Source organism: Streptomyces sp. NPDC058576 (assembly GCF_042718715.1).
GTDB lineage: Bacteria > Actinomycetota > Actinomycetes > Streptomycetales > Streptomycetaceae > Streptomyces.
Genome location: NZ_JBHXPF010000004.1, coordinates 219933 through 270658, shown reverse-complemented (window position 1 = coordinate 270658; position 50726 = coordinate 219933). Strand labels below are relative to the sequence as shown.

The window sequence follows — 50726 nt, the reverse complement described above, 5'->3', positions numbered from 1 at the left end:
CCACGCGGGTGCGTGGGACCGGCCCCTTCCGTCTGTCCGGTCAGGACTGCGCGTTGCCGCCGTCGGGTCAGGTCTGCGCGGGCTCGGCCTCGCGGGCCTCGACCGGCTTCGGCTGGTCCGGGACGCCCGCCTTGGCCGCGCGCTTGGCGGCCTTCTTCTTGGCGCGGCGCTCCTTGCGCAGCTCGACCATCGCGTACAGCGTCGGCACGAGCAGCAGGGTCAGCAGCGTGGAGCTGATCAGACCGCCGATCACCACGACGCCCAGCGGCTGCGAGATGAAGCCGCCCTCGCCGGTGACGCCGAGCGCCATCGGGAGCAGGGCGAAGATGGTCGCGAGCGCCGTCATGATGATCGGGCGGAAGCGGTGGCGGCCGCCCTCGATGACCGCCTCCATGATCCCGAGCCCCTGGGCCCGGTACTGGTTGATCAGGTCGATCAGCACGATCGCGTTGGTGACCACGATGCCGATGAGCATCAGCATGCCGATCATCGCGGGAACGCCCAGCGGGGTACCCGTGATGAGCAGCAGGGCCAGGGCGCCGGTGGCCGCGAACGGCACGGAGACCAGCAGGATCAGCGGCTGGACGAGCGACCGGAAGGTGGCCACCAGCAGCATGAAGACGATCGCGATGGCCGCCAGCATGGCGAGGCCGAGCTGCATGAACGCTTCGTTCTGGTCCTCGGTGACGCCGCCGATGGTGGCGGTGGCGCCCTCGGGCAGGTCCAGGGCGTCGATCTTCGCGGCGAGATCGGTGCTGACCGCGCCGGTGTTGTCGCCGACGGGCTTGGCGGTGATCGTCGCGGAGCGCTGTCCGTCGATCCGGGTCATCGAGACCGGGCCGGGGACGACCTTCACGTCGGCGATGTCGCCGAGCTTCACCGGGCCGAGCGGCAGGGCCTTCAGCTCGGCGACGGTGGCAGCCGGCTTCGAGGACCGGATGACGACGTCGCGCTCGGTGTCGTCCAGCGTCGCCGTGCCGGCGGGAGTGCCGCGTACGGCTCCGGCGACGATCCCGCCGAGGGCGGCGGAGTCGAACCCGGCGGCGGCCGCCTTGTCGTTGGCGGTGACCGAGATGCGCGGGACGCTCTGCGCCAGGTCGCTCTGGACGTCGGTGACGTCCTTGAGGGTGGCGACCTCGGTGCGGACCGCCTCGGCCGCCTTCTTCAGGACGTCCCCGTCGGCGGCCTTGACCACGACGCTCAGGTCCTGGGAGCCGAAGCCGTCGCCCGCGGCGATGGTGGTGTCGCCGATGCCGTCGAGCTTGCCGAGGGCCTCGTCGATCCGGTCCTGGGCGTCCTCGTAGTCCGCGGCGTCCTTCAGGGTGACCTGGTAGGAGGCCTGGTTGGCGCCCGTGCCACCGCCGAAGGCGGCCAGGAAGCCGGAGGAGCCGACGGTGACCTGGTAGTCCTTGACGCCCTTGTCCTCGGTCAGGACCTTCTCGACCTTGCGGGCCGCCTCATCGGCGGCTTCCAGGCTGGTGCCGGGGGTGAGCTCCTGCTTGACGGTCAGGACTTCCTGCTCGCCGGCGTCGAAGAAGTTCGTCTTCAGCAGCGGGACCATGCCGAAGGTGCCCAGCAGCACGGCGACGGCGATGACGAGGCTGGTGACCCGGCGGCGGGTCGCGAAGCGCAGGACCGGGACGTAGATCCGCTGGAGCCTGCTGGCCGCCTCCTTCTCCTCGGCGAGGCGGCGGGCTTCCGCCGCGTCCTCGGGGGTGCCCTTGGGCGCCCGCAGGAACCAGTACGACAGCACCGGCACGACCGTGAGCGAGACCAGCAGGGAGGCCAGCAGGGCCGCGGTGATGGTCAGCGAGAACGAGCCGAAGAGCTGGCCGACCATGCCGCCGACCAGACCGATGGGCAGGAAGACGGCGACGGTGGTGAGGGTGGCGGAGGTGACCGCTCCGGCGACCTCCTTGACCGCGGTGACGATCGCCGCGTGGCGCTCCTCGCCGTAGCCGAGGTGACGCTTGATGTTCTCCAGGACCACGATCGAGTCGTCGACGACCCGGCCGATGGCGATGGTGAGCGCGCCGAGCGTGAGCATGTTGAGCGACAGGTCGCGGGTCCAGAGCACGATCAGCGCGAGGACGATCGAGAGCGGGATGGAGACCGCGGTGACCAGCGTCGAGCGGATCGAGGCGAGGAAGACCAGGATCACGACGACCGCGAAGACCAGGCCGAGCGCGCCCTCCGTGGTCAGACCCGAGATCGACTTGGAGACGGCGGGGCCCTGGTCGGAGACGACGGTCAGCTCGGCGCCGGCGCCGAGGTCCTTGCGGAGCTCGGGCAGCTTGTCCTTGACGGCGTCGGAGATGGCGACGGCGCTGCCGTCCTTGTCCATCGTGACCATCACGGCGAGGCTCGGCTTGCCGTTCGTGCGGGTGATGGAGACCGCCGTCGACGGCTCCTGCCTCACCTCGGAGACATCGCCGACGCGCACCGGCTCGGCCGGCTTGTCCGAGCCGCCCGCCGGGTCCTGGGGAACGACCTGGAGGTCCTCGATCTGCTTCAGCGAGGTGTAGGCGCCGCCGACCTGGATGGTGCGGCTCTTGCCGGACTCGGAGAAGGAACCGGCCGGCACGGTGGCGCCGCCCGCCTGGAGGGCCTGGGAGAGCGCGCCCGCGTTCAGGCCGGCCGCGGCGAGCTTCTTGTCGTCGGGCACGACGGAGACCTGGAGGTCCCGCACGCCGTCCACCGCGACCTGGCCGACGCCGTCGATGTCCTGGAGGGCCGGGACGACCGTGCGGTCGAGCCGGTCGGCCAGCACCTGCTGGTCATCGTCGGAGGTGACAGCGAGGACGACGGTCGGGATGTCGTCCGTGGAACCGGCGATGACCTGCGGGTCGACGTCCTCGGGCAGCTGGGCGCGGGCGCGGTTCACCGCCTGCTGGATGTCCGCGACGAGCTGCTTGGTGCCCTCGTCGCCGAAGTCGAAGGTCGCCATGATGAGGGCGTTGCCCTCACTGGCGGTGGAGGTGATGCCCTCGACGCCGTCGACGGCCTTGAGGGAGCTCTCCAGAGGCTCGACGACCTGCTTCTCGACCACATCGGGAGACGCACCCTGGTAGGGCGCCAGCACCGAGACCATCGGCAGTTCGATGGTCGGCAGCAGCTGCTGCTTGAGCTGCGGGATCGCTATCGCACCAAAAACCAGTGCGACGATAGAGATCAGCCCGATCAGGGCCCTTTGCGCGAGGCTGAATTTGGACAGCCAGGACATGGGTGGGTCTCTCTTCTGTGGCGTATGCGGCAGAGGGCGGGGAGGGGAGAACATCGGGGACCTACGCCTCCTCCAGCCCAGTCCTACGATCTCCGCTCCCGGCCGCCGAAACGTCGCCCCTCGGGCTGCTTTCTTATGCCGCGCATACCGCAGGTGGAGTACACCGCCCTCCACCGTGCCGTCGGCCGGTCAGTCCGCGCGGGGACGCACCAGGCCCGATTCGTAGGCGATTACCACCAATTGGGCCCGGTCCCGGGCTCCCAGTTTCGCCATCGCCCGGTTCACGTGGGTCTTGACGGTGAGCGGACTGACCGCGAGCCGCTCGGCGATCTGGTCGTTGGAGTGGCCGCCCGCCACCTGCACCAGCACCTCGCGTTCGCGGCCGGTGAGCGCCGCCAGCCGGGCCCCGTACTCCGCGCTGCCCGGCCCCTCCCCCGAACTGCCGCCCTGGGCCAGGAAGGTGGCGATGAGCCCCTTGGTCGCCGCCGGGGAGAGCAGCGCCTCGCCGGCCGCGGCGATCCGGATGGCGTTGAGCAGTTCGTCCGGCTCCGCGCCCTTGCCGAGGAAGCCGGAGGCTCCGGCGCGCAGCGACCGGACCACGTACTCGTCGACCTCGAAGGTGGTCAGCATGACCACCCGTACCGCGGACAGTTCCGGGTCGGCGCTGATCATCCGCGTGGCGGCGAGCCCGTCGGTGCCCGGCATCCGGATGTCCATGAGCACCACGTCGGCGCCCGTGGCACGGGCCAGCTCCACCGCCTGGGCCCCGTCCGCGGCCTCGCCGACCACCACCATGTCCGGCTCGGAGTCCACCAGCACCCGGAACGCGCTGCGCAGCAGCGCCTGGTCGTCGGCGAGCAGCACCTTGATCGGCGCCTCCGGCGCCTGCGCGGGCGGCTCGGGCGCCGGTGTCCGCGGATCGGGCGTCGGTGTCGGCTGTGTCATCGGCGGAGCCCCGTCCCGCCCGCTGTGCCCGGCCGCTCCGGCTCACCCGTGCGGGCCTCGACCGGAAGGATCGCATGGACCCGGAACCCGCCGCCGTAGCGAGGGCCCGCGGTGAGGGCCCCGCCGAGGGCGGTGACGCGTTCACGCATGCCGATCAGTCCGTGGCCGCCGCTGTCCAGCCGGTCTTCGGTGCCGCGGCCCGGTCCGCCGCCGGGCAGCCGGGCGGTGCTCCCCCGGCCGTTGTCGAGCACGGTGACCTCGGCGGTGGCGCCCACCCGTACGACGCTCACCTCGGCCCTGGCCCCGGTGCCGGCGTGCTTGCGGACGTTGGTCAGGGCCTCCTGGATGACCCGGTAGGCGGCCAGGTCGACGGCCGCGGGCAGCCGTTCCCGGCCGTCGGCGCAGGCCACCTCGACGGGGAGCCCGGCGTTGCGGAAGGTGGTGACCAGCTCGCCGAGGACGGCGAGCCCGGGGGCGGGTTCGGTGGGGGCCTCGGGGTCGCCCTGCTGGCGCAGGAGGCCGACGGTGACCCGGAGTTCGTTGAGCGCGGACCGGCTGGCGTCGCGGACGTGCGCGAGCGCCTCCTTGGCCTGGTCGGGGCGCTTGTCCATGACGTGCGCGGCGACCCCGGCCTGCACGTTGACCAGGGCGATGTGGTGGGCGACGACGTCATGGAGGTCCCGGGCGATGCGCAGCCGCTCCTCGGCGACCCGGCGGCGGGCCTCCTCCTCGCGGGTGCGCTCGGCCCGCTCGGCGCGTTCCCGGATGGCGTCGACGAACGCGCGCCGGCTGCGCACGGCGTCCCCGGCGGCCCCGGCCAGCCCGGTCCAGGCGAAGACGCCGAAGTTCTCCTGGCTGTACCAGGGGGTCGAGCCGAAGACCATCGCGGCCGCGGTGAGCCCTCCCATGGTCAGCAGCCCGACCCGCCAGGTGGTGGGGCGGTCGGTGCGCGAGGCGACGGTGTAGAGGGCGATGACGGCGCTCATGACCACCGGGGCGGGCGGGTCCATCAGGACGTACTCGACGGCCGAGAGCGCCGCGGTGACGGCGAGGACCTGCATCGGGCGGCGGCGGCGCAGGACGAGGACCGCGGCGGAGAGCGTCATCAGGAGCACGCTGAACAGCTCGGGGGTACGGGCCCCGAAGGCGGGGGGCCCGTGGCCGTCGCCCGGGTCGGTGAACGAACTGCAGATCATCACGACGAGGGTGCAGAACGCCAGGGTCGCGTCGAGGGCGAGGGGATGGTCCCGGAGCCAGCGGCGGGCACGCGCGAAACCGGACGAGAGGGTGGTCACGTCCAGCAACGGTACGCGGCCCGTCCACGGGCCCGCCGGGGCCGGCCCGTGGACTCAGTTGGGGATGAGCCCGTCGTCGCTGAGCATGGCGCGCACGTCTTCGAGGCTGGCGTCGGGCGCCGGCAGGATCAGCTCGGACGGCTCCAGGGAGTCGTCCGGCAGCGGAGTGCCGAGCTCGCGCACCTTGTCCAGGAGCGCGTGGAGGGTGGTGCGAAAGCCGGGGCCGTCGCCGCTCTCCATCTCCTTGAGCAGGACGTCGTCGAGCTCGTTCAGTTCGACGACGTGACTGTCGGCCAGCTTGACCTGGCCCTCCCCCATGATCCGTACGATCATGACGCTGCCCTCACTGCTTGTCGAACTTGTGCGGGGACGACTGCTGCGACTGCTGCGAACCGTCCTGCGCGCCGCCCTCGATGGCCTGCTGCGAGGACGAGGAGCCACCGGCCAGCTCGGCCTTCATGCGCTGGAGCTCCAGCTCCACATCGCTGCCGCCGGAGAGCCGGTCCAGCTCGGCGGCGATGTCGTCCTTCGCCGTGCCGGTCGGGTCGTCCAGGGCGCCGGAGGCGAGCAGCTCGTCGATGGCGCCGGCCCGCGCCTGGAGCTGCTGCGTCTTGTCCTCGGCCCGCTGGATCGCGAGGCCGACGTCGCCCATCTCCTCGGAGATGCCGGAGAAGGCCTCGCCGATCCGGGTCTGCGCCTGGGCCGCCGTGTAGGTGGCCTTGATGGTCTCCTTCTTCGTGCGGAAGGCGTCCACCTTGGCCTGGAGGCGCTGGGCCGCGAGGGTGAGCTTCTCCTCCTCGCCCTGCAGCGTGGTGTGCTGCGTCTCCAGGTCGGTGACCTGCTGCTGGAGGGCGGCACGCCGGGACAGCGCCTCGCGCGCCAGGTCCTCGCGGCCCAGCGCCAGCGCCTTGCGGCCCTGGTCCTCCAGCTTGGACGACTGGCCCTGCAACTGGTTCAGCTGCAGCTCCAGGCGCTTGCGGGACGTCGCCACGTCGGCGACGCCGCGACGCACCTTCTGAAGCAGCTCCAGCTGCTTCTGATACGAGTAGTCGAGGGTCTCGCGCGGATCCTCGGCCCGGTCAAGGGCCTTGTTTGCCTTCGCGCGGAAGATCATCCCCATACGCTTCATGACACCGCTCATGGGCTTCGCGCGCCCCCTTCTGACGGACTGAGCTCCAGCACTCCCGATAGAACCCACAGTACGGGCCCTGCCTCTATTACCGCACTGTTCGGACGCCGATGTGCTCCTCCCCAAGGACGACTGCACCCGGTGAACGCTCCCGCCCAGGGTGTAGGTGAGGCCCCGGGACGTTCGGTGACGGACGCCGGAACAGGCGGTAAACGCCCGTATCGGCCCGTCGAGGCACCGCTGGCGACGCCGTCCGTTGCCGGATCGTTCCCGCCCGGGTCTCCGGGCCCGCGCGCCGACCCCGTACCCTTGGGTTTTGTGTTCCGTAGCCGTGCCAAGACAGAGAAGGCCCCCACCGACAAGGTGACGGCGGACCTCTCCCAGCAGCCCCGCGACCCGCAGGCTCCCAAGGGTCGCCCCACCCCCAAGCGCAACGAGGCCCAGACGCAGCGCCGTCGTGCCGCGTCCAGTGCGCCGACCGACCGCAAGGCGGCCATGAAGCGCCAGCGCGAAGCGCGCCGCGCCGACCTGGCCAAGCAGCGTGAGGCGCTCGCGTCGGGTGACGAGCGCTACCTGCCGGTCCGCGACAAGGGCCCGGTCAGGCGCTTCGTCCGCGACTACGTGGACTCGCGCTTCTGCATCGCCGAGTGGTTCCTGCCGCTCGCCGTGATCATCCTGATCCTCAGCGTGATCCAGGTGCAGAACATCCAGAGCATCTCGCTGCTGCTCTGGCTCGGCGTGATCATCCTGATCGTGATCGACTCGATCGGTCTGTCGATGCGCCTGAAGAAGCAGCTGCGCGAGCGCTTCCCGGACACGCCGAAGCGCGGAGCCGTGGCGTACGGCCTGATGCGCACGCTCCAGATGCGCCGACTGCGGCTGCCGAAGCCGCAGGTCAAGCGCGGAGAGCGGCCCTGAGCACGGAGACCTCCGGCTTCGCCGGGGTCTCCTCGGAGTGGCCGGCGGGTCTCGGCGGCGTACGCAACCTGGTCCGCCAGGAGCTCGTCGCACGGCAGCTGGACGAGCAGATAGCCGGCCGGTTCCCGGTGGGCCGGCGGCTGCGCGTCCTGGACGTCGGCATGGGCCAGGGCACGCAGGCGCTCCGACTGGCACGGGCCGGTCACTCGGTGACCGGGCTGGAGTCGGACGCGCGGATGCTGGCCTCGGCCCGTGCGTCGCTGGCGGCCGAGCCGGAGGGCATCCGGGAGCGGGTCAGGCTCATCGAGGGCGACGGCCGGGACACCGGGGTGCACTTCCTGCCCGGGAGTTTCGACGTGGTGCTGTGCCACGGCGTCCTGATGTACGTCGAGGAGCCGGACCCGATGCTGGCCGGGCTCGCCCGGATGCTGGCGCCGGGCGGTCTGCTCTCCCTGCTCGTACGGAACGCGGACGCGCTCGCGATGCGCCCGGGGCTCGCCGGTGACTTCGGCGCGGCCCTGACCGCCTTCGACACCGCCACGTACACCGACCGCCTCGGCCTCACCGTGCGGGCCGACCGGCTCGACGCGCTGCGGGCCACGCTCGCCGGGATCGCCGCGCCGCTGCACGCCTGGTACGGGGTGCGGGTCTTCACGGACAACGTCGGCGACGACGTGGAGCTGCCGGCCGAGGAGCTGGAGCGGGTCCTGACCCTGGAGGACCGGGCCGGGCGGACCGACCCGTACCGGGGTGTGGCGGCGCTGCTCCACCTGTGCGGCGTGCGCGGCTGACACCGCCGCGCGCGGGGGCCCGTTCGGCCCATCAGCACGGGCACCCGAACGGGTCGGGCACCAGACTCCGGATATGGACGCATCCCCCTCCCGCAGCCGGGCACGCAGGCTGCTGCTTCCCCTGTCCGCGGCCGTCTGCGCCATCGCCCTGTCGGGCGGCTGCTCCGGTACGGATCCGGCGGCCCCGGCTCCCGAAGCCAGCGCCTCGGGTACGGCGCAGGGTGCGGTGAAGCGCGCCCCCGACGATCTGGAGAACGCCTACCAGGACGTCATCAACGACGTGCTGCCGTCGGTGGTGCAGATCGACGCCTCCGAAGGCCTCGGTTCCGGGATCGTCTACGACGACAAGGGGCACATCGTCACCAACGCCCATGTGGTCGGCGACGAGAAGGAGTTCAAGGTCAGCGTCGCCACCGGGGAGGCGGTGCTGAACGCCTCGCTGGTCTCCTCCTACCCGGAGCAGGACCTGGCCGTGATCAAGCTCGACGAGGTGCCGGACGGGCTGCGGCCCGCGAAGTTCGGCGACGCGGAGAAGGTCGAGGTCGGGCAGATCGTGCTGGCGATGGGCTCGCCGCTGGGCCTGTCGAGCAGCGTCACGCAGGGCATCGTCTCCGCGCTCGGCCGGACCGTGAGCGAGAGCCGGTCGGGCGGTGGCACGGGCGCGACGATCGCCAACATGGTGCAGACGTCCGCGGCGATCAACCCGGGCAACAGCGGCGGGGCGCTGGTGAACCTCGACAGTGAGGTGATCGGCATTCCGACCCTCGCGGCGACCGACCCGCAGATGGGCGCGGGCGCGGCGCCGGGCATCGGCTTCGCGATCCCCGTCTCGATGGTGAAGACGGTCGCCGACCAGATCGTCAAGGACGGCAAGGTCACCGACTCGGGCCGGGCCGCGCTGAACATCACCGGCCGCACGGTCGTCGACGACAACTACCGTCCCGCCGGGGTGGCGCTGGTCAGCGTGGAGCGGGGCGGGGCGGCGGCCGACGCGGGGCTGCGGCCCGGGGACACCATCACGAAGCTCGGGGACACCGAGGTCACCACCATCACCTCGCTCTCCGAGGCGCTGGCGGGCGACCAGCCGGGCCGGAAGGTGACCGTGACCTACACGCGCGACGGCGACAGCCGGACGGCGGAGGTCACGCTCGGGGAGATCTGATCCCCGGGAGCCGGAGAGGGGCGGTACGGGGTTCCCGTACCGCCCCTTCTTCTCGGCCGGGCGTCAGGCGCCGTCGGCCTGGAGGCTCATCGGGCCGTAGATCCTGGTCGTGTCCTCGAAGAGCGTCACCTGCGCGGCACCGCCCTCCAGGAGCTCTTTCCAGTACTCACCGATCCAGGACTCCGCGTCGCCCTGGGTGGTGAACTCCTCCGGCTGCAGCGCCGGCTCCGTCTCCGTACCGTCGGACTTCTCGAACCGCCACGTCCACGCCATGCCAGCCTCCCGGGTCGCGTTGCTGCCCGAAGCGTAGCCGGACGCGCACCTCGCGCGGGGACACGGGAGGATCAAGGTGTGGAACTGACACTGCTCGGCACCGGATCCCCCGACGGGCTGCCGCGCCCCTCCTGCCCCTGCGCGGTCTGCGCCTCGGCCCGCGGACCGTGGGCGCGGGCCGCGACGGCGCTGCTGGTCGACGACGCGCTGCTGCTGGACCTCACTCCCGGAGTGATGTTCGCGGCCGCCCGTGCCGGGCATTCGCTGGGCGCGGTCCGCCAGGTGCTGCTGACCCACCCGCACGACGGGCCCGCCGTGGAACTGCCCGCCCTGCTGCCGCCGGCCGGGCGGGTGCCGGACGGTCAGGTCCTGACGCTGATCAGCGGCCACCGGGTGCGGGCGGTCGCGATGGACGCCCCGGGGACCGGGTACGAGGTGACCGCCCCGGAGGGCGAGCGGCTGCTGTACCTGCCGCCGGGGGCCGCCCCCTCCGGGCTGCCCGAGCGGGTGGAGCGGCCGTACGAGATGGTCGTCCTCGATGTGATCGCGCGCCCCGACGCGGTGGCCCGGCTGCGGTCGGTGGGCGCGGTCGGGCCGACGACCGAGGTGATCGCGGTCCACCTGGACCACGACGCCCCGCCGGGCGCGGCGCTGGAGCGGCGGCTCGCGGCGGCCGGTGCGCGGGCGGTGCCGGACGGGACGACGCTGGTGGTGGGCGAGTACCACGCGGTGCCGGACGTGCCGCGCCGGGTGCTGGTGACGGGCGGCGCCCGGTCGGGCAAGTCGCTGGAGGCGGAGCAGCGCCTGGAGACGTTCCCGGAGGTGGTGTACGTGGCGACCGGCGGCCGCCGCGACGGGGACCCGGAGTGGGCGGCCCGGATCGGACTGCACCGGGAGCGCAGACCGGGCGCCTGGCGGACCGAGGAGACCTGCGAGCTGCCGGAGCTGCTGGGGGCGGACGGGCCTCCGCTGCTGATCGACTGCCTGTCGCTGTGGCTGACCGACGCGATGGACCGGGTGGACGCCTGGGAGGACGAGCGGTGGCACGGGGGCGGCGAGGCGGCGTTGCGGGAGCGGGTCGCGGAGCTGGTCGCGGCGGTGCGCGGGACCCGGCGGCCGGTGGTGCTGGTGACCAACGAGGTGGGGTCGGGGGTGGTCCCGGCGACGGCGGCGGGGCGGCGGTTCCGGGACGAGCTGGGGCGGCTGAACGCGGCGGTGGCGGCCGAGTGCGAGCAGGTGCTGCTGGTGGTGGCGGGGCAGGTGCTGGTGCTGCGGGGGTGAGGGGGCGGGCGGCTCCGCGGGGTGCGGGGGTGGCTGGTTCCGCTGCTCGCGGCCCGTTCCCTCCCGTGGGCCGACCGGTACTGTTCCCGCTGGGGCGTGATCCGCCGGACACGCCCTGGGGGCCCGCAGCCGGGTTCCCGGACCCGGATCCGACGTGACGACCCGCGAGGCAGACCTCCGTGAACCTGGACGACTTCTCCGACCTGATCCAACGCCCCGACGGGGGTGTGCGGCGCGATGCCGAGGAGCGGCGCGAGCGGCAGACCGTCCCCCCGGGAGCGCTCGGGCGCCTCGACGAGCTGGGCGAGTGGCTCAGCGCCGCGCAGCAGTCCGTGCCGGTCAGGGCCGTCGAGCAGCCGCGCCTGGTGCTCTTCGCCGGTGACCACGGGGTGGCGGAGCTGGGCGTCTCGGGCCGGCCGGCGGGCAGCGCCCACGAGCTGGTGCGGGCCGCCCTCGACGGGGCGAGCCCGGCCTCGGTGCTGGCGCGGCGGTTCTCGGTACCGACGCGGATCGTGGACGTCTCCCTGGACTGTGATCCGGAGCTGCTGCCGGAGTCCGTGGTGCGGCACCGGGTGCGGCGGGGCTCGGGGCGGATCGACGTCGAGGACGCGATGAGCGCGCAGGAGGCCGAGCAGGCGATCCGCCTGGGCATGGCGATCGCCGACGAGGAGGCGGACTCCGGCACCGATCTGGTGGTGCTCGGCGACCTCAGCGTGGGCGGGACGACGGCCGCGGCCACCCTCGTCGCCGCGCTCTGCGGAACGGACGCCTCCGTGGTGACCGGGCGCGGCGGCGCGGGCATCGACGACCTGGCGTGGATGCGCAAGTGCGCGGCGATCAGGGACGCGTTGCGCCGGGCCCGGCCGGTGCTGGGCGATCAGGTGGAGCTGCTGGCCACGGCCGGCGGGGCGGACCTGGCGGCGATGACGGGCTTCCTGCTGCAGAGCGCGGTGCGCCGGATGCCGGTGATCCTGGACGGGGTCGTCTCGGCGGCCTGCGCGCTGGTGGCGCAGCGGGCGGCGTTCCGGGCGCCGGACTGGTGGCTGGCCGGCCAGGTCAGCGGGGAGCCCGCGCAGACGAAGGCGCTGGACCGGATGGCGCTGACCCCGCTGCTGGACCACGGGGTGACGGTGGGCGAGGGCAGCGGCGCGCTGCTGGCCCTGCCGCTGGTGCAGGCCGCGGCGGCGCTGGCCGCCGAACTCCCGGAGCGGGAGCCGGAGAAGCCCGTGGAGGACGAGGAAGCGCCGGAGCCGGAGGCAGCGGCCCTCGACGGGGTCTGAGGGCACGGTCCCCCGGCCTCCCCCTGCGCGCGGACGAGATCGGCGTCACTGGGGTGTCGCTCAACTTCGCGCTGCCCCGGCCCGTCTTCGGGAGGGATCGCGGCTCGGCGGATCGCCGCCGACGCCGCGTACCGACTGAAGGACCGACCGACTGACCGACCGGGGGCCCGTCTCATGCTGTCCGGGAAGAGCGGATGAACCGTCTTCCGGCCCTGCGCCGGGCGGCGGTGCGGGAGTGGGGCCCGCTGCTCACGACCGTACGGGCCGGTCTCGCCGGGCGCGGGGTGCGGGCGCTCGCGCTGACGCTGAGCGCGGTGGCGCTGACGGCGCTCGTCCAGGTGGCGCAGAACCGGTCGTGGGGCTTCCGGCCGGTGCGGAACCTCGGCGCCGTACGGGCCGAGGACCCGCTCCCGCTCGCCCTCCTGCGCACCCCGCTGTCGCCGTTCGTGCCCGCGCTCGATCTGCCGGTGTGGGGCGCGCTGGCCCAGATCCTGCTGGTGTTCGGTGTGGCGGAGGTGTGCCTGGGGCGGTGGCGCACGCTCGCGGTGGCGTACGGGGCGACGCTGGCCGGGACGCTGTACGCGCGGGTCGGCGTCGCCCTCGGGCCGGAGGCGTTCCTCGGGCTGCCCGCATCGGACGCGCGGGTGGTGGACACCGGTCCTTCGGCGGCGGTCGTGGGGCTCGCGGTGTACGTCTGCCACCAGCGGCGCGCCTGGTTCACCGGGGCGCTGGTGGTCCTCGCGATGGCGGTGGAGGTCCTCGTCAAGGACAACCTGGCGGGCCGCGAGCATCTGGCCGCCATCGCCGCCGTCCTGGTGGTGTGCGGCGTACGCGAGTGGCTCGGGCGGCGGGGCGACGGTCAGGACTTGCGGCCGGGCGGCAGCGGGACCCGGTCCGGGGCGCCGCCGATGAGGTCCTGGAACTTCCGGCGCGGCCCGGCCCAGCGGACGTCGTGGTGGTAGGCGCGGAGCATCGCCCGGGAGCGGGCCCGGTGGCGGTGGCGGTAGAAGCGGCGGGCCCAGAGCGAGGTGGGGCGGGCCAGCCGGATCGCGCCGATCAGCGCGACGAACGGGACGAGGGTGCCGAGTACCGCCATCCGCAGCTTGCCCTTGAACAGGGCGATCAGGACGAAGCAGAAGTTGATCACGTACGTCGCGATGAGGCCGAGCCGCCCCTGTTCCTCCTCGTCGTCGACGTCGTCGACGCCGAGCGGGGAGAAGCCCGCCAGGACCAGCAGCACCAGCGAGGCGGTCAGCACCACCACCTCCACGCTCTGGCGGCCCTCCTCGGTCCAGTACACGTCGTCCAGATGCAGGATCAGGGCGAACTCGTCGAGCACCAGGCCGGCCCCCACCCCGAAGATCACCGCGAACACCCCGGCGGCCACCCCGTGCCGTCCGCTGGCCACCGCGCCGAACCCGCCGACGACGGAGAGGACGACCCCGGGCACCACGTGGTGGATGTGCACCCCGCCGGGGGTGATGTTGCCGAACGGGCCTTTCCCGGCGCGGATCATGCGGGTGATGGTGCGGGTGATCGCGAAGGTCAGGACGAAGGCGGCCAGCGCGAGGAGCAGCGGCACCTTGCCCGGCTCCGCGATGTTGTCGTGCCACCAGTGACCCATGCCACCCACTCCCGATACGTCAGGTTCCGCTGCTTTTGACGTGTTTCGCCCAATCTATCGGTGCGGCCCAGCGGCTAGCCTGCGCGCCGTGACCTCCCTGAACAGCCACGGCATGCGTTTCGCCTTCGGCACCCTGACCGTGCTGCCGGTCCGGGTGACCCGTTGGGACCGCGCCACCGCCCGCTCCGGAATGCTCCGTGCCCCGCTCGCCGGGCTCGTCGTGGGGCTGCTCGCCGCCGCCACCGGCTCGCTGTCGCTGCTGGCCGGCTCGGGTCCGCTGCTCGCGGCGGTGGCCTCCGTGGCGGTGCCGGCCGCGCTCACCCGGGGGCTGCACCTGGACGGTCTGGCGGACACGGCGGACGGCCTCGGCAGCGGGAAGCCGGCCGAGGACGCGTTGCGGATCATGAAGCAGTCCGACATTGGGCCGTTCGGTGTCATCACGCTGCTCCTGGTCCTGCTGGCCCAGGTCGCGGCCCTCTTCGAGCTGTACGGGGAGGGCTGGGCGCACGGGGCCCTCGGGACCGTCGTCGCGGCCGTCGCCGCCCGCCTCGCACTGACCCTGGCATCCCGTCAGGGCGTCCCGGCGGCCCGGCCGGAGGGGCTCGGGGCAACGGTGGCGGCCACGGTCCCGGCCGGGCGGGCGCTGCTCGCGGCGGCGGTGACCGTGGTGCTCTGCGCGGGGGCGGGCGCGGCGTTCGGGCCGTCGGGGGCGCTGCACCACGCGCTCGCGGTGCTCGGCGCTCTCGGCGCCGCCGAACTGCTGCTGCGGCACTGCGTACGGCGGTTCGGCGGGGTCACCGGGGATGTGTTCGGCGGCGTCGAGGAGATCGCGGCGACGGCAGCCCTGGTGGTGCTGACGCTGGGGGCCTGACGGAGCGGCACCCCCGCGGCGGCCGTTTCCCGACCGCCTTAGCGGTCGGAAGGGCGACCGGGAAGGGCCGCCGCCGTCACGGAGCAGGAACTGCGCGCGTAGGCTCATTCCCGGCACATCGTCGGGGCGTCTACGATGCGCCGGGCACGGTCGGCCCACCCCTCGGCCGAACTCGAACTCAACGGAAGCGAGATTTCACCACCGTGACTGCTCTCACTCTCAGCACTGCCGGTGCGGCGACGCTGCGCGCCGACGCACTCGTCGTCGGCGTCGCCAAGGGCGCTGGGTCCAAGTCGGGGCCGGTCCTCGCACCGGGTTCCGAGGCCGTGGACAAGGCGTTCGGCGGGAAGCTCGCCGACGTCCTCGCGACCCTGGGTGCCACCGGTGCCGAGGGCGAACTGACCAAGCTGCCCGCCGCGTCCGGCCTCAAGGCCCCCCTCGTCGTCGCGGTCGGCCTCGGTCCGGTCCCGGACAAGGAGGACGCCTACGACGCCGAGGCGCTGCGCCGCGCGGCGGGCACCGCCGCCCGTGCGCTGACCGGCTCCAAGAAGGCCGGCTTCGCCCTGCCCGCCGGCTCCGTCGAGGACGCCGCGGCCGTCGCCGAGGGCGCGCTCCTCGGGTCGTACGCCTTCACCGCCTACCAGGGCGGCGAGAACAAGCTCGCCCCCAAGGACGCGAAGTCCAAGGACAGCGGCCCGAAGCAGCCGCTCGCCGAGGTGACCCTGCTCGGCGCCAAGCCCCGCGACAAGGGGTACAAGGCGGCCGTCGACCGCGCCCTGGCCCTGGTCGAGGAGATCAACCGGGCCCGCGACCTCATCAACACCCCGCCGAACGACCTGTACCCCGAGTCCTTCGCCGCCGTGGCCACCGCCGCGGGCAAGGAGCACGGCATCAAGGTCCAGGTCCTCGACGAGAAGGCCCTCGTCAAGGGCGGCTTCGGCGGCATCCTCGGCGTCGGCCAGGGCTCCGCGAACGGCCCGCGCCTGGTCAAGCTCGCCTACACCCACCCGAAGGCGGAGAAGACCCTGGCCCTCGTCGGCAAGGGCATCACCTACGACTCGGGCGGCATCTCGCTCAAGCCGGCCGGCCACAACGAGACGATGAAGTGCGACATGAGCGGCGCCGCCGCCGTGTTCGCCGCCGTCGTCACGGCCGCCCGCCTCGGCCTGAAGGTCAACGTGACCGGCTGGCTGGCGCTCGCCGAGAACATGCCCTCCGGCAACGCCACCCGCCCCGGTGACGTGCTGCGCATGTACAGCGGCAAGACCGTCGAGGTCCTCAACACCGACGCCGAGGGCCGGCTCGTCCTGGGCGACGCGCTGACCCGCGCCTCGGAGGAGAAGCCGGACGCGATCGTCGACGTGGCGACCCTGACCGGCGCGATGGTGCTGGCGCTCGGCAACCGCACCTTCGGGATCATGGCCAACGACGACGCCTTCCGCACGTCGATCCACGAGATCGCCGAGGAGGTCGGCGAGGCCTCCTGGCCGATGCCGCTCCCCGCCGACCTGCGCAAGGGCATGGACTCCCCCACCGCCGACATCGCCAACATGGGCGAGCGGATGGGCGGCGGCCTGGTCGCCGGTCTGTTCCTCAAGGAGTTCGTGGGCGAGGGCATCGCCTGGGCACACCTGGACATCGCGGGACCGGCCTTCCACGAGGGCGCCCCGTACGGCTACACCCCCAAGGGCGGCACCGGCTCCGCGGTCCGCACCCTGGTCCGGCTCGCCGAGCGCACCGCCGACGGCGACCTGGGCTGAGCGATCACCCGTGCACGGCCCCGGGCACAGGTCCGGGGCCGTACGTGTTCTCGCGGCGGAAGCGGCAAGGATGAGCGTCGGGGAGCGAACGGGTTTCGCTCTCGACGAACACAGGCCTGATCCGTAGGCATCTACGCAGCAGTAACCCTCCGGATCGGATGATCATCCGTCCCGGACCCGGGCCCCGCGTCCCGCCCACCGTCGACAAGTGCGAAGATGGGTTCTCGGCAGGACAGGGCCCCCACCACAGGGCCGAAGACAAAAGCGGCCGCACACCAGCCGACCGGCCGGTCACACCCCAGCGACGGGGCCCGGCGTACGGCGCACATGCATGGAGGACGTGACGTGGCGAACGACGCCAGCACCGTTTTCGACCTAGTGATCCTCGGCGGTGGCAGTGGCGGTTACGCCGCGGCCCTGCGCGGAGCGCAGCTGGGCCTGGACGTCGCCCTGATCGAGAAGGGCAAGGTCGGCGGCACCTGCCTGCACAACGGCTGCATCCCCACGAAGGCGCTGCTGCACGCGGGCGAGATCGCGGACCAGGCCCGCGAGTCGGCCCAGTTCGGCGTGAAGGCCACCTTCGAGGGCATCGACATGGAGGCCGTCAACAAGTACAAGGACGACGTGATCGCGGGCCTGTACAAGGGTCTCCAGGGTCTCATCGCCTCGCGCAAGGTCCACTACATCGAGGGCGAGGGCAAGCTCTCCTCCCCCACCTCGGTGGACGTGAACGGCCAGCGCGTCCAGGGCCGCCACGTGCTGCTGGCGACCGGCTCCGTGCCGAAGTCGCTGCCCGGCCTGGAGATCGACGGCAACCGGATCATCTCCTCGGACCACGCGCTGAAGATGGACCGTGTCCCGAAGTCCGCGATCGTGCTGGGCGGCGGCGTCATCGGCGTCGAGTTCGCCTCGGCGTGGAAGTCCTTCGGCACCGAGATCACGATCGTCGAGGGCCTCAAGCACCTCGTCCCGGTCGAGGACGAGAACAGCTCCAAGCTTCTTGAGCGCGCGTTCCGCAAGCGCGGCATCAAGTTCAACCTCGGCACCTTCTTCGACAAGGCCGAGTACACGCAGGACGGCGTCCGCGTGACGCTCGCCGACGGCAAGACCTTCGAGGCGGAGCTGCTGCTCGTCGCCATCGGCCGCGGCCCGGTCTCGCAGGGCCTCGGTTACGAGGAGCAGGGCGTCGCGATGGACCGCGGCTATGTCCTGGTCGACGAGTACATGCAGACCAACGTCCCGACGATCTCGGCCGTGGGCGACCTCGTCCCGACCCTCCAGCTCGCCCACGTCGGCTTCGCCGAGGGCATCCTGGTGGCGGAGCGGCTGGCCGGTCTCAAGACCGTCCCGATCGACTACGACGGCGTGCCCAAGGTGACGTACTGCCACCCCGAGGTCGCCTCCGTCGGCATCACCGAGGCCAAGGCCAAGGAGATCTACGGCGCGGACAAGGTCGTCGCCCTCAAGTACAACCTCGCGGGCAACGGCAAGAGCCGGATCCTGAAGACCGCGGGCGAGATCAAGCTCGTCCAGGTCAAGGACGGTGCCGTGGTCGGCGTCCACATGGTCGGCGACCGGATGGGCGAGCAGGTCGGCGAAGCCCAGCTGATCTACAACTGGGAGGCCCTGCCCGCCGAGGTCGCCCAGCTCATCCACGCACACCCGACGCAGAACGAGGCGATGGGCGAGGCTCACCTGGCACTGGCCGGCAAGCCTCTCCACGCCCACGACTGATCCCCCGGTCCCGGGCGCGACGACCGACCACTTCCGCATTTTCGTAAGGAGCAACTGAAACCATGTCGGTTTCCGTAACCCTTCCGGCGCTCGGCGAGAGCGTCACCGAGGGCACTGTCACCCGTTGGCTGAAGGCCGAGGGCGAGCGCGTCGAGGCCGACGAGCCGTTGCTCGAGGTCTCGACCGACAAGGTCGACACCGAGATCCCGGCCCCCGCGTCCGGCGTCCTGTCGTCCATCAAGGTCGCCGAGGACGAGACCGTCGAGGTCGGCGCCGAGCTGGCCGTCATCGACGACGGCTCCGGCGCTCCGGCAGAGGCCGCGGCTCCGGCTGCCGAGGAGCCCGCCGCTCCGGCCGAGGAGGCTCCGGCCCCCGCCGCCGAGCAGCCCGCCGCCCCGGCCCCCGCGGCCGAGGCTCCGGCCGCCTCCGGCGGTTCCGCCGAGGGCACCGACGTCACCCTCCCGGCGCTCGGCGAGAGCGTCACCGAGGGCACCGTCACCCGCTGGCTCAAGGAGGTCGGCGAGGAGGTGGCCGAGGACGAGCCGCTGCTCGAGGTCTCCACGGACAAGGTCGACACCGAGATCCCCGCCCCGGTCGCCGGTGTGCTGCTGGAGATCGTGGTCGGCGAGGACGAGACCGCCGAGGTCGGCGCGAAGCTCGCCGTTATCGGTGCCCCGGGCGCGGCTCCGGCCGCCGCTCCGGCGCAGCCCGCCGCCCCGGCCCAGGAGGCCCCGAAGCAGGAGGAGCCCAAGCAGGAGGCCCCCGCGGCTCCCGCCCCGGCCCCGGCTGCTCCGGCCGCCCCCGCCGCTCCGGCCCCGGCCGCCCAGGCCCCGGCGGCTCCGGCCGCTCCGGCCCCGGCTCCGGCGCAGCCCGCCGCCCCGGCGCCGGCCGCTCCGGCCGCGCCCTCCGGTGACGACGGCGCGTACGTCACGCCGCTGGTCCGCAAGCTCGCGTCCGAGAACAACGTGGACCTGAGCGCGGTCAAGGGCACCGGCGTCGGTGGCCGGATCCGCAAGCAGGACGTCGTCGCCGCCGCGGAGGCCGCCAAGGCCGCCGCGGCCGCTCCGGCGCCCGCCCAGGCTCCGGCCGCCGCCAAGGCGCCGAAGCTGGAGGCCTCCCCGCTGCGCGGTCAGACGGTCAAGATGACCCGCATGCGCAAGGTCATCGGCGAGAACATGATGAAGGCGCTGCACTCGCAGGCCCAGCTGACCTCGGTCCTCGAGGTCGACATCACCAAGCTGATGAAGCTGCGCAACCAGGCGAAGGCCTCCTTCGCCGCCCGTGAGGGCGTCAAGCTGTCCCCGATGCCGTTCTTCGTGAAGGCGGCGGCCCAGGCGCTGAAGGCCCACCCGGTCATCAACGCCCGGATCAACGAGGACGAGGGCACCATCACGTACTTCGACGCGGAGAACATCGGCATCGCCGTGGACGCGGAGAAGGGTCTGATGACCCCGGTCATCAAGGGTGCGGGCGACCTGAACATCGCCGGCATCTCCAAGAAGACCGCGGAGCTCGCGGGCAAGGCGCGCGGTGGCGGCCTCACCCCGGACGACATGTCCGGCGCCACCTTCACCATCAGCAACACCGGTTCGCGCGGCGCCCTGTTCGACACCGTCATCGTGCCGCCGAACCAGGCCGCCATCCTGGGCATCGGCGCGACGGTCCGCCGTCCGGTGGTCATCGACCACCCGGACCTCGGCGAGACCATCGCGGTGCGCGACATGACCTACCTCTCGCTCTCCTACGACCACCGTCTGGTGGACGGCGCGGACGCCGCCCGCTACCTGACCTCGGTCAAGGCGATCCTGGAGGCGGGTGAGTTCGAGGTCGAGCTCGGCCTCTGAACGCCCCGGCTGTAACCAGCCTCACCAGCGGCGCCCCCGTCCGGAACTGATCCGGGCGGGGGCGCCGCCGTATTGTCTAAACATCACCAGCGACCTGCCGCGCCCGTGATGATGCAGGCAGCACCGGTCTGCCCTGAAGGAGCCCCTCATGACCCCGCCCGTCGTCCACTCGCTGCGCGAACAGATCCGCGAGCACATCGTGGAGGGGATCGTCAGCGGGCGCTGGAAGCCGGGTGAGCGGATCGTCGAGCGCCGCATCGCCACCGAGCTGGAGGTCAGCCAGACGCCCGTGCGCGAGGCGCTGCGCGAGCTGGAGACGCTCCGGCTGATCGAGTCGGCCCCCAACAAGGGCGTCCGGGTCCGCAATCTCACCGCCGCCGACCTGGAGGAGAGCTACCCGGTCCGGGCCGGCCTGGAGCAGATCGCGGCCGAGCTGGCGGCCCCCCGGCTCGGCCAGGACTGCTCGGCGCTGGCCCCGCACGTGGCCGCGCTGTACGAGGCGGACCGGCTGGCCGACGGGGAGGCGCAGGTGCGGCACACGGTCGGCTTCCACCGGGAGCTGGTCCGGGCCGCCGGGAACGCGGTGCTGCTGCACACCTGGGAGGGGCTGGGCATCGAGGTGTTCACGGCCCTGTCGATCCGCTGGCTGGGCACGGTGCAGAAGTCGTACGCGGAGGAGCACCAGACGCTCATCGACGCCTTCCTCGCGGGGGACCCGCAGATCGGCGCCCTGGTGAAGGCCCATGTGCTGGGCTGCGCGCCCCGGGCCTGACCGCTTCCGCGAGCTCCGATCATCTGATGTGCGACCTGCTCGTCCGTGCAGGTCAGCGCCCTTTTTGCGCGCTATTTCGCGTCACTCCGTGCCCTGTTTCGAGGCACCCCATGCCACTTTTCTTCGTATCGAGAAGTTTTGCCTTCAATCCTTTGATCGATCATCGATCAGCGTCTTACAGTTCATTTCGCGGGCCCACCGGCCCCATCGCTCTGTCCTGCCAGATAGAGCCTTCTCCACCCCCCTCCTCTCCGGAAGGCGGCGATCATGACCGACCCCGTAGGAAAGCTTCCGAGCGAGCTCGACCAGCTCCCGGACCGTGACCCCGAGGAGACCGCCGAATGGGCGGCCTCCCTGGACGCCGTCACCAAGGCTGCCGGCCCGCACCGTGCCGCGTACCTGATGCGCCGCTCGCTGCAGCACGCCGAGGGCGCCGGTCTCGCGCTGCCCAAGCTGCTGGAGACCGATTACGTCAACACCATCCCGACCGCCGCCGAGCCCGCGTTCGACGGCGACCTGGAGATCGAGTCGAGGATCACCGCGTGGAACCGCTGGAACGCGGCCGCGATGGTCACCCGTGGTTCGCGGTTCGGGGTCGGCGGCCACATCGCCACCTTCGCCTCGGCGGCCTGGCTCTACGAGACCGGCTTCAACCACTTCTTCCGCGGCAAGGAGGGGGACGGCTCCGGCGACCAGCTCTACATCCAGGGCCACGCCTCCCCCGGCATCTACGCCCGCGCCTTCCTCGACGGCCGGCTCAGCGAGCAGCAGCTCGACCACTTCCGCCAGGAGTCCGGTGGCGAGGGCCTGCCCTCCTACCCGCACCCGCGGCGGCTGCCCTGGCTGTGGGAGTTCCCCACCGTGTCGATGGGCCTCGGCCCGCTCTCGGCCATCTACCAGGCGCGCTTCAACCGCTATCTGGCCAACCGTTCCATCAAGGACACCGCCAACTCGCACGTCTGGGCCTTCCTGGGCGACGGCGAGATGGACGAGCCCGAGTCGACCGCCGCCCTCGCGCTGGCGGCCCGTGAGCAGCTCGACAACCTGACCTTCGTCATCAACTGCAACCTGCAGCGCCTCGACGGCCCGGTCCGCGCCAACTTCCGCGTGGTCCAGGAGCTGGAGGCGCAGTTCCGCGGGGCCGGCTGGAACGTCGTCAAGACGCTCTGGGGCAACGCCTGGGACGAGCTGTTCCAGCTGGACACCACGGGCGCGCTGCTGCGCCGCCTGCGCGAGGTCCCGGACGCCCAGTTCCAGACGTACGCCACCCGCGACGTCGCCTACATCCGCGAGCACTTCTTCGGCGCCGAGCCCGCGCTCGCCGAGCTGGCGAAGCTGCTCACCGACGCGAAGATCGGCGAGTGTTTCTACACCTCGCGCGGCGGCCACGAGGCCCGCAAGGTCTACGCGGCATACCGGGCGGCCGTGGAGCACAAGGGCGCGCCGACCGTGATCCTGGCCCAGACGGTCAAGGGCTACACGCTCGGCAAGGGCTTCGAGTCCAAGAACGCCAACCACCAGATGAAGAAGCTGTCGATCGACGAGTTCAAGGGCATGCGCGAGCTGCTCGGCCTCCCGATCCCCGACAGCGCCTTCGAGGACGGTCTCGTCCCCTACGGCCACCCGGGCGCCGACTCCCCCGAGGTCCGCTACCTCCAGGAGCGCCGCGCCGCCCTCGGCGGCCCCGCTCCCGCTCGCCGGATGCACGCCTCCGCGCCGCTGCCGCAGCCCGAGGAGCGCGCGTTCAAGGCCCTGTACAAGGGGTCCGGCAAGCAGGAGATGGCCACCACCATGGCGTTCGTCCGCCTGGTGAAGGACCTGATGCGGGACAAGGAGACCGGCAAGCGCTGGGTGCCGATCGTCCCGGACGAGGCCCGTACCTTCGGTATGGAGTCGCTGTTCCCGTCGGCCGGCATCTACTCGCCGCTGGGCCAGACGTACGACCCGGTCGACCGCGACCAGCTGATGTACTACAAGGAAGCCAAGGACGGCCAGATCCTCAACGAGGGGATCACCGAGGCCGGGGCCATGGCCGACTTCATCGCCGCCGCCACGTCGTACGCGACGCACGGCGAGACGATGATCCCGTTCTACATCTTCTACTCGATGTTCGGCTGGCAGCGGACCGGCGACCAGATGTGGCAGCTCGCCGACCAGCTCGGCAAGGGCTTCATCGTCGGCGCCACGGCGGGCCGTACGACCCTGACGGGTGAGGGCCTCCAGCACGCGGACGGCCACTCGCACCTGATCGCGGCCACCAACCCGGCCTCGCTCAACTACGACCCGGCGTTCGCGTACGAGGTCGCGGTGATCGTCAAGGACGGTCTGCGGAGGATGTACGGCCCCGACGCCGAGGACGTCTTCTACTACCTGACGGTCTACAACGAGCCGAAGCCCCAGCCCGCGATGCCCGAGGGCGTCGAGGAGGGCATCGTCAAGGGCCTGTACCGCTTCAAGGAGGGCACGCCCGCGAAGGCGGACGCGCCGCGCATCCAGCTCCTCTCCTCGGGTACGGCGATCCACTGGGCCCTGGAGGCCCAGGAGCTGCTGGCCGCCGACTGGGGCGTCACGGCCGACGTCTGGTCCGCCACCTCGTGGGGCGAGCTGCGCCGCGACGCGCTGGAGGCCGACGAGGCGCTGCTCCGCGGTGAGGTGCAGGTGCCGTACGTGACGCAGGCGCTCTCCGGCGCGCCCGGCCCGGTGCTCGCGGTCAGCGACTGGATGCGTCAGGTCCCGGACCAGATCAGCCAGTGGGTGGAGCAGGACTGGTCCTCGCTCGGCACGGACGGCTTCGGCCTCTCCGACACCCGCGAGGCGGCCCGCCGCCACTTCGGCGTCGACGCGCAGTCGATCGTCGTGGCCTCGCTGGCCCAGCTCGCCAAGCGCGGCGAGGTGCCGGCCTCGGCGGTCAAGGAGGCCCGGGAGCGCTACGGCATCTGAGCCGTCAGCCCGACCTGACCCCCGGTCACCGGGGCGGAAGTGCCCGACAGCGCTTCCGCCCCGGCGCAAGCGCTGTCGGGGGGGGGGGGCTCCGCTGCCGTCACAATGGGCCCATGCGCGCTGCCCGGCTGATCAAGATGGTGCTGCTCCTGCAGGCCCGCCCCGCGATGACGGCCGCCGAGCTGGCGGCCGAGCTGGAGGTGTCGGAGCGTACGGTCACCCGGGACGCGCAGGCGCTGTCCGACGCGGGCGTCCCGGTGTACGCGGAGCGCGGCCGGGCCGGCGGCTACCGGCTCGTCGGCGGGTACCGCACCCGGCTGACCGGTCTCGCCCGGGACGAGGCGGAGGCGCTGTTCCTCTCCGGGCTGCCCGCCGCGCTGCGCGAGATGGGCCTGGAGGACGCGGCGTCGGCCGCGCGCCTCAAGGTGTCGGCGGCGCTGCTGCCCTCCCTGCGCGACGCCTCCTCCTCCGCCGCCCGCCGCTTCCACCTGGACGCCCCGTCCTGGTACCACGAGCCGGAGACCCCCGAACTGCTGCCCGCGATCGCCGACGCGGTCTGGGACGACCGGCGCTTGCGGGTCCGCTACCGCAGGGGCGGCGGCCGCGAACAGGACGGTACGGAGGTGGCGCGGGAGCTCGCTCCGTACGGTCTCGTCCTCAAGGCCGGGGTCTGGTACCTCTGCGCCCGGGCGGGCGAGGACTTCCGGGTCTACCGGATCGACCGCTTCACCGCCGTGGAGGCGGCCGAGGAGCGCTTCGAGCGGGACGAGGCGTTCGACCTGCCCGGATTCTGGGAGGAGCGGGCCGCCGGCTTCGCCCGGTCCCTGTTGCGTACGGAGGTGACCGTACGGGTGTCCGGGCGCGGGGCGCGGATGCTCGCGTACACGGGTGACCGGGCGGCGGCCGCGGCGGCGCTCGCGGAGGCCTCGGAGCCGGGCGCCGACGGCCGGCGCACGGTCACGCTGCCGGTGGAATCGCTGGACGTGGCGTATGGCCAGCTGCTGGCGCTGGGACCCGAGTTGGAGGTCGTGGCGCCCGAGGAGCTGCGGGTGCGGTTCACCGAAGCGGCCGAACGCCTGCGCGAGTTGTATCGCTGAAAGGCTTCAATTCGGTGTCTGCGCGTGCGGGAGCCCCCGGCAGGCTGGATGCTGGACCCGTGATGGACGAAACGGAATTCTGGGAGATCATCGACAGCACCCGCGAGGCCGCCGACGGCGACCCCGAGGACCACGCCGACCTGCTGGTGGAACGGCTGGTGCAGCTCGATCCCGATTCCGTGCTGGACTTCGCCCGGCACTTCGAGGCCCGCTACAACCGCGCCTACGCCTGGGACCTGTGGGGCGCGGCGGCCGTGCTGCTGGGCGGGGCGAGCGACGACGCGTTCGACTACTTCCGCTGCTGGCTGATCGGCCAGGGCCGGGAGGTCTTCGAGGGGGCGCTGCACGATCCGGACGGCCTGGCGGAACTGCTGGAGGAATTCGACGAGGAGATCGACGGGGACGGCGAGGACCTGGGCTACGCGGCCGACGAGGCGTACGAGCAGCTCACCGGCGTGGTCGCGCCGGATCTGGGGCTGCCGCCGCAGCCCGCCGAGCCGCTGGGCACCCCGGTCGACTTCGAGGACGAGGAGGCGCTCGCCGCCCGCTTCCCCGAGCTGTGGGACCGTTTCGGGCCCCGGTGACCCTCCGCACCGTCAGGCGGGGCCGAGCGAGCGGCCCATAAGGACGTCGTCGACGTAACGCCCGTTCAGGAAGAACTCCCCGGGCAGCACCCCTTCGACGGCGAAGCCCTCGGAGACGTACAGCGCGCGGGCGGGGTCGTTGTGCGCGAGCACCCGCAGGGTGATCCGGTTGACGCCCTGGCTGCGGGCCTCGGCGAACGCGCCCCGCAGCAGGGTCCGCCCCACACCGGCCCCGCGCGCCCAGGTCGCCACGGCGAGACCCCGTATCTGGCGGACGTGGGCGTTGGAGGCGAGCGGGGTGGGCGGGACGAGGCGGATGTACCCGGCGATCCGCGGCGCGCCGCCCGCCGTCCCCGGCGCCGCCTCCGCCACGAGGATGCCCTCCGGCGGGTGCCCCTCGTCGAAGAACGGCTCGTACGGAGGCGCCGGCTTCGGCAGGACCGCGTGCAGCGTCGACCAGGTGGACCGGTCGAGCTCGGCGAGCTCGGCGTCGTCGGCCGACACGGCGGGGCGGACGGGGCGGAGGGTGAGTGCGTCCATGGGGTCACTGTGTCACGCGGTGTTCCCGGTGTCCGAGGCCTTTCATGGGGCAGGATGACCCCATGCCGAGTTCCCGTATCGCCGTCAGCGGATCGTCCGGACTCATCGGAGCGGCGCTGGTGCGCTCGCTGCGCGCCGACGGGCACGAGGTGGCCCGCCTGGTGCGCCGGCCCGCCAGAACCGGCGACGAGGTCGAGTGGGACCCCAAGCGGGGTTACGTGGACGTGGCCGGGCTCGTCGGCTGCGACGCCGTCGTGCACCTGGCCGGGGCCGGGGTGGGCGACCACCGCTGGACCGACGCCTACAAGCGGGAGATCCGCGACAGCCGGGTGCTGGGCACCGCGGCCGTCGCCGATGCCGTGGCCTCGCTCGACACTCCGCCCCGGGTGCTGCTCTCCGGGTCCGCCATCGGCTTCTACGGCGACACCGGGGACCGCCCGGTGGACGAGGGCGCCCCGCCCGGGGACGGGTTCCTGCCCTCGGTCTGCGAGGAGTGGGAGGCGGCCACCGCCGCCGCCGAGGAAGCGGGCGTGCGCACCGTCCACGCCCGGACCGGACTGGTCGTCAGCCGCGAGGGCGGTGCCTGGGGACGGCTCTTCCCGCTGTTCAAGGCGGGGCTGGGCGGGAAGCTGGGCAACGGCCGGCAGTACTGGAGCTTCATCGCGCTGCACGACCATGTCGCGGCGCTGCGCCACATCCTGGACACGGAGTCGCTGACCGGGCCGGTGAACCTGACCGGGCCGGAGCCGGTCACCAACGCCGAGGTGACCGCCGCGATGGGCCGGGTGCTGGGCCGCCCGACGCTGTTCCCCGCGCCGGCGCCCGCGCTGCGGCTGGCGCTCGGGGAGTTCGCGGAGGACGTGCTGGGCAGCCAGCGGGTGATCCCGGGGAAGCTGCTGGACTCCGGCTTCTCGTTCGCCTTCCCCGGCATCGACGGGGCGATCCGCGCGGCACTGCGCTGAGGGTCCGGTGACCGCCGGGCGGGGCCTGGCGGGGCGTGTGCGACCCCGTGCCCCGGTGCTCCCCGGCACGCGCGTCTGACCCAGTATCAGCCATCCTCCTAGCCTCGATGCGAACTCCGGCTTTCCGGGGACCTGTTGGGGGCAAGAACCCCCCACCAGTCGCACCGACTCGGGGAGGGGCACGTGCGCAGCACGGCACACCACGCAGACGTGATCATCATCGGGGCCGGAGTGGCCGGCCTGTCAGCGGCCCACCTGCTGACCCGCGCGGGGCTCGGCGTCAGTGTTCTGGAGGCCGCGCCCCGGGTGGGCGGTAGGCTCGCCACCGACGAGGTGGACGGGTTCCGGCTCGACCGGCTCGGCCCGCTGCTCTGCGCCGCCTGGCCCGAGCTGACCGGCACTCCGGGGCTCGGCGCTCCGGAGCTGCGGGAGTTCGCGCCGGGGGTCCTGGTGCACAGCGAGGGCCGCCGCCAGCTCACCGGCGACATACGGAGCGCGAGGGGCGCACTCAAGGCAGCACGCACCCGATCGAGCGCCCCCTGGGGCCACCGCACCTCCCGCACTCCCCGCGCGCCCCGGGCTTCCGGCGCGCCTTGGGCTTCCGGGACTTCCGGCGCCTCCGGCGCTTCCGGGGCTTCCGGGGCGGCGCAAGGCGCGTACGGGCAGGAGCCCGGCGCCCCGGCGCGCGGCGGCGGCCGGGGCGGCGCGGTGACCGGCGCGATCGACCGGGCCCGGCTGGGCGCGGCGCTGCACCGGCTGGCCCTCACGCCGGAGGCCCGGCTGCTGGCCCGCCCGGAGCGGACGGCGGCCGACGCCTTGGCCGCGGTCGGACTGCCCGGCCGCACGGTGGACGGCGTCCTGCGCCCGCTGCTCTCCGCACTGCTCAGCGATCCCGCCCTCACCACGTCGAGCCGGTCCGCCGACTTCGCGCTGCGGGACTACGCACGCGGCGGCCTGTGCGTACCGGCGGGCGGGTCGGCCGCGCTGCCGGAGCTGCTGGCGGCCTCGCTGCCGCCGGGCACGGTCCGGACCGGGGTGCATGTGACGGCCGCCGACATCACCTCCGTGCACACCAAGGAGCACGGTGAACTGGGGTGCCGCTCCCTGCTCCTGGCGACCGGCGCGGGGGCGGCGGCCGAGCTGCTGCCCGGGCTGCGGGTGCCGTCCTTCCGCCCGGTGACGGTCCTTCACCACACCGCCCCCGCCCCGCCGCCGACGGGCAGGTCGCTGGTGCTGGACGGCGACCGGTCGGGCCCGGTGGCGTACACCGCGGTGATGAGCGAGGTCGACCCCTCGCGCGCGCCGGCGGGCCGGGCGCTGATCACCTCGACGGTGCTCGGGACGCCGCCGCCGGATCTGGACCGCTCGGTGCGGGCGCATCTGGCGGCGCTGTACGGCGTACCGACGGACGGCTGGGAGCTGCTGGCGGCCCATCACGACCCGGAGGCGGTGCCCGCGATGGCGGCCCCGCACGATCCGCGCCGGCCGGTGCGGGTGCTGGCCGGGCTGTACGTGTGCGGCGACCACCGCGACACGAGCACGGTCCAGGGCGCGCTGCACTCGGGACGCCGGGCGGCCGGGGCGATCCTCACCGACCTGGGCGTCCGGGGCGCGCACGAGGGAAAGCCGGGCCTGCCGGAGGCGGCGTGAGCCCAGGGCCGGTCCCCGTGCCCCGCGGTCAGCCGAGGGCGGCGACCCGGTCGCGGTAGCCGCGTACGGCGACCGCGTCCCGGTAGGGCTCCAGGCTGCGCTCGAAGGCGCGGACGTACTCCGTGGCGCGCACCGAGCGCATCTCGGCCGCCTGCTGGGCCGCCTCCGCGCCCAGCTGGCAGGCCTGCTCCAGCTCGCCGAGTCCGAGGCGGGCCGAGGCGAGGACCACCCGGCAGAACAGCCTGCTGCGGGCGTACGCCGGGGCGCACAACTGGAGCGAGCGCTCGGCGTGCTGGGCGGCGGCCCGCCACTGCAGGAGGTCGCGGTGGCAGTGGCCCAGCTCGTCGGCGAGCTGCGCCTCGTCGAAGGCGCGGGCCCAGTGCGGCACCTCGTCGCCGGGGCGCGCGGTCTCCAGGGCGTGTTCGGCCCGGGTCAGGGCGGCGGTGCAGGAGCGCGCCTCGCCGAGCACCCCGTGGCCGCGCGCCTCGACCGCGTGCAGCAGTGCCTGGACGAGGGGCGGGGCGGCCGAGCCGACGCCCTGCTGGGCGACGCGGGCGAGCTGGACGGCCTCCCTGCCGTGCCCGAGGTAGACCGCCTGCCGGCTCATCGTGATCAGCACGTAGGCGCCGTAGCCCCGGTCCCCGGCGGCCTGGGCGAGCCGCAGCGCCTGGACGAAGTACCGCTGGGCGAGGCCGTGGGCGGCGATGTCGTACGAGGTCCACCCGGCCAGCCGGGTCAGGTCGGCGACCGCGGCGAACAGCCGCCGCCCGGTGGTCTCGCCGTACGTGCCCCGGAGCATCGGTTCGGCCTCGTGCTCCAGATACCGCACGAGGGCCTGCCGGGCGTGGCCGCCGCCGTACGCGTGGTCGAGGGTGCGGAAGAGCTCGCCGACCGAGCGCAGCGCGGCGATGTCCCCGCTGCCGACCCGCTGCCCGGGGCCGCGGTCCGTCCGGCGCTGGCGCGGGACCACGGGCAGCACCCCGGTCCCGGGGTGCGTCCCGGCGGCGGACGGGTGCGTCGCGGGCGGGTGCGCGGCGGGCGGATGCGTGGCGGCCGGGCCCGGGGGCGTGGGCCGCTGCGGTCCGGCGGGCGGGCGCGGCAGGATCCGGGCCTCGGTGCGCGGCGCCCCGTCCGTACGACCCGCTGCCGGGGCCCCGGCCTCGCCCCCGGCCCGGCGGGCGGCCCCGCCGTCCCTGGCCACCCATTCGTCGGCCCGGCCGATCAGCCAGTCACGGCTGGGGACGACGAGACCGGCGGGTGTGAAGGCGATCTTGCGCAGCTCCGTGTGCGTGCCCGAGTCCTTGCGCCAGAGACCGCTGACGATGTCGACGGCCTCGGTGGGGGTGGCCGCGAACTCCAGCCCCGCGTAGACGGGTGCGCAGGCGTCGAGCCCGAGGTCCTGCGCGGAGAGCCGCCGTCCGAGCCGCCGGGTGAACACCTCGGCGATCAGCGCGGGGGTGGTGCCGCGCGGCTGCTGCCCCCGCAGCCAGCGGGTGACCGAGGTCTTGTCGTACCGCAGGTCGAGGCCGTGTTCGAGGCCGAGCTGATCGACCCGGCGGGCCAGGCCGGCGTGCGAGAACCCGGCTTCCGCGATGAGCGAGGCGAGGCGGCGGTTGGGCGTGCGCTGCGGGGGTCGTTCCGACATCAGCTGTACGGTCTCCTGCCTTCGGGGCCGGACGGGCAGCCCTCATGGGAACGGCGCGAATTTAGCGGCCACCGGGGCGGTCAGAGCCACCCTTTGCTCCACGTTCATCCGATCGTGTGAGGATTCCGGACGGAGCTGACGGAAACGCCCGACACATGAATGCGACGCCGGCGTCCGCGGGAAGCGGCCGTTCCACCTGCCGGGGGGCCGTTCGGGCGACGGTCGTACAGTGGATGCGGGCGCGATCAGTGCAGGGCACCGTCATCCCGGGGACACCCCTCCGGCCATGCGGGGCCCACAGAGGGAGGCATCGGTGAGCGAGCTGCGGTTCGTCCGTCTGGGCTTCGGCGAACAGGCCGTCGAGTACACGGAGGCCTGGCAGAAGCAGCGCGAGGTGCACGCGGACCGGTTCGAGGACCGGGTACCGGACACCTGTCTGCTCCTGGAACATCCGCCCGTCTACACGGCGGGACGCCGCACGGCGGACAGCGAACGCCCGCTGGACGGCACCCCCGTCATCGACGTGGACCGGGGTGGGAAGATCACCTGGCACGGTCCCGGCCAGCTCGTCGGCTACCCGATCCAGAAGCTGCCGCGTCCGGTCGACGTCGTGGCGCACGTGCGCCGGCTGGAGGACGCGCTGATCCGCACGGCGGCCGACTTCGGCGTGGAGACCTCCCGCGTCGAGGGCCGCAGCGGGGTCTGGGTGCTCGGCGACCCGGTCGAGCAGCGCCAGGCACTGGGCGGGCTCTCGCTGGACTTCGACCCGAGACTCCAGGACGAGGAGTTCGACCCCCGGCTGAACGGCCCGGAGTACGCCCCGTCCAACGCGGGCCAGCGCCGCGAGGACCGCAAGCTGGCCGCGATCGGGATCCGGGTCGCCAAGGGCGTCACGATGCACGGCTTCGCGATCAACGTGAACCCGGACAACACCTGGTTCGACCGGATCGTGCCGTGCGGCATCCGGGACGCCGGGGTCACGTCCCTCTCCAACGAGCTGGGCCGGGAGATCACGATCGAGGAGGTGCTGCCGGTCGTCGAGAAGCACCTGCGGGACATCCTGGAGCACGCGGATCTCGCGCCGCGCGAGGTCGAGCGGCCGAAGGCGTCGGCCCCGGCGTGAGGAGCCATGGCCCTACCGGTCAGTAGCCCAGCCGGGGAATAGGCCCCGTCGGCCACAGGTTGGCCAGACGCATGGCCGTTCGATGTAGGGGCGTACCCTGGGGATGGCCGAAGAATCCAAAGCGAATCCCTCGCGCATCGCTCGCGCATCCCACGCGAAACCGACGCGAATCCAACGCAGCAGAGAGCAAAGGGGAGCCGGAGTGTCCGCTGTCGCACCCGACGGGCGCAAGATGCTGCGCCTGGAGGTCCGGAACAGCCAGACCCCCATCGAGCGCAAGCCCGAGTGGATCAAAACGCGGGCGAAGATGGGCCCCGAGTACAAGCAGCTCCAGCAGCTGGTGAAGGGCGAAGGGCTGCACACGGTCTGCCAGGAGGCGGGCTGTCCCAACATCTTCGAGTGCTGGGAGGACCGCGAGGCCACCTTCCTCATCGGCGGCGACCAGTGCACCCGGCGCTGCGACTTCTGCCAGATCGACACGGGCAAGCCGCAGGCCCTGGACCGTGACGAGCCCCGCCGCGTCGGCGAGTCCGTCGTCACGATGGACCTGAACTACGCCACCATCACCGGCGTCGCCCGCGACGACCTGGAGGACGGCGGCGCCTGGCTGTACGCGGAGACCGTCCGCCAGATCCACGCGCTCACCGCGGAGCGGGAGGCCGGCGCGACCAAGGTCGAGCTGCTGATCCCCGACTTCAACGCGGAGCCCGAGCAGCTCGCCGAGGTCTTCTCCTCGCGCCCCGAGGTGCTCGCGCACAACGTGGAGACCGTGCCGCGGATCTTCAAGCGGATCCGCCCCGGTTTCCGTTACGAGCGGTCCCTCGAGGTCATCACCCGGGCCCGCGAGGCCGGTCTGATCACCAAGTCGAACCTGATCCTCGGCATGGGCGAGACCCGCGAGGAAGTCAGCGAGGCGCTCCAGGACCTGTACGACGCGGGTTGCGAGCTCATCACGATCACGCAGTACCTGCGCCCCTCCGTACGGCACCACCCGGTCGAGCGCTGGGTGAAGCCGCACGAGTTCGTCGAGCTGAAGGACGAGGCCGACGCGATCGGCTACTCCGGCGTGATGTCGGGTCCGCTGGTGCGGTCCTCGTACCGCGCGGGCCGTCTCTTCCAGCAGGCGATGGAGGCGCGCGGCGTCGCCGCCGGGAGCGTCCAGGCCGCACCCGCCGTGTGAATCCGCTCACGAGAAGCTACCGAGCAGTAACCGCGTAACCGAAGCGGTCCGAGCGCTCCCCGCAGGTGAGGGGCGCGTACGGACCGCTTCGACGTGCGCGGCGCCGGAATCAAGGCTTCATTGGTGTTTGACCGCCCGGTCATGCGCTGGTAACACCGAGCAGTGACCCTAGGTACACGTGCGGCAGCGACTCCAGCAGCCGCCGCCGTCACTGCTTCCCGTACTCATCCGCGCCTCCGGGGCGCATCCATTCCGAGGGGGAACACCACGATGCAGGCCGCACCGGTCCGCGCCCACGCCCTTCCGTCCGTCACCACCGCCCTGCGCGCCGTCGAGTCGCTGCTGCTGAGCAGCGGCCAGCGCACCGCCCGTCGCAACGCCTGGACGGCCGTCCTGGAGGACCGCCGCCGCGCCAAGGACCGGGTGGACGCCCAGCACGTCCTGGAAGCCGTGGCCGACCACCGTTCCTAGGTAGCAGCCACGCTCCCGGGTCGCTGCCACGTTCCCAGGTCGCTCCCACGTTCCTAGGTCGCTTCCTCGCCACGTAAACTTCGGTACATGGCGAGGAAGGCAAAAACTGAAGGCGCGGACAGCGCCGAGAACGCGGGGCGACTCAAGCAGATCGCCCTGACCTACAAGATGACCAGGCGGACCGACAGCAAGATCGGTCTTGTCGTCGCGGGTGTCGGAATCCTCACGTTCGGTGTCCTCCTCGGCATCGGCTTCGCGGTCGGACACCCGGTCTATCTGGGCATCCTGGGCTTCGTCCTGGCCGTCCTCGCGATGGCGATCATCTTCGGCCGACGCGCCGAGCGGGCGGCCTTCGGACAGATGGAGGGCCAGCCCGGAGCGGCGGCCGCCGTCCTGGACCGGATCGGACGCGGCTGGACCACCACCCCGGCGGTGGCGATGAACCGCAGCCAGGACGTCGTCCACCGGTCGGTCGGCAAGGCCGGCATCGTCCTGGTGGCCGAGGGCAACCCGAACCGGCTGAAGGGCCTGCTGGCGTCCGAGAAGAAGAAGATGGCCCGCATCGTGGTGGACGTGCCGGTGCACGACATCATCGTCGGCAACGGCGAGGGCCAGGTGCCCCTGAAGAAGGTCCGCACCAAGATGCTGAAGCTTCCCCGCGTCCTGACCGGCCCGCAGGTGACCACAACCAACGACCGGCTGCGCGCGATGGGCGACCTGATGAGCAACATGCCGCTGCCGAAGGGCCCGATGCCCAAGGGCATGCGGATGCCGCGCGGCGGAAAGATGCGCTGACCGCTACCTACGCGAAACGGGGCGGCCCCGGACCGGTGAAAGGTCCCGGGGCCGCCCCGTTCCTCATGTCCGTACCGGGGAGGTCACGCCGCCCTCACGCCGTACGGAGCGAGCTCACACGCGGACCTGTCACACCGGCACCTGCTGTCACACCCGCACCTGTCACATCCGCACCTGAACGGATCGCGACAGCCGGTCGTGCAGTCCGCGCCCGTCGCGGTCCCAGACCAGCGCGGGGATGACGAGCAGCAGCAGCACGGTCCGCACGATCACCCGTACGAACCCGAGCCGCCGGCCGTCGTCGGCGACCACGCGTACGCCCAGCAGGCGCTTCCCGGGCGTGCAGCCGATCGTCCCGACGGTCAGCAGGCTCAGCACGAGGAAGACCCCGAGAGCCCAGTTCCCCGCCGCCTGCTGGTCACCGCGAGCGAGGAGCCCGTATGCGATCAGCATGCAGAGCGTCCAGTCGATGAAGAGGGCCCCGAAGCGCCTGCCGAGCGGCGCGACCGAGCCGGGGCCCTCCTCGGGCAGCCCGAGGCCCTTGCCCCGGTAGCCGAAGTCGGCGCCCATCTCCTCGGCGGCCGCGCGGGGCCCCGAGAGCCACGATCCGATTGCTTGCCTGTTGTCCACCCGTCCACGGTACTGTGCCGGGGTTTGGCTCCGGCCGGGCGGGGCACGGAAACAGCCGCGCGGAGACAGCCGCTGAGATGCCGCCCACCACCGCCCCGGTTAACTTGGGCGAAACAAATGGGTCACGCTTGAGAAATCGAGCCTGCCTATGGTCGGGTCCAGCGTGTGCCACCGCACTGGCCGCACCATGAGCTACAACCCCGTCCCTCCCGGGCCGGGAGTAGGAGGAGTTGGATGTTCCAGAACGCCGACGAAGTGCAGAAGTACGTAGCGGACAACGACGTCAAGTTCATCGATGTCCGGTTCTGCGACCTGCCCGGGGTGATGCAGCACTTCACGATCCCGGCAGCGACCTTCGACCCGGCCGAGGAACTGGCCTTCGACGGTTCGTCGATCCGCGGCTTCCAGGCCATCCACGAGTCGGACATGGCGCTGCGCGCGGACCTGTCGACGGCTCGGGTGGACCCCTTCCGCCGCGACAAGACCGTCAACATCAACTTCTTCATCCACGACCCGATCACGGGCGAGCAGTACAGCCGTGACCCGCGCAACATCGCCAAGAAGGCCGAGGCCTACCTCGCCTCGACCGGCATCGCGGACACCGCGTACTTCGGCCCCGAGGCCGAGTTCTACGTCTTCGACAACGTCCGCTTCCAGACGTCGGCGAACGAGAGCTTTTACCACATCGACTCCGAGGCCGGCGCCTGGAACACCGGTGCGGTCGAGAACAACCGCGGCTACAAGGTCCGCTACAAGGGCGGCTACTTCCCGGCCCCGCCGGTGGACCACTTCGCCGACCTGCGTGCCGAGATCTCCCTGGAGCTGGACAAGAACGGCCTCCAGGTCGAGCGCCAGCACCACGAGGTCGGCACAGCCGGCCAGGCCGAGATCAACTACAAGTTCAACACGCTGCTCGCCGCGGCCGACGACCTGATGCTCTTCAAGTACATCGTGAAGAACGTCGCCTGGCGCAACGGCAAGACCGCGACCTTCATGCCGAAGCCGATCTTCGGCGACAACGGCTCGGGCATGCACGTCCACCAGTCGCTGTGGCAGGGCGGCTCGCCGCTCTTCTACGACGAGCAGGGTTACGCCGGCCTCTCGGACATGGCCCGCTACTACATCGGCGGCATCCTGAAGCACGCCCCGTCGCTGCTGGCGTTCACCAACCCGACGGTGAACTCCTACCACCGCCTGGTCCCCGGCTTCGAGGCCCCGGTCAACATGGTGTACTCGCAGCGCAACCGCTCCGCCGCGATGCGCATCCCGATCACCGGCTCGAACCCGAAGGCCAAGCGCGTCGAGTTCCGCGCCCCGGACCCGTCCTCGAACCCCTACCTCGCGTTCTCCGCGCTGCTGATGGCGGGCCTGGACGGCGTGAAGAACAAGATCGAGCCGGCCGAGCCGATCGACAAGGACCTCTACGAGCTGGCTCCCGAGGAGCACGCCAACGTCCAGCAGGTCCCGACCTCCCTCCCGGCCGTGCTCGACGCCCTGGAGGCGGACAACGAGTACCTCCAGGCGGGCGGCGTCTTCACGTCGGACCTGATCGAGACGTGGATCGACTACAAGCGCACGAACGAGATCGCCCCGATCCAGCTGCGGCCGCACCCGCACGAGTTCGAGCTGTACTTCGACATCTAGGACCGCCGCAGGTCAGAGGGGCTCCCCTCCTCTCACCTGAGCCGTCTGTGGGCCGGGGGGGGGGGCCCCCCCCCGGGGGGGGGGCCCACGGACCGTACTCTTGTCCCCGTGCAGGAACTCCACGACGCCCCCCTCGCCCCCCTGACCACCTTCCGGCTCGGCGGCCCCGCCGCCCGGCTGCTGACCGCCACGACCGACGCCGAGGTGGTCTCCGCCGTGCGCGAGGCCGACGCGAGCGGCACCCCGCTGCTGGTGATCGGCGGCGGCTCCAACCTGGTCATCGGGGACAAGGGCTTCGACGGCACCGCCCTGCGGATCGCCACGAAGGGCTTCGCCCTCTCGGGTACGTCCCTGGAGCTGGCGGCCGGAGAAGTGTGGACCGACGCCGTCGCCCGGACCGTCGAGGCGGGCCTCGCGGGCATCGAGTGCCTGGCGGGCATCCCCGGATCCGCGGGCGCGACACCCATCCAGAACGTCGGCGCGTACGGACAGGAGGTGTCCTCCACCATCACGGAGGTCGTCGCCTACGACCGGCGCACCGAGGAGACGGTGACGATTCCGAACACGGAGTGCTCGTTCTCGTACCGGCACAGCCGCTTCAAGGCGGAACCCGATCGCTTCGTCGTGCTCCGTGTCCGATTCGAGCTGGAAGAGGCCGCCGGGCTTTCCGCGCCCCTCAAGTACCCCGAGACGGCCAGGGCGATGGGCGTCGAGCAGGGCGAGCGCGTTCCCGCCGCGGCGGCCCGGGAAACCGTGCTGAAGCTCCGCGCCGGCAAGGGCATGGTGCTCGACCCCGAGGACCACGACACCTGGTCGGCCGGGTCCTTCTTCACCAACCCGATCCTCGACCCGGCGGCCTTCCAGGACTTCCTCGGCCGGGTCCGCGAGCACCTCGGCCCGGACGTGACGCCCCCGGCGTTCCCCGCCGAGGACGGCCGTACCAAGACCTCGGCGGCCTGGCTGATCGACCGCGCCGGATTCACCAAGGGGTACGGCAGCGGCCCCGCCCGGATCTCCACCAAGCACACCCTCGCCCTCACCAACCGGGGCGCGGCCACCACCGAGGACCTGCTCGCCCTGGCCCGCGAGGTCGTCGCCGGGGTGCACGCGGCCTTCGGCGTCACCCTGGTCAACGAGCCGGTGACGGTCGGCGTCAGCCTCTGACCCGCCGGGGCGCCATCGCTCAGTACGCGATGCCCACGCCCTGCTTCACGGCCGCCAGGTCGTCGATCAGCGCGAGCATCGCGTGCGCCACGTCGGCCCGGGAGATGGTCCGGCCGCTGCGCGGCATACCGCCCACGACCCGGCGGTAGACGCCCGTGCGCGGCCCGTTGGTGAGCTTCGGCGGCCGCACCGACGTCCAGTCCGTCGCGCCGGCGGCCAACGCCGCCTCCATCCGGGCGAGATCGGCGTACAGCTCCGCCAGGACCGCCCCGATCCCCTTGCGCATCAGCCGGTCGACCAGCGGATCGCCCGCCGGCTCCGGCCCCACCGGCGCCGCGCTCACCACCACCAGCCGCCGCACCTCCTCGGCCTCCATCGCCGTCAGGATCCTCCCCGTCAGCCGCTCGGCCACGCCGTTCGCCTTCCGGCCGCGCGAACCCAGCCCCGAGAGCACCGCGTCCCGCCCCGCCACCGCGGCCCGCACCGCCGCGGGATCGTCCAGCGGGACGACACCGTGCGGTGCCGCGCGCTCCAGCGGCTCCGGGAGCCGGCCCGGGTCCCGGACCACGGCCGTCACCTCGTGCCCCGCCGCGAGCGCCTGCCCGACGATCTCCCGACCGACGCCGCCGGTCGCCCCGAACACGGTGATTCTCATCGCGCGCCCCCTGGTGGGTGAGTGTTCACTAACCCCTAGGGTGAGTGAACTTCCACCCGGTCGTCAAGATTCCGGGTCAGGCCCGTTGGAGCACGCATGGACCAGAAGCCCGCCCGCGTCCGGATCGTCGACGCGGCGCACGAGCTGATGCTCTCCATCGGCCTCGCCCGGACCACCACCAAGGAGATCGCCAGGGCGGCCGGCTGCTCGGAGGCGGCGCTCTACAAGTACTTCTCCGGCAAGGAGGACCTCTTCGTCACCGTCCTCGCGGAGCGGCTGCCCCGGCTCGGAAACCTGCTCGGCGAACTGAGCGCCGGCGAGGGCACCGTCGAGGGCAACCTCACCGAGATCGCCCGGCTGGCCGCCCTGTTCTACGAGCAGACCTTCCCCATGGCCGCGTCCCTGTACGCCGAACCCCAGCTCAAGCGCCGGCACGAGGAGGGAGTGGGAGGGCTCGAAGCCGGGCCCCACCTGCCGATCCGGCAACTCGACGCCTATCTGCGCGCCGAACAGGACGCGGGCCGCATCCGGGCCGGCGCGGACACCTACGCCGCCGCCTCCCTGCTGCTGGGCGCCTGCGCCCAACGGGCCTTCGCCTACTCCGCGCTCCCCGGCGGCACGCCCCCGCAGCCCCTGGACGACTTCGCCGCCTCCCTCGCCCGCACGCTGCTGGGCGGCATCGCCCCGGAGCCGTCCGGGCTCAGCTAGCCAGCCAGTCGTCGATCCCGGACAGCAGCTTCTCCCGTACGTCCACGGGGGCCGCCGAGCCGCGCACCGACTGCCGGGCCAGCTCGGCCAGCTCCTCGTCGGTGAAGCCGTGGTGGCGGCGCGCCAGCTCGTACTGGGCGGCCAGTCGCGACCCGAACAGCAGCGGGTCATCCGCCCCCAGCGCCATCGGCACGCCCGCGTCGAACAAAGTGCGCAGGGGGACGTCGGCCGGCTTCTCGTAGACGCCGAGCGCCACGTTGGACGACGGGCAGACCTCGCAGGTGATCCCGCGCTCGGCGAGCCTGCGCAGCAGCCGGGGGTCCTCGGCGGCCCGGACGCCATGGCCGATCCGCGAGGCGTCCAGATCGTCGAGGCAGTCGCGCACGCTGGAGGGCCCCGCCAGCTCCCCGCCGTGCGGGGCCGCCAGCAGACCGCCCTCGCGGGCGATGGCGAAGGCCCGGTCGAAGTCGCGGGCCATCCCGCGCCGCTCGTCGTTGGAGAGCCCGAAGCCGACGACGCCCCGGTCCGCGTACCGCACGGCGAGCCGGGCCAGGGTGCGGGCGTCCAGCGGGTGCTTCATCCGGTTGGCGGCGATCACCACGCGCATGTCCAGACCGGTGTCCCGAGCGGCGCTGTCCACGGCGTCCAGGATGATCTCGATCGCCGGGATCAGCCCGCCGAGCAGCGGGGCGTACGAGGTCGGGTCGACCTGGATCTCCAGCCAGCCGGAGCCGTCCGCGACGTCTTCCTGGGCGCTCTCGCGCACCAGACGGTGAATGTCCTCCGGGGACCGCAGGCAGGACCGGGCGATGTCGTAGAGCCGCTGGAAACGGAACCAGCCGCGCTCATCGGTCGCCCGCAGTTTCGGTGGCTCGCCGCCGGTCAGGGCGTCGGGGAGATGGACCCCGTACTTGTCGGCGAGTTCGAGCAGGGTGGTGGGCCGCATCGACCCGGTGAAGTGCAGGTGCAGGTGGGCCTTGGGCAACAGACGTACATCACGCTCCATCGGAAGATCCTGCCGCACGGGCGGGCCGGAGCGGTAGCCGCTTTCCCCTTCCGGGGGTGGCTCGAACAAAAAAAGCGCCCCCGGCCGGTGGAGGTTTCCGGCGGCCGGGGGCACTGAGGTGCGGGGGTCTCAGGCCTTGGCCTCGCCCAGCAGCTTCTGGATCCGCGAGACGCCCTCGATCAGGTCGTCGTCGCCCAGGGCGTACGAAAGGCGCAGGTAACCGGGGGTGCCGAAGGCCTCTCCGGGCACCACGGCGACCTCGGCCTCGTCCAGGATCAGGGCGGCCAGCTCGACCGTGGTGGCCGGGCGCTTGCCGCGGATCTCCTTGCCGAGCAGGTCCTTCACCGCCGGGTAGGCGTAGAACGCGCCCTCGGGCTCCGGGCAGAACACGCCGTCGATCTCGTTGAGCATCCGCACGATGAGGCCGCGGCGGCGGTCGAAGGCGGTGCGCATCTCGGCGACGGCCTCCAGCGGGCCGGAGACGGCCGCGAGCGCGGCGACCTGGGCGACGTTGGAGACGTTGGAGGTGGCGTGCGACTGGAGGTTGGTCGCGGCCTTGACGACGTCCTTCGGGCCGATGATCCAGCCCACGCGCCAGCCGGTCATCGCGTACGTCTTGGCGACGCCGTTGACGACGATGCACTTGTCGCGCAGCTCGGGCACGATCGCCGGGAGCGAGGTGAAGGTCGCGTCGCCGTAGACGAGGTGCTCGTAGATCTCGTCGGTCATGACCCACAGGCCGTGCTCGACCGCCCAGCGGCCGATCGCCTCGGCGTCGGCCTCGCTGTAGACCGCGCCGGTCGGGTTGGACGGCGAGACGAACAGGACGACCTTGGTCTTCTCCGTGCGCGCGGCCTCCAGCTGCTCGACGGAGACCCGGTAGCCGGTGGTCTCGTCGGCGACGACCTCGACCGGGACACCGCCGGCGAGCCGGATCGACTCGGGGTAGGTGGTCCAGTACGGGGCGGGGACGATGACCTCGTCGCCCGGGTCGAGGATCGCGGCGAAGGCCTCGTAGATGGCCTGCTTGCCGCCGTTGGTCACCAGGATCTGGCTCGCGTCGACCTCGTAGCCGGAGTCGCGCAGCGTCTTCTCTGCGATGGCGGCCTTGAGCTCGGGGAGCCCGCCTGCGGGGGTGTAGCGGTGGTACTTCGGGTTGCGGCACGCCTCGACCGCGGCGTCGACGATGTAGTCGGGCGTCGGGAAGTCGGGCTCGCCGGCCCCGAAGCCGATCACCGGACGCCCGGCGGCCTTGAGAGCCTTGGCCTTGGCGTCGACGGCGAGGGTCGCGGACTCGGAGATCGCACCGATGCGGGCGGAAACCCGGCGCTCGGACGGTGAAGTTGCAGCGCTCATGGCCCCATGTTCCCAGACCGTGAAAGCCGTCGGCACAGGGGTTTCAGGGACCGGACAGGACCCGGACAGCATCCGGACAGGACCGGTCGGTAGTTGTCTGTTCGACGCGACGGCCCTGAGCACGTACACTCACCTGTCGTTGGCCTTCACCAGCCGCACCGTTCCTGCACCCGGTCACCGGGGAAGATGCGGTAGGTTGGTGGAAACCACCAAGGGTCGTAGCTCAATTGGTAGAGCACTGGTCTCCAAAACCAGCGGTTGGGGGTTCAAGTCCCTCCGGCCCTGCTACACACTCCTTCGCCAGGATGTGTGCGCATGTACGTACTTCATTGCACAGCCGTGCGGCTCCACCGGGCGCGGCACGGCCACGACCCGGAATCAGGTGAGTAGCGTGACGGACGCCGTGGGCTCCATCGACATGCCTGATGCTGAGGATGAAGCTCCCGAGTCGAAGAGGAAGTCTCGGAAGGGCGGCAAGCGCGGCAAGAAGGGCCCTCTGGGCCGGCTCGCGCTGTTCTACCGCCAGATCGTCGCCGAACTCCGTAAGGTTGTCTGGCCGACGCGTAGCCAGCTGACGACGTACACCTCCGTGGTGATCGTGTTCGTCGTCGTCATGATCGGTCTTGTTACCGTTCTCGACCTGGGCTTCGCCCGGGTCATCAAGTACGTCTTCGGCTGATCCCGCGGAAGGCGTCCGACCCGACGCCCCTTTCGCACGTTCCACCCTTTGTATCCAGGAAGAAGCAGCCATCGTGTCTGACCCGAACCTGAACGACGCCGTCGAGCCCGAGGCTGGCGCCTTCGAGTCCGCCAAGGACGAGCTCGACATCGTTGAGGCTGCTGACTCCGTGGACCCGGACCAGGCCGAGGCCGCCGATCTCGCCGCGGGCGAGCCCGCCGAGCAGGCCGCCGTGAGCGTCGAGTCCGACGAAGACGCAGCCGCCGCCGACGCCGTCGAGGAAGAGGCTGCCGAGGCGGTCGAGGCCGACGACGAGAGCGCCGACGAGGACGACGAGAGCGCCGACGAGGAAGAGGCCGAGCCGGCCGCCCCCGTCGACCCCGTCGCCGCGCTGCGCGAAGAGCTCCGCACCCTCCCCGGCGAGTGGTACGTCATCCACACGTACGCCGGTTACGAGAAGCGCGTGAAGGCCAACCTGGAGCAGCGCGCCGTCTCGCTGAACGTGGAGGAGTTCATCTATCAGGCCGAGGTGCCTGAAGAGGAAATCGTCCAGATCAAGAACGGCGAGCGCAAGAACGTCCGGCAGAACAAGCTCCCCGGCTACGTGCTGGTGCGCATGGACCTGACGAACGAGTCCTGGGGCGTCGTGCGGAACACGCCGGGCGTCACCGGCTTCGTGGGCAACGCCTACGACCCGTACCCGCTGACCCTGGACGAGATCGTCAAGATGCTCGCCCCGGAGGCCGAGGAGAAGGCGGCCCGCGAGGCCGCCGAGGCCGAGGGCAAGCCGGCTCCGTCCCGCAAGGTCGAGGTCCAGGTGCTGGACTTCGAGGTCGGCGACTCGGTCACCGTCACCGACGGCCCGTTCGCCACGCTGCAGGCCACGATCAACGAGATCAACGCCGACTCGAAGAAGGTCAAGGGCCTCGTCGAGATCTTCGGCCGCGAGACCCCGGTGGAGCTCAGCTTCGACCAGATCCAGAAGAACTAGCGCTTCCCGCCGGTTTCTGGACACATGCCTACCCAGCAGGTCAGAGGGGCTTCGCAGCCGCTCTGACCTGCTGGGTTTTTGGTCGCACAGCTATACCCGTTATCGTTGTGCGGTATGCCTCCATCCGGATGACCGGAATCGGCGGCGAAACACTCTCATAGGACCCGGAGAGAGCAATGCCTCCCAAGAAGAAGAAGGTCACGGGGCTTATCAAGCTCCAGATCAACGCCGGTGCGGCGAACCCGGCCCCGCCGGTCGGCCCCGCGCTCGGTCAGCACGGCGTCAACATCATGGAGTTCTGCAAGGCCTACAACGCCGCGACCGAGTCGCAGCGTGGCATGGTCGTGCCGGTGGAGATCACGGTCTACGAGGACCGCTCCTTCACCTTCATCACGAAGACTCCGCCGGCCGCCAAGCTGATCCTCAAGGCCGCGGGTGTGGACAAGGGCTCCGGCGAGCCGCACAAGACCAAGGTCGCCAAGCTGACGGCCGACCAGGTCCGCGAGATCGCCACGACGAAGCTCCCCGACCTGAACGCCAATGACCTCGACGCCGCGTCGAAGATCATTGCCGGCACCGCCCGTTCCATGGGCATCACGGTCGAAGGCTGATTCAGCCCCGTAACCCCCAGTGGTAGGACCAAGCGCTGGTCCGCACCACGACTCCACACTCTGAAACCACAGGAGTAGAAGTGAAGCGCAGCAAGAACCTCCGCGCTGCGGACGCCAAGATCGACCGGGAGCGCAACTACGCCCCGCTCGAGGCCGTCCGTATCGCCAAGGACACCGCCTCCACGAAGTTCGACGGCACCGTCGAGGTCGCCTTCTGCCTGGGTGTCGACCCGCGCAAGGCCGACCAGATGGTCCGCGGCACCGTGAACCTCCCGCACGGCACCGGCAAGACCGCCCGGGTCCTGGTCTTCGCGACCGGTGACCGTGCTGCGGCCGCGGAAGCCGCCGGAGCCGACATCGTCGGCGCCGACGAGCTCATCGACGAGGTGGCGAAGGGCCGTCTGGACTTCGACGCCGTCGTCGCGACCCCGGACCTCATGGGCAAGGTCGGCCGCCTGGGCCGCGTGCTCGGTCCGCGTGGTCTGATGCCGAACCCGAAGACCGGCACCGTCACCCCCGATGTCGTGAAGGCTGTCAACGACATCAAGGGCGGCAAGATCGAGTTCCGCGTCGACAAGCACTCGAACCTGCACTTCATCATCGGCAAGACCTCGTTCGACGAGACCAAGCTGGTGGAGAACTACGCGGCGGCGCTGGACGAGATCCTGCGTCTGAAGCCGTCCGCCGCCAAGGGCCGCTACATCAAGAAGGCCACCCTGGCCACCACGATGGGCCCCGGCATCCCGCTGGACGCCAACCGCACCCGCAACCTCCTCGTCGAGGAGGACCCGGCCTCCGTCTGAGCCCTCGTGCTCACCCGGTAGCCGTGTCGTACGCGTGCTCTGTGTGAACGGGCCCCGCAACCTTTCGAGGTGCGGGGCCCGTCCTCGTATCCGTAACGCTCCTGTCTGTCAGTGCCCGGTGGCACGGTGATGCGGGGGACGAAAGCCGATACGAGGGGTGGACCGACAGCATGAGGACGAGCACGGCACGACGGATGGGCACGGCTCTGGCGGCCGCGGCGGCGCTGACGTCGTTAGCCGCCTGCAGCGGCTCCGGCGGCTCGGCGGACTCCGGCGACTCCGGCACGGGCAAGGCGGGCGCCGTCGGCAAGGCGAGCCCCGTCGCCGCGCTGAAGCAGGTGCAGCAGAAGTCCGGCGGCGCCCAGTCCGCGAAGGTCGAGGGCACCAGCGAGATGGGCAGCGCCGTCTCCATGAAGCAGTCCGGGGTCATCGGCTGGGCCGACGGCCTCTCCGGCGCGCTGACCATCACCTACACCGGCGGCACCATGGGCGAGGCCCTGAAGCAGGCCGGCGGCGACGGATCGGTCCAGGCGCGCTACTTCCAGGACGCGTACTACGCCAACATGGGCGCCGGCATGGCGGCCAACACCGGCGGCAAGAACTGGATCCGGTACTCCTACAAGGACCTCGCCGAGCTGGGCGGGGCCTCCGGCGACGTCATGCAGGACCAGATCCGGAACAGCACCCCCGACCAGGGGGTGAAGGCGCTCCTGGCCTCCGGCGACGTCGAGAAGGTCGGCCAGGAGGACGTCCGCGGGGTCTCCGCGACGCACTACTCCGGCACGGTCGACGTGGCCGACCTGACCGCGAAGAACAGCGACCTCGACGCGAAGCAGCTCGCCGAGTTCAAGGAGCAGCTGGCGCTGGCCGGGGTGACCACCCAGACCGTCGACATCTGGGTCGACGAGAACGACCTGCTGGTGAAGAAGACCGAGCGCGGCGAGATGAAGACCGGCGAGTTCAGCTCGACGCTCTTCTACAGCGGCTACGGCACCGAGGTCCCCTCCGACAGGCCGGCGGCCTCCGACACCGTGGACTTCAAGGAGCTGCTGAAGCAGGGCGGCACTACCCCGGGCGGCGCTTCCTGACACCTCCCGCACGGGACGAACAGGGACGGATTTGCCCGTCGCCCATCCGGTCGCGTACTCTCACCAGGAAGCCAAAGACCGCTGGTCGTCGCTGTGCCTCGCAAGAGGGACGGTGACCGAAGGTTCCGCTAGATCGGACGACCTGCGCAGGTGACTGTGGAACGCTCCCGGACTCTGTCCGGTCGAGCCGCGCCCTGGCACTTGTGCTGGGGCGTTTCGTCTTTCCCGGCCCCTTCTGAGCGGTCCTCATCACCCGGAAGGAGGCCGACGCTCATGGCAAGGCCCGACAAGGCTGCCGCGGTAGCCGAGCTGACGGACCAGTTCCGCAGCTCGAACGCCGCCGTGCTGACCGAGTACCGGGGTCTCACCGTGGCTCAGCTCAAGGAGCTGCGCCGTTCGCTCGGTGAGAACGCCCAGTACGCCGTGGTGAAGAACACGCTGACCAAGATTGCGGCCAACGAGGCCGGGATCGACACGCTGGACGACCTGTTCTCGGGTCCGACGGCGGTTGCCTTCGTCACCGGTGACCCGGTGGAGTCGGCGAAGGGTCTTCGTGACTTCGCCAAGGACAACCCCAACCTCATCATCAAGGGCGGTGTCCTTGACGGTAAGGCGCTGTCCGCCGATGAGATCAAGAAGCTCGCGGACCTCGAGTCCCGCGAGGTTCTGCTCTCCAAGCTGGCCGGTGCTTTCAAGGGCAAGCAGACTCAGGCTGCGCAGCTCTTCCAGGCACTGCCGTCGAAGTTCGTCCGCACCGCGGAAGCGCTTCGCGCCAAGAAGGAAGAGCAGGGCGGTGCCGGTACTCCGGCTCCCGCCGAGGCCGCCGAGTAATTTCGCTCAGCGGTCCAGCGGGCTCCACGTACGCCCGCCGACATATACATCCGGCACCTGCCGAATAGTGGAAGGACGCCTATCATGGCGAAGCTGTCCCAGGACGACCTGCTCGCGCAGTTCGAAGGCATGACCCTCATCGAGCTCTCCGAGTTCGTCAAGGCCTTCGAGGAGAAGTTCGACGTCACCGCCGCCGCGGCCGTCGCCGTCGCCGGTCCCGCCGCGGGCGGCGCCCCGGCCGAGGCCGAGGCCGAGCAGGACGAGTTCGACGTCATCCTCACCGGTGCCGGCGAGAAGAAGATCCAGGTCATCAAGGTCGTGCGTGAGCTGACCTCGCTGGGTCTCAAGGAGGCCAAGGACCTCGTCGACGGCACCCCGAAGCCGGTCCTCGAGAAGGTCGCCAAGGAGGCCGCCGAGAAGGCTGCCGAGTCCCTCAAGGCCGCCGGCGCTTCCGTCGAGGTCAAGTAACACCTCGGGAGTCCTCCGGACTCCCTGGGCACGTCAGGTGCCCGCGCCAAGGGCGATCACCCATTCGGGTGGTCGCCCTTCGGCGTGCCCGGGGCGGGTGCCTTGCTCTTCCGCCGACGACGAGTAGGGTGATCTTCGCCGTGCGCCTCTCGCGGGTCCCTCAGGGGCGTCCCGCGGGCTTCCCGGGGGTGGCCGGTGAAGGCCCCTGGCGGGTCCGATCGGACCTGCGGGCCTTGACGAACCGGACGCGGCGCGCAATTCTCAGGACGCGTCATCACTTCGATCCGTATCCGAGGCATGGATCGAGAGTGAAGAGGGCAGTAAAGAAGAGCGCACTTCGCGCGAGGGCTAGACATAGGTGTTGAGAACAGCTGTTGAGAGCAACGTGGGTCTCTGAGAACCCCGACTGGACATCAGTGTGCCGCTTGGCTACACTGACCCTTTGCGCTGCCTGTTAGCTGCCTCCTGCCCGTCACCAGGGGCATGCCCACGCTGAAGCACCGATGGCCGACCCCCTCCGACCTGGTCGTTTTGCGACCGATTCGGAACGGTCTGTCTTTGTGTCCAGAATGGGACCGGTACGCGCGTAGTGAGTCCGAGCCCTCGGAAGGACCCCCTCTTGGCCGCCTCGCGCAACGCCTCGACCGCGAATACGAACAACGGTGCCAGCACCGCCCCGCTGCGCATCTCTTTTGCAAAGATCAAGGAGCCCCTCGAGGTTCCGAACCTCCTCGCGCTGCAGACCGAGAGCTTTGACTGGCTCCTGGGCAACGCCGCCTGGAAGGCTCGCGTCGAGGCTGCTCTGGACAGTGGACAAGACGTCCCCACCAAGTCCGGCCTGGAGGAGATCTTCGAGGAGATCTCACCGATCGAGGACTTCTCCGGGTCGATGTCGCTTACGTTCCGCGACCACCGCTTCGAGCCCCCGAAGAACTCGATCGACGAGTGCAAGGAGCGCGACTTCACGTTCGCCGCGCCGCTCTTCGTCACGGCCGAGTTCACCAACAACGAGACCGGCGAGATCAAGTCCCAGACGGTCTTCATGGGCGATTTCCCGCTCATGACCAACAAGGGCACCTTCGTCATCAACGGCACCGAGCGTGTCGTCGTGTCGCAGCTGGTCCGCTCGCCGGGTGTCTACTTCGACTCCTCCATCGACAAGACGTCCGACAAGGACATCTTCTCCGCCAAGATCATCCCCTCCCGGGGCGCCTGGCTGGAGATGGAGATCGACAAGCGCGACATGGTCGGTGTCCGCATCGACCGCAAGCGCAAGCAGTCCGTCACCGTCCTCCTCAAGGCTCTCGGCTGGACCACCGAGCAGATCCTCGAAGAGTTCGGCGAGTACGAGTCGATGCGCGCCACCCTGGAGAAGGACCACACCCAGGGCCAGGACGACGCACTGCTCGACATCTACCGCAAGCTGCGTCCGGGCGAGCCGCCGACCCGCGAGGCCGCTCAGACGCTGCTCGAGAACCTCTACTTCAACCCGAAGCGCTACGACCTCGCGAAGGTCGGCCGCTACAAGGTGAACAAGAAGCTCGGCGCCGATGAGCCGCTGGACGCCGGGGTGCTCACCACCGACGACGTCATCGCGACCATCAAGTACCTGGTCAAGCTGCACGCCGGCGAGACCGAGACGACCGGTGAGTCGGGTCGCGAGATCGTCGTCGAGACCGACGACATCGACCACTTCGGCAACCGTCGTCTGCGCAACGTCGGCGAGCTCATCCAGAACCAGGTCCGTACGGGCCTGGCGCGGATGGAGCGCGTCGTGCGTGAGCGCATGACCACCCAGGACGTCGAGGCGATCACGCCGCAGACCCTGATCAACATCCGGCCGGTCGTCGCCTCCATCAAGGAGTTCTTCGGCACCAGCCAGCTGTCGCAGTTCATGGACCAGAACAACCCGCTGTCGGGTCTCACCCACAAGCGCCGTCTGTCGGCTCTTGGCCCGGGTGGTCTCTCCCGTGAGCGGGCCGGCTTCGAGGTCCGAGACGTGCACCCGTCCCACTACGGACGCATGTGCCCGATCGAGACCCCCGAAGGCCCGAACATCGGTCTGATCGGTTCGCTCGCGTCGTTCGGCCGCGTCAACGCGTTCGGCTTCATCGAGACGCCGTACCGCAAGGTCGTCGACGGCCAGGTCACCGACGACGTCGACTACATCACGGCCGACGAGGAGGACCGCTTCGTCATCGCCCAGGCGAACGCCGTGCTCTCCGACGAGCTGCGCTTCACCGAGCCCCGCGTCCTGGTCCGCCGTCGTGGCGGGGAGGTCGACTACGTGCCCGGCACGGAGGTCGACTACATGGACGTCTCGCCGCGCCAGATGGTGTCCGTCGCCACCGCGATGATCCCCTTCCTGGAGCACGACGACGCCAACCGCGCCCTCATGGGGGCGAACATGATGCGTCAGGCGGTGCCGCTCATCAAGTCCGAGGCCCCGCTCGTGGGCACCGGCATGGAGTACCGCTGCGCCACCGACGCCGGCGACGTCCTCAAGGCCGAGAAGGACGGTGTGGTCCAGGAGGTCTCCGCGGACTACATCACCGTCACGAACGACGACGGCACGTACACCACGTACCGCATCGCCAAGTTCATGCGCTCCAACCAGGGCACCTCGGTCAACCAGAAGGTCGTCGTCTCCGAGGGCGACCGGATCGTCGCCGACCAGGTGCTCGCCGACGGACCGGCCACCGAGAACGGTGAGATGGCCCTCGGCAAGAACCTGCTCGTGGCGTTCATGCCGTGGGAGGGTCACAACTACGAGGACGCGATCATCCTGTCGCAGCGCCTCGTGCAGGACGACGTCCTCTCCTCGATTCACATCGAGGAGCACGAGGTCGACGCCCGTGACACCAAGCTCGGCCCCGAGGAGATCACCCGGGACATCCCGAACGTCTCCGAAGAGGTCCTCGCCGACCTCGACGAGCGCGGCATCATCCGGATCGGCGCCGAGGTCGTCGCCGGCGACATCCTCGTCGGCAAGGTCACGCCCAAGGGCGAGACCGAGCTGACCCCCGAGGAGCGCCTGCTCCGCGCGATCTTCGGCGAGAAGGCGCGCGAGGTGCGCGACACCTCGCTGAAGGTGCCGCACGGTGAGATCGGCAAGGTCATCGGCGTCCGCGTCTTCGACCGCGAAGAGGGCGACGAGCTGCCGCCGGGCGTGAACCAGCTGGTCCGCGTCTACGTCGCGCAGAAGCGCAAGATCACCGATGGTGACAAGCTCGCCGGCCGTCACGGCAACAAGGGCGTCATCTCCAAGATCCTGCCGATCGAGGACATGCCGTTCCTGGAGGACGGCACCCCGGTCGACATCATCCTCAACCCGCTGGGTGTCCCGTCCCGAATGAACCCGGGACAGGTCCTGGAGATCCACCTCGGCTGGCTCGCCAGCCGCGGCTGGGACGTCTCCGGCCTCGGTGACGAGTGGGCCCAGCGCCTGCAGGTCATCGGCGCCGACCAGGTCGCACCCGGCACCAACGTCGCCACGCCCGTCTTCGACGGTGCGCGCGAGGACGAGATCACCGGCCTCTTCAAGGCCACGATCCCCAACCGCGACGGCGACCGGCTGGTCCAGCCCTCCGGCAAGGCCCAGCTCTACGACGGCCGCTCCGGCGAGCCGTTCCCGGACCCGGTCTCGGTCGGGTTCATGTACATCCTCAAGCTGCACCACCTGGTCGACGACAAGCTCCACGCGCGTTCGACCGGCCCGTACTCCATGATCACCCAGCAGCCGCTGGGTGGTAAGGCACAGTTCGGTGGTCAGCGCTTCGGTGAGATGGAGGTGTGGGCCCTTGAGGCTTACGGCGCCGCGTACGCCCTCCAGGAGCTCCTGACGATCAAGTCCGACGACGTGACCGGCCGCGTGAAGGTCTACGAAGCCATCGTCAAGGGCGAGAACATCCCCGAGCCCGGCATTCCCGAGTCCTTCAAGGTGCTCATCAAGGAAATGCAGTCGCTCTGCCTCAACGTGGAGGTGCTGTCCTCGGACGGCATGTCCATCGAGATGCGCGACACGGACGAGGACGTCTTCCGTGCTGCGGAGGAACTCGGTATCGACCTGTCCCGGCGCGAGCCGAGCAGCGTCGAAGAGGTCTGACGGGCCGGGCGGGCGCGCGCAGGCCCACGCGGCGGGCGCCCCCCCGGCGCGTGTCGGCCATAGTTATGTGTAGCACCGCAGGCAGGGCGTTGGGAGGG

The 50726-nt window shown here is 71.3% G+C and carries 44 protein-coding genes and 1 tRNA gene; 32 read left to right on the top strand and 13 right to left on the bottom strand.

The window, feature by feature from the left end; translation table 11 throughout:
- Positions 1 to 67 precede the first annotated feature (67 nt).
- The 5 genes from ACFWRV_RS05530 to ACFWRV_RS05510 form a co-directional block, all read right to left on the bottom strand.
- Positions 68 to 3223: an efflux RND transporter permease subunit gene (locus tag ACFWRV_RS05530; protein WP_384328567.1), complete on the bottom strand. Its 3156-nt coding sequence runs from the start codon at positions 3221 to 3223 to the stop codon at positions 68 to 70.
- A gap of 189 nt (positions 3224 to 3412) precedes the next feature.
- Complete coding sequence (locus ACFWRV_RS05525) at positions 3413 to 4168, bottom strand: response regulator (protein ID WP_384328564.1); 756 nt, start codon at positions 4166 to 4168, stop codon at positions 3413 to 3415.
- Entirely contained in the window at positions 4165 to 5463 is a 1299-nt protein-coding gene (locus ACFWRV_RS05520) for a sensor histidine kinase (protein ID WP_384328561.1), read from the bottom strand. Before ACFWRV_RS05520 ends, ACFWRV_RS05525 begins: the two co-directional genes overlap by 4 nt.
- Before the next feature lie 54 nt (positions 5464 to 5517).
- Positions 5518 to 5796, bottom strand: coding sequence for a hypothetical protein (locus tag ACFWRV_RS05515; RefSeq protein ID WP_384328558.1), 279 nt, complete (start codon positions 5794 to 5796; stop codon positions 5518 to 5520).
- 10 nt (positions 5797 to 5806) lie between these two features.
- Positions 5807 to 6592: a PspA/IM30 family protein gene (locus ACFWRV_RS05510; protein WP_205084653.1), complete on the bottom strand. Its 786-nt coding sequence runs from the start codon at positions 6590 to 6592 to the stop codon at positions 5807 to 5809.
- Positions 6593 to 6910: 318 nt separating this feature from the next.
- Between ACFWRV_RS05510 and ACFWRV_RS05505 the strand changes: the two genes are divergently transcribed.
- The 3 genes from ACFWRV_RS05505 to ACFWRV_RS05495 all read left to right on the top strand — a co-directional run bounded on the left by ACFWRV_RS05505 (position 6911) and on the right by ACFWRV_RS05495 (position 9463).
- The gene (locus ACFWRV_RS05505) at positions 6911 to 7510 is read left to right on the top strand and encodes a DUF3043 domain-containing protein (protein WP_384328554.1); all 600 of its coding nucleotides are present in this window, start codon (positions 6911 to 6913) and stop codon (positions 7508 to 7510) included.
- 68 nt (positions 7511 to 7578) lie between these two features.
- Positions 7579 to 8301 carry a class I SAM-dependent methyltransferase gene (locus tag ACFWRV_RS05500; protein ID WP_384328608.1) on the top strand — a complete coding sequence of 241 codons (723 nt, stop codon included), beginning with the start codon at positions 7579 to 7581 and terminating at the stop codon, positions 8299 to 8301.
- A gap of 73 nt (positions 8302 to 8374) precedes the next feature.
- Positions 8375 to 9463: a S1C family serine protease gene (locus ACFWRV_RS05495; protein WP_384328551.1), complete on the top strand. Its 1089-nt coding sequence runs from the start codon at positions 8375 to 8377 to the stop codon at positions 9461 to 9463.
- 63 nt (positions 9464 to 9526) lie between these two features.
- Here the strand turns inward: ACFWRV_RS05495 and ACFWRV_RS05490 are convergent, their stop codons facing one another.
- Positions 9527 to 9736 carry a hypothetical protein gene (locus ACFWRV_RS05490; RefSeq protein WP_384328548.1) on the bottom strand — a complete coding sequence of 70 codons (210 nt, stop codon included), beginning with the start codon at positions 9734 to 9736 and terminating at the stop codon, positions 9527 to 9529.
- Positions 9737 to 9814: 78 nt separating this feature from the next.
- On the opposite strand from ACFWRV_RS05490, the gene ACFWRV_RS05485 reads away from it, so the two are divergent.
- From ACFWRV_RS05485 to ACFWRV_RS05475, 3 genes are all read left to right on the top strand, one after another.
- Positions 9815 to 11017, top strand: a complete 1203-nt coding sequence (locus ACFWRV_RS05485; RefSeq protein WP_384328545.1) for a bifunctional adenosylcobinamide kinase/adenosylcobinamide-phosphate guanylyltransferase — start codon at positions 9815 to 9817, stop codon at positions 11015 to 11017.
- 179 nt (positions 11018 to 11196) lie between these two features.
- A complete protein-coding gene (cobT, locus tag ACFWRV_RS05480) occupies positions 11197 to 12297 on the top strand; it encodes a nicotinate-nucleotide--dimethylbenzimidazole phosphoribosyltransferase (RefSeq protein WP_384328542.1) in 1101 nt (366 codons plus the stop codon).
- Between the two features lie 194 nt (positions 12298 to 12491).
- Positions 12492 to 13259, top strand: coding sequence for a hypothetical protein (locus tag ACFWRV_RS05475; RefSeq protein ID WP_384328539.1), 768 nt, complete (start codon positions 12492 to 12494; stop codon positions 13257 to 13259).
- Here ACFWRV_RS05475 and ACFWRV_RS05470 read toward each other — a convergent pair.
- Entirely contained in the window at positions 13157 to 13921 is a 765-nt protein-coding gene (locus tag ACFWRV_RS05470) for a hypothetical protein (protein WP_384328537.1), read from the bottom strand. The two genes, ACFWRV_RS05475 and ACFWRV_RS05470, sit on opposite strands and share 103 nt — an antisense overlap.
- Before the next feature lie 88 nt (positions 13922 to 14009).
- Between ACFWRV_RS05470 and ACFWRV_RS05465 the strand changes: the two genes are divergently transcribed.
- The 8 genes from ACFWRV_RS05465 to ACFWRV_RS05430 all read left to right on the top strand — a co-directional run bounded on the left by ACFWRV_RS05465 (position 14010) and on the right by ACFWRV_RS05430 (position 25523).
- A complete protein-coding gene (locus ACFWRV_RS05465; protein ID WP_384328534.1) occupies positions 14010 to 14792 on the top strand; it encodes an adenosylcobinamide-GDP ribazoletransferase in 783 nt (260 codons plus the stop codon).
- A 203-nt stretch (positions 14793 to 14995) separates the two neighbouring features.
- The gene (locus ACFWRV_RS05460) at positions 14996 to 16552 is read left to right on the top strand and encodes a leucyl aminopeptidase (RefSeq protein ID WP_384328531.1); all 1557 of its coding nucleotides are present in this window, start codon (positions 14996 to 14998) and stop codon (positions 16550 to 16552) included.
- Between the two features lie 345 nt (positions 16553 to 16897).
- Entirely contained in the window at positions 16898 to 18286 is a 1389-nt protein-coding gene (gene lpdA / locus ACFWRV_RS05455) for a dihydrolipoyl dehydrogenase (protein ID WP_384328528.1), read from the top strand.
- A gap of 62 nt (positions 18287 to 18348) precedes the next feature.
- On the top strand, positions 18349 to 20130 hold the full coding sequence (gene sucB / locus ACFWRV_RS05450) for a 2-oxoglutarate dehydrogenase, E2 component, dihydrolipoamide succinyltransferase (protein ID WP_384328525.1): 1782 nt from the start codon (positions 18349 to 18351) through the stop codon (positions 20128 to 20130).
- Positions 20131 to 20278: 148 nt separating this feature from the next.
- Entirely contained in the window at positions 20279 to 20902 is a 624-nt protein-coding gene (locus ACFWRV_RS05445; RefSeq protein WP_384328522.1) for a GntR family transcriptional regulator, read from the top strand.
- A gap of 267 nt (positions 20903 to 21169) precedes the next feature.
- Positions 21170 to 23842 carry a pyruvate dehydrogenase (acetyl-transferring), homodimeric type gene (gene aceE / locus ACFWRV_RS05440; RefSeq protein ID WP_384328519.1) on the top strand — a complete coding sequence of 891 codons (2673 nt, stop codon included), beginning with the start codon at positions 21170 to 21172 and terminating at the stop codon, positions 23840 to 23842.
- Between the two features lie 113 nt (positions 23843 to 23955).
- A complete protein-coding gene (locus tag ACFWRV_RS05435; RefSeq protein ID WP_384328516.1) occupies positions 23956 to 24939 on the top strand; it encodes a helix-turn-helix transcriptional regulator in 984 nt (327 codons plus the stop codon).
- 62 nt (positions 24940 to 25001) lie between these two features.
- Entirely contained in the window at positions 25002 to 25523 is a 522-nt protein-coding gene (locus tag ACFWRV_RS05430; protein WP_384328605.1) for a DUF4240 domain-containing protein, read from the top strand.
- Positions 25524 to 25535: 12 nt separating this feature from the next.
- On the opposite strand, the gene ACFWRV_RS05425 is transcribed toward ACFWRV_RS05430, so the two are convergent.
- Positions 25536 to 26063, bottom strand: coding sequence for a GNAT family N-acetyltransferase (locus ACFWRV_RS05425; protein ID WP_384328513.1), 528 nt, complete (start codon positions 26061 to 26063; stop codon positions 25536 to 25538).
- Between the two features lie 62 nt (positions 26064 to 26125).
- Here ACFWRV_RS05425 and ACFWRV_RS05420 point away from each other — a divergent pair, with 62 nt between their 5' ends.
- Both ACFWRV_RS05420 and ACFWRV_RS05415 read left to right on the top strand, forming a co-directional pair.
- The gene (locus ACFWRV_RS05420) at positions 26126 to 27025 is read left to right on the top strand and encodes a TIGR01777 family oxidoreductase (protein WP_384328510.1); all 900 of its coding nucleotides are present in this window, start codon (positions 26126 to 26128) and stop codon (positions 27023 to 27025) included.
- 183 nt (positions 27026 to 27208) lie between these two features.
- Positions 27209 to 28675: an FAD-dependent oxidoreductase gene (locus tag ACFWRV_RS05415; protein ID WP_384328507.1), complete on the top strand. Its 1467-nt coding sequence runs from the start codon at positions 27209 to 27211 to the stop codon at positions 28673 to 28675.
- 28 nt (positions 28676 to 28703) lie between these two features.
- Here ACFWRV_RS05415 and ACFWRV_RS05410 read toward each other — a convergent pair whose 3' ends face one another.
- The gene (locus tag ACFWRV_RS05410; protein WP_384328504.1) at positions 28704 to 30320 is read right to left on the bottom strand and encodes a regulator; all 1617 of its coding nucleotides are present in this window, start codon (positions 30318 to 30320) and stop codon (positions 28704 to 28706) included.
- Between the two features lie 313 nt (positions 30321 to 30633).
- Between ACFWRV_RS05410 and lipB the strand changes: the two genes are divergently transcribed.
- From lipB to ACFWRV_RS05390, 4 genes are all read left to right on the top strand, one after another.
- Complete coding sequence (gene lipB / locus ACFWRV_RS05405) at positions 30634 to 31443, top strand: lipoyl(octanoyl) transferase LipB (RefSeq protein WP_384328501.1); 810 nt, start codon at positions 30634 to 30636, stop codon at positions 31441 to 31443.
- A gap of 202 nt (positions 31444 to 31645) precedes the next feature.
- Positions 31646 to 32623 carry a lipoyl synthase gene (lipA, locus tag ACFWRV_RS05400; RefSeq protein ID WP_384328498.1) on the top strand — a complete coding sequence of 326 codons (978 nt, stop codon included), beginning with the start codon at positions 31646 to 31648 and terminating at the stop codon, positions 32621 to 32623.
- Positions 32624 to 32893: 270 nt separating this feature from the next.
- The gene (locus tag ACFWRV_RS05395) at positions 32894 to 33094 is read left to right on the top strand and encodes a hypothetical protein (RefSeq protein WP_383597849.1); all 201 of its coding nucleotides are present in this window, start codon (positions 32894 to 32896) and stop codon (positions 33092 to 33094) included.
- A gap of 87 nt (positions 33095 to 33181) precedes the next feature.
- Positions 33182 to 33889, top strand: a complete 708-nt coding sequence (locus tag ACFWRV_RS05390) for a DUF4191 domain-containing protein (RefSeq protein ID WP_384328494.1) — start codon at positions 33182 to 33184, stop codon at positions 33887 to 33889.
- A 162-nt stretch (positions 33890 to 34051) separates the two neighbouring features.
- On the opposite strand, the gene ACFWRV_RS05385 is transcribed toward ACFWRV_RS05390, so the two are convergent.
- Positions 34052 to 34459, bottom strand: a complete 408-nt coding sequence (locus ACFWRV_RS05385; RefSeq protein ID WP_384328602.1) for an RDD family protein — start codon at positions 34457 to 34459, stop codon at positions 34052 to 34054.
- 294 nt (positions 34460 to 34753) lie between these two features.
- Here ACFWRV_RS05385 and glnA point away from each other — a divergent pair, with 294 nt between their 5' ends.
- Both glnA and ACFWRV_RS05375 read left to right on the top strand, forming a co-directional pair.
- A complete protein-coding gene (gene glnA, locus ACFWRV_RS05380; RefSeq protein WP_030080762.1) occupies positions 34754 to 36163 on the top strand; it encodes a type I glutamate--ammonia ligase in 1410 nt (469 codons plus the stop codon).
- 108 nt (positions 36164 to 36271) lie between these two features.
- Positions 36272 to 37327 (top strand): UDP-N-acetylmuramate dehydrogenase, encoded by a 1056-nt coding sequence (locus tag ACFWRV_RS05375; RefSeq protein WP_384328490.1) that lies wholly within the window; start codon positions 36272 to 36274, stop codon positions 37325 to 37327.
- A 19-nt stretch (positions 37328 to 37346) separates the two neighbouring features.
- Here ACFWRV_RS05375 and ACFWRV_RS05370 read toward each other — a convergent pair whose 3' ends face one another.
- The gene (locus ACFWRV_RS05370; RefSeq protein ID WP_384328487.1) at positions 37347 to 37982 is read right to left on the bottom strand and encodes an NAD(P)-dependent oxidoreductase; all 636 of its coding nucleotides are present in this window, start codon (positions 37980 to 37982) and stop codon (positions 37347 to 37349) included.
- Positions 37983 to 38078: 96 nt separating this feature from the next.
- On the opposite strand from ACFWRV_RS05370, the gene ACFWRV_RS05365 reads away from it, so the two are divergent.
- Entirely contained in the window at positions 38079 to 38690 is a 612-nt protein-coding gene (locus tag ACFWRV_RS05365) for a TetR/AcrR family transcriptional regulator (RefSeq protein WP_384328484.1), read from the top strand.
- On the opposite strand, the gene ACFWRV_RS05360 is transcribed toward ACFWRV_RS05365, so the two are convergent.
- Together ACFWRV_RS05360 and ACFWRV_RS05355 are read right to left on the bottom strand one after the other, a co-directional pair.
- Complete coding sequence (locus tag ACFWRV_RS05360) at positions 38683 to 39696, bottom strand: adenosine deaminase (protein ID WP_384328481.1); 1014 nt, start codon at positions 39694 to 39696, stop codon at positions 38683 to 38685. The genes ACFWRV_RS05365 and ACFWRV_RS05360 overlap by 8 nt on opposite strands.
- Before the next feature lie 129 nt (positions 39697 to 39825).
- The gene (locus ACFWRV_RS05355; RefSeq protein ID WP_384328479.1) at positions 39826 to 41052 is read right to left on the bottom strand and encodes a pyridoxal phosphate-dependent aminotransferase; all 1227 of its coding nucleotides are present in this window, start codon (positions 41050 to 41052) and stop codon (positions 39826 to 39828) included.
- 212 nt (positions 41053 to 41264) lie between these two features.
- Here ACFWRV_RS05355 and ACFWRV_RS05350 point away from each other — a divergent pair.
- The 9 genes from ACFWRV_RS05350 to rpoB all read left to right on the top strand — a co-directional run bounded on the left by ACFWRV_RS05350 (position 41265) and on the right by rpoB (position 50628).
- A tRNA-Trp gene (locus ACFWRV_RS05350) sits at positions 41265 to 41337 on the top strand.
- 106 nt (positions 41338 to 41443) lie between these two features.
- Positions 41444 to 41731, top strand: a complete 288-nt coding sequence (gene secE / locus ACFWRV_RS05345) for a preprotein translocase subunit SecE (protein WP_384328476.1) — start codon at positions 41444 to 41446, stop codon at positions 41729 to 41731.
- 73 nt (positions 41732 to 41804) lie between these two features.
- Positions 41805 to 42722: a transcription termination/antitermination protein NusG gene (gene nusG / locus ACFWRV_RS05340; RefSeq protein WP_384328474.1), complete on the top strand. Its 918-nt coding sequence runs from the start codon at positions 41805 to 41807 to the stop codon at positions 42720 to 42722.
- 176 nt (positions 42723 to 42898) lie between these two features.
- Positions 42899 to 43333: a 50S ribosomal protein L11 gene (rplK, locus tag ACFWRV_RS05335; RefSeq protein ID WP_018550660.1), complete on the top strand. Its 435-nt coding sequence runs from the start codon at positions 42899 to 42901 to the stop codon at positions 43331 to 43333.
- An 80-nt stretch (positions 43334 to 43413) separates the two neighbouring features.
- Entirely contained in the window at positions 43414 to 44136 is a 723-nt protein-coding gene (rplA, locus tag ACFWRV_RS05330; protein WP_384328471.1) for a 50S ribosomal protein L1, read from the top strand.
- Positions 44137 to 44306: 170 nt separating this feature from the next.
- Positions 44307 to 45224: a hypothetical protein gene (locus tag ACFWRV_RS05325; RefSeq protein WP_384328468.1), complete on the top strand. Its 918-nt coding sequence runs from the start codon at positions 44307 to 44309 to the stop codon at positions 45222 to 45224.
- A gap of 273 nt (positions 45225 to 45497) precedes the next feature.
- The gene (gene rplJ / locus ACFWRV_RS05320) at positions 45498 to 46055 is read left to right on the top strand and encodes a 50S ribosomal protein L10 (protein WP_007445921.1); all 558 of its coding nucleotides are present in this window, start codon (positions 45498 to 45500) and stop codon (positions 46053 to 46055) included.
- Positions 46056 to 46139: 84 nt separating this feature from the next.
- On the top strand, positions 46140 to 46523 hold the full coding sequence (gene rplL, locus ACFWRV_RS05315; RefSeq protein ID WP_007445920.1) for a 50S ribosomal protein L7/L12: 384 nt from the start codon (positions 46140 to 46142) through the stop codon (positions 46521 to 46523).
- A gap of 619 nt (positions 46524 to 47142) precedes the next feature.
- Positions 47143 to 50628 (top strand): DNA-directed RNA polymerase subunit beta, encoded by a 3486-nt coding sequence (gene rpoB / locus ACFWRV_RS05310; protein ID WP_384328464.1) that lies wholly within the window; start codon positions 47143 to 47145, stop codon positions 50626 to 50628.
- Positions 50629 to 50726: the final 98 nt, after the last annotated feature.

What these genes read in the sequence shown, in the direction of transcription:
- ACFWRV_RS05365 (WP_384328484.1), top strand. Translation starts at nt 38,079, where the DNA reads ATGGACCAGAAGCCCGCCCGCGTCCGGATCGTCGACGCGGCGCACGAG.
- ACFWRV_RS05420 (WP_384328510.1), top strand. Translation starts at nt 26,126, where the DNA reads ATGCCGAGTTCCCGTATCGCCGTCAGCGGATCGTCCGGACTCATCGGA.
- ACFWRV_RS05470 (WP_384328537.1), bottom strand. Translation starts at nt 13,921, where the DNA reads ATGGGTCACTGGTGGCACGACAACATCGCGGAGCCGGGCAAGGTGCCG.
- ACFWRV_RS05515 (WP_384328558.1), bottom strand. Translation starts at nt 5,796, where the DNA reads ATGATCGTACGGATCATGGGGGAGGGCCAGGTCAAGCTGGCCGACAGT.
- ACFWRV_RS05385 (WP_384328602.1), bottom strand. Translation starts at nt 34,459, where the DNA reads ATGGGCGCCGACTTCGGCTACCGGGGCAAGGGCCTCGGGCTGCCCGAG.
- ACFWRV_RS05510 (WP_205084653.1), bottom strand. Translation starts at nt 6,592, where the DNA reads ATGAAGCGTATGGGGATGATCTTCCGCGCGAAGGCAAACAAGGCCCTT.
- rplL (WP_007445920.1), top strand. Translation starts at nt 46,140, where the DNA reads ATGGCGAAGCTGTCCCAGGACGACCTGCTCGCGCAGTTCGAAGGCATG.
- rplJ (WP_007445921.1), top strand. Translation starts at nt 45,498, where the DNA reads ATGGCAAGGCCCGACAAGGCTGCCGCGGTAGCCGAGCTGACGGACCAG.
- glnA (WP_030080762.1), top strand. Translation starts at nt 34,754, where the DNA reads ATGTTCCAGAACGCCGACGAAGTGCAGAAGTACGTAGCGGACAACGAC.
- ACFWRV_RS05490 (WP_384328548.1), bottom strand. Translation starts at nt 9,736, where the DNA reads ATGGCGTGGACGTGGCGGTTCGAGAAGTCCGACGGTACGGAGACGGAG.
- rplK (WP_018550660.1), top strand. Translation starts at nt 42,899, where the DNA reads ATGCCTCCCAAGAAGAAGAAGGTCACGGGGCTTATCAAGCTCCAGATC.
- ACFWRV_RS05360 (WP_384328481.1), bottom strand. Translation starts at nt 39,696, where the DNA reads ATGGAGCGTGATGTACGTCTGTTGCCCAAGGCCCACCTGCACCTGCAC.
- ACFWRV_RS05425 (WP_384328513.1), bottom strand. Translation starts at nt 26,063, where the DNA reads ATGGACGCACTCACCCTCCGCCCCGTCCGCCCCGCCGTGTCGGCCGAC.
- ACFWRV_RS05370 (WP_384328487.1), bottom strand. Translation starts at nt 37,982, where the DNA reads ATGAGAATCACCGTGTTCGGGGCGACCGGCGGCGTCGGTCGGGAGATC.
- ACFWRV_RS05390 (WP_384328494.1), top strand. Translation starts at nt 33,182, where the DNA reads ATGGCGAGGAAGGCAAAAACTGAAGGCGCGGACAGCGCCGAGAACGCG.
- ACFWRV_RS05530 (WP_384328567.1), bottom strand. Translation starts at nt 3,223, where the DNA reads ATGTCCTGGCTGTCCAAATTCAGCCTCGCGCAAAGGGCCCTGATCGGG.
- ACFWRV_RS05325 (WP_384328468.1), top strand. Translation starts at nt 44,307, where the DNA reads ATGAGGACGAGCACGGCACGACGGATGGGCACGGCTCTGGCGGCCGCG.
- sucB (WP_384328525.1), top strand. Translation starts at nt 18,349, where the DNA reads ATGTCGGTTTCCGTAACCCTTCCGGCGCTCGGCGAGAGCGTCACCGAG.
- ACFWRV_RS05410 (WP_384328504.1), bottom strand. Translation starts at nt 30,320, where the DNA reads ATGTCGGAACGACCCCCGCAGCGCACGCCCAACCGCCGCCTCGCCTCG.
- ACFWRV_RS05525 (WP_384328564.1), bottom strand. Translation starts at nt 4,168, where the DNA reads ATGACACAGCCGACACCGACGCCCGATCCGCGGACACCGGCGCCCGAG.
- aceE (WP_384328519.1), top strand. Translation starts at nt 21,170, where the DNA reads ATGACCGACCCCGTAGGAAAGCTTCCGAGCGAGCTCGACCAGCTCCCG.
- ACFWRV_RS05395 (WP_383597849.1), top strand. Translation starts at nt 32,894, where the DNA reads ATGCAGGCCGCACCGGTCCGCGCCCACGCCCTTCCGTCCGTCACCACC.
- ACFWRV_RS05495 (WP_384328551.1), top strand. Translation starts at nt 8,375, where the DNA reads ATGGACGCATCCCCCTCCCGCAGCCGGGCACGCAGGCTGCTGCTTCCC.
- ACFWRV_RS05430 (WP_384328605.1), top strand. Translation starts at nt 25,002, where the DNA reads ATGGACGAAACGGAATTCTGGGAGATCATCGACAGCACCCGCGAGGCC.
- ACFWRV_RS05445 (WP_384328522.1), top strand. Translation starts at nt 20,279, where the DNA reads ATGACCCCGCCCGTCGTCCACTCGCTGCGCGAACAGATCCGCGAGCAC.
- ACFWRV_RS05355 (WP_384328479.1), bottom strand. Translation starts at nt 41,052, where the DNA reads ATGAGCGCTGCAACTTCACCGTCCGAGCGCCGGGTTTCCGCCCGCATC.
- ACFWRV_RS05475 (WP_384328539.1), top strand. Translation starts at nt 12,492, where the DNA reads ATGAACCGTCTTCCGGCCCTGCGCCGGGCGGCGGTGCGGGAGTGGGGC.
- ACFWRV_RS05435 (WP_384328516.1), top strand. Translation starts at nt 23,956, where the DNA reads ATGCGCGCTGCCCGGCTGATCAAGATGGTGCTGCTCCTGCAGGCCCGC.